The following is a 57,671-nucleotide window of genomic DNA, read 5'->3' as shown; positions in this document are numbered from 1 at the left end:
GCGAAGCAGGCGTGCGTTGTTGTCGGTCGCGGCACCGCCGAGCAGGAAATAATTGCCCTTCGGCGCGAGCTTGACCACGCCCTGCGCCTGCAGCTCGCCCACCTTCACGTTGTCGAAGGTCACGTAGCCGTCGATGTCGGCGTTCAGGATCAGGCGGTCATAGGACACCACCTTGATGCCTTTCTTTTTGGCGCTGGCAATGGCGTTGCCGAGCACCTTCGAGTTGAACGGCACGATCACGAGCACGTCGACGTTCTGGGCGATCAGGTTTTCGATCTGGGCGATCTGCTTGGCTTCGTTGGCGTTGGCAGACTGCACGTTCACGGTCGCGCCCAGCTTCTTGGCCGACTCGACGAAGTAATCGCGGTCGTGCGTCCAGCGCTCCACGCGCAGGTCGTCGATCGAGAAGCCGATCACCGGCGCTTCCTTGCTGGCGTGGGCCGAGGTGGCGGCGAAAGTCAGGACCGCCGCAGCGGCGAGGGTGTTCAGTACGCGGGAAATCATGAAAGGTCTCCTATTGTGCGCAAGTGCATTCTTAGAACGTGACGCCGGTCTTCAGGCCGACGACGAAGGCATTCTTGTTTTGCGAAGTGCCGCCCGGATGAAGGATGTACTGCAGATTAGGACGGAAGTACACAGACTTCACCGGCGACCAGCTGTAATACAGCTCGCTCACGTATTCGTAGCCGTCACCCACCACGGTATTGGCGCCGGTGCGGGCATTCGTCTGACGGACAAAGTCGGCATAGCGGCCGTTATTGTGCGTGGCACCCACGGCAAAGCCGACGGTGTCGGCCAAGCGATCGAACGGCCCCTTGTACTGCACGCCCACCGAGATCTGGTGGTCGGTCTGCGCGGTGTTGCGATCAGCTTGCGAGAAGTTAAGGAACACCGTGGCGCCGCGTCCGTCCGGCGCACCCGTGATCTGCTGCTGCAGGTTCAGGTAGACGCCGTACTGGCCGCTGCGTTGCTTGGCGTCCAGGCCGGTGATGCCGCGGGCGTTGCCGTTCACGTCTTCATACAGGTCTTTGCCGTTCGACGTGTTGTACCAGACGCCTGCGCGGTACGTGCCCGGGCGGCCCTCGATGGTCGGCATCCAGCCGAATTCCAGCGGAATCAGCGCGCCGGTGGTGCCGCCGGGGTTGTTCAGCTTCCAGCCGTTGCGCCGGGCCCAGCCGTCATCCACGTAATTCGGGTTGACCTGGTACACGCCGATCTGCGCATAGGTTTCGGCCGAGGTGTGCACCTTGGCGCGCGCGCCCCATTGGCTGGTCGGCCAGTTCACCCAGTAGCCGCCCACCAGGTTGCCCGGTTGCGAGCCGCAGAACGTCAGGTTCTGGAAATCGCACGAGAACGAGAAGAAGTCTTCACCCACCGTCACGCGGCCTGCCTTGATTTCGAGGCGGTCGTTGAGCAGCTTCTGGTTCAGCCAGAACTGCGTCAGGTGCCAGGTCTGGCCGCGGCCATAGACTTCCTGGATCAGCATGTTGTTGCCGATGTTCGCGTCGCTGCCGAGGTTGCGGCCGTTGCGGTCAGTGACGGTGGCCTGGAACGTGGCGCCCTGCCAGCCGACAAGTTTCTGCAGGTCCAGCGCCGTACCGATGACCCATTGATCGGTGTAGCGCGTGAGATGTTCGGTGCCGCCGCTGAAGTTGTGCGCCACTTCGCTGCCGTAACCGAGGTTGAAGTTCACGCCCTGTTCGGCCAGACGGGTGCGCAGGCCACCCCAGTCGCCGGTCAGATAGGGGCTGGTCGTGATGTCATACGCGTGGGCACTGGCTGCGCCCAGCGCGAGTACGGCGGCTGCAATGGCCGACGCGCCGACGCGTTGACCAATGCGCTTGTTGCGGGAATGACGACGTGCGGCCGGACGTGCGGCTTCAAGCTCCATGGACTGTCTCCTGATATTGGACCGTCTGCCATGCATGACAGCGGTGTCAGCGTTCTCTTCTGAATAGTGTGGCGAGCCGACGGACGCAAGAATGGCCACAATTGACAGCGCTGTCAATCTCGGGGTTTGCCCTAATTCGGGGGTTCTCACAACGCTTTGAAATCGTTGCCGGGCGGATATTGCGGTGCGGAAAGTTTTACACCGGGCCCAAGTGTCGCCATAGGCGCGGCGCTGCGTGCATGGCATCGACCTTGCTCATGCTGCGCGCCGTTCCCTCAAACCTCCGGAGGTGCCGAAATGCAACGCGAAGACGTGACCGACCTGATCGTCCTGCAGAAGATCAAGAAGCAGTTGAGCTGGGCCCAATTGGCCGAAGTGATCGGCCACAGCAAGGAGTGGAGCACCGCAGCGCTGCTCGGGCAGATGACGCTGACCGAAGCGCAGGCCAAGGCGGTTGGCGCGGCGCTGGATCTGCCCGAAGAGGCCGTCATGCTGCTGCAGGTGACGCCGTACAAGGGGTCGCTGCCCACGTCGGTGCCGACGGATCCGTTGATCTACCGCTTCTATGAACTCATCAGCGTGTACGGCACGACGTTCAAGGCGCTGATCCACGAAGAGTTTGGCGACGGCATCATGAGCGCGATCGACTTCAACATGGATCTCACGCGCGAGCCCGACCCCAAGGGCGATCGCGTGCGCATCGTCATGAGCGGCAAATTCCTGCCCTACAAGACTTACTGAACCGTCACGCGCGGTCTTCGCTGTGGTCGCTGTGGCCGCTGTCGTCGTGATCGTCGATCAGTGGCCGATGGCGGCGCGGCATCTCTGAGTCGAGCACGAGGCGGCCGTGCACGCGGCCCTTCATGCGCGTGACGTGATGCGTGCAGTCGTCCATGTGCGTACTCATGAGCGCGCGCACGGTGTCGGCGTCGCGCGCGCGGGCCGCATCCAGAATCTGCCGGTGGAACTTCACGTTGGAGGCGCCGAACTTCGCGTGGTCCTTCGGCGAGGTTTCGTTGCCGAACACCACGAGCTGCCGAATCATCTCGTTGATCAACTCGCAGCAGAACCGCAGCATCGGGTTGGGATTGGCCGCGGCCAGGATGTCGTGAAAGCTCAGATCTTCCTGACGCTGGTCGAGTGGCGCAGCGGCTTTGGTCGACGCTGGGTCGCAGAGGTCGATGGTGTGCTCGAGCGCGCGGAAATCGTCTTCGGTCAGATGCGGCACCGCGCCCGCGGCCAGTTCAGGCTCAAGCAGGCAGCGCACGGTGTAGACGTCTGCAATGCCGATGTCCTTGAAGAACAGATAGTTCTGCATGAGCTGGAACGTGCGGTCCAACGGCACCTCGACGATGGTGCCGCCGCCGGCGGGCCCCGTGCTCACGCTCACCAGCCCCTGCACCTCCAATGACTTGAGCGCTTCGCGGATGGTGCCCTTGCTGACTCCGAAGGTCTCCTGCAGCTTGATCTCCTGCGGCAGCTTGTCGCCGGGCTTGAGGTTGCGCTGCGTGATCAGCCGCTTGAGTTCTTCGGCAACGAGGTCGGCGCGCTTTTGCTTGCGGATGCCGATCGACGCCGTCTTGCCTGATCCGAGTGTGGCCATGGATGTCCGTTCCTTGTTGCGCGCATTCTAACTGCGGGGCCGCGCCGTGCCGACTGGCAAGCGTGGTGCATGTGTGCCCCGCAATCGTGCGTGCGCACCGGTTTTCCACATCGTCGTGCGCGGCGGCCGTGTCGCACACCTTGGAGTAAACACCGACGCCTTTGCCGTTGACGCATCGCCGATGCGGCTTCTATGATGATTTCGCCTATTTATCATAACAAATATAAAAAACTGGTCTGGTTCTTGCTCGACGTGATGGTCGGCGAAAACCTCGCCGGTCAAGGCCAGGAGGAAGCTGCCGCCGGTGGTGGCTCCGAGCGCTGTTCTGTATTCACACGAACTTGAGGAGTGCGCTTTGAATCGTCGAGATTTGCTCAAACTGGCGGCGCTGTCCGCCGTGCCCGCGTCGCTGCTGCAGGCCCGTTCTGCGTGGGCTGCCGATGCCATTGAACTGGGCTGTCCGGTGCCGATGTCCGGCCTGTTTGCCGCCAACGGCAAATTCGCTGACCTGGGCATGAAGCTGGCCGTGGAGCAATACGGCAAGGTGCTGGGCCGCCCGCTGGCGTATAGCGTGCTCGACACCGAAGGCAAGCCGGCCACGGCCGTGCGCAAGGTCCAGGAACTCGCGCAGCAGAAGAACGCGCGCTACTTCGCGGGCGGCATCCTGTCGTCCGAGTCGCTCGCGATGGGCAAGGAGGCGGAGAAGTTCGGCGGGGTGTTCATCACGACCGCGGGCGCCGATGAAATTACCGGCAAGGACTGCAACCGCGCGACCTTCCGCTGGTCGGTGCCCACATTCGGCGCCATCGAGCGCACCGTGCGCCCGCTGATCGAATCGATGCCCAAGGCCAAGCGCTGGTACACGATCACGCCGCAATACGTGTTTGGCGACGGATTGCTCTCGGCGGCCAAGAACATCTTCAAGGAAAAGGGCATCGAGCATGTGGGCAACAGCTACCACGCGCTCACCGAGAAGGAATTCAGCGGCTACCTGACCAACGCGATGGCCGCCAAGCCCGACGTGCTGCTGATCCTGAACTTCGGTTCGCAATCGTCCGACACGCTGCGCCAAGCGGTGAGCTTCGGCATGAAGAAGAACACGACGATCCTGGTGGCGTGGGCGTCTGGCCTGGAGCAGTTCGAATCGCTCGGCGCTGACCTGTGCGACGGCGTGTACTTCGGCGCGCAGTACTGGCACGACGTGGATACGCCTGCCAACCGCGATCTGGTCAAGCGCACGCAGGCCACGTTCAAGACCAACCCGAACTACAGCCTGGCAGGCTCGTACACCTGCACGAAGATCCTGCTCGACGCAATGGCCAAGGCCGGCAGCGCCGATCCAAAGGCCGTGATCGCCGCGCTGCAGGGCATGAAGTACGACGGCCTGACCGGCCCCGAAGAAATTCGCGCGGCCGACCACCAGGTGCTCAAGAACTACTACCTGCTCAAGGGCAAGCCCAAGAACCGCATGAAGGACAAGGACGACTTTGCCGAAGTGGTCGCCGTCGGCAAGGCCTTCCTGCCGGTCGAACAGACGCAGTGCAAGCTGGCCTGAGGGTCTGATCTGCGGCACGCCCGGCTGGCTTCAGCTGTTGAAGCACGGGCGCTTGTCTTCCTGAGTGCCATTTCGGTCAACGCAATGAATGTCTACCTGCTCCAGGTCGTCAACGGCGTGGGGATCGGCATGCTCTACTTCCTGCTGGCGGTGGGGCTGTCGATCATCTTCGGGCTGTTGCGCTTCGTCAATTTCGCCCACGGCGCGTTTTATGCGCTGGGCGCGTATCTCTGCTTCCAGGCCCTGCAGATGGGCATGGATTTCTGGCTGGCGCTCGTGCTTGCGCCCATCGTCATCGGCGCGCTCGCCTGGGTGACGGAGAAAGTGCTGCTGCGCCACGTCTACGCGCAGGCGCACGAATTCCACATCCTCGTCACCGTGGGTCTGGCCTTGGTCGTGCAGGAACTCATCATCGTGGCGTGGGGGCCGCTGGGCGTGGACGTACCGGCGCCCGATGCCTTGCAGGGCGTGGTGATGTGGGGCGATTTCGTCTACCCGAAATACCGCCTCTTCGTCATCGGTTTTACCGCCGTGCTGGCGCTCGCGCTGTGGTGGCTGCTCGAGGGCACGCGCCTGGGCAGCGCTGTGCGCGCGGGCAGTGAATCGACCGAGATGGTCTCGCTGCTCGGCATCAACGTGTTTCGCCTGTTCAGCTTGATGTTTGCACTGGGCGCGGCGACGGCGGCGGTGGCCGGTGTGCTGGCTGCGCCCATTCGCGGCGCGGAACCTTTCATGGGCGTGGAGGCCCTCGGCGTCGCCTTCGTGGTTGTGGTGGTGGGCGGCATGGGCAGCTTTGCGGGGGCGCTGGTCGGCGGCCTGCTGGTCGGCATCGTGCAGAGCCTGATGAGCACGCTGTGGCCCGAGGGCGCGCGGCTGATGATCTACGTGGCGATGGCGGCCGTGCTGCTGCTGCGCCCGCACGGCCTGCTGGGGAGGGGATGATGCAAGCCGCATTCCATGGAATTTCGCCTCATCGCTTCTGGTGGCTGGCGCTGGGCGTGACGTTGCTGCTGCCGTTGGTGCTGACGTCCGGCACATTGGCCACCGAAGTGCTCGTCTACGCGATGGCCGTGATGGCCTGCAACGTGCTCCTCGGCTACACGGGGCTGCTGTCGTTCGGGCAAGGGATCTTCTTCGGGCTCGGCAGCTATGCCGCGGGCATCGGCCTCACGCAACTGGCGCTGCCGATGCCGGTGGCGATTGTCCTGGCCGTGGTGGTGGGCGCGGTCGTGGCGGCGGTGGTCGGCTGGTTTGCCATCCGCCAGCGCGGCACGTACTTCGTCATGCTGACGCTGGCCTTCTCGCAGATGTTCTATTTCCTGGCCTACACCACGCCGTCGCTCACAGGCGGAGACAACGGCCTGCTCGACATTCCGCGTCCGGCGTTTGCGGCGTCGCCGTGGGCGTTCTACGCGTTTGTCGCGGCGCTGTTCCTTGTCGTGTTCTTCCTCGTGCAGCGTGTGACGGAATCGGTGTTTGGCCGCACGCTGCTGGCGATTCGCGACAACGAAGAGCGCGCGCTCGCCGTCGGCTACAACGTGCGCGCCTTCAAGCTGCTCGCGTTCGTCATCTCCGGTGCGGTCACGGGACTGGCGGGCGCCTTGCACGCCATGCTCACGGGCATCGCGCCGCTGGCCAATATCGACTACCACGTCAGCGAGATGATTCTGGTGATGACTGTTATCGGCGGCACGGGCAACGTGTTTGCCTCGGTGTTGGGCGCAGCGTTCTATGTGTTGCTGTCGGACTGGCTCTCCAGCCTGTGGCCGCGCTGGCTGATGCTGCTGGGCTTCCTCTTGATTGCGGTGAGCCTGTTCATGCAGCGCGGGCTGTTTGGGCTCGGGCAGAAGCTGTGGCAGCGCGTGCGCGCACCGCGTCACGCACCGGCGGTGCAGGAGGAGCGCGCATGACCACCACGCCCATCCTCCAGGCCGCCGGCATCGTCAAGCAGTACGGCAAGTTCACCGCACTGGGCGGCGTCGATCTGCGTGTGATGCCCGGCACGGTCCACTCCGTCATCGGGCCCAACGGCGCGGGCAAGACCACGCTGTTCCACATGCTCACGGGCACGCGCATGACCACCAGCGGCACCATCGTCTTCGATGGCCACGACGTGACGCGTGAAGCCGACTACCAGCGCGTGCAGCGCGGCATCGCACGTTCGTTCCAGGTGACGAGCCTGTTCCCGAGCCTGTCCGTGCGCGAGAACCTGCGCCTGGCCGCACTCGGCACCACGCCGCGTCGCGCCATGCACGGCTGGCGCCTGCCGCAGGGCGATCTGGCTTGCACCGATACGGTCGACCGCGTGCTCGATCGGCTGGAGTTGCCGCGCCTGGCCGACACGCCGGCCGCCGCCCTTTCGCATGGCCAGCAGCGGCGGTTGGAAGTCGGCATGGCGCTGGCCGCCAACCCGCGCGCGATCTTTCTCGACGAGCCGACCTCCGGTATGGGCGTGGACGACCTGCCCGCCATGAAGGCGCTCATTCGCGGCCTGGCGCAGGACCACACCGTCGTGCTGATCGAACACAACATGGACATCGTGATGGACATCTCCGACACGATCACCGTCATGCAGCAGGGCAAGGTGCTCATGGAGGGCACGCCCGACGCCGTGCGGGCCGACCCGCGCGTGCGCGCCGCGTATCTCGGCAACATGATCACGGGAGGCAAGAAATGACCTCAACGGCGATTCTCGACGTTGCAGACCTCCACGGCTATTACGGCAAGAGCCACGTGCTGCAGGGCGTGGCGCTATCGGTGGGCGAGGGCGAACTGGTGACGCTGCTCGGCCGCAATGGCGCCGGAAAATCGACCACCCTGAAGACGATTGCCGGCGTCGTCACGCCGCGCGGCGGGCAAGTGCGTTTTCGCGGCCGCGACATTGCCGGGCAGCCGCCGCACCGCATTGCCGCGCAGGGCCTGTGTCTCGTGCCGGAGCATCGCGGCATCTTCAAGCTGCTGACGGTGGAAGAGAACCTGAAGCTCGGCGCGCGGCGGGATTCTCCGTGGCAGCTGGCCGACATCTACCGCATCTTCCCGCGCCTGCATGAGCGACGGCGCAACGGTGGCGCCAATCTCTCCGGCGGCGAGCAGCAGATGCTCGCCATCGGCCGCGCGCTCATGAACCACCCGCGCCTGCTGATGCTCGACGAGCCGGTCGAAGGTCTGGCCCCCGTCATCGTGGAAGAGATCGTCGCGCAGCTGAAGGTCATCAAGCAGGCGGGCGTATCCATCCTGCTCGTCGAACAGAACCTCGAAGTCTGCACGCAGCTCGCCGATCGCCACGTGATCATCGAACAGGGCCGCGTGGTCTACACCGGCCCCAACGAAGCCTTCCGCGCCGACGACGCCATCAAGGACCGCTACCTCGGCGTCGGCCTGGCCGCTTAAACGTACACATCATGACGACCACCCAACTCGACACCACCCTGCGCATCAACGGCGCACGCCTGTGGGACACGCTCATGCAGCAGGCGCGCATCGGCGCCACGCCCAAGGGCGGCGTGCGCCGCCTCGCGTTGACCGATCTCGACCGGCAAGGCCGCGATTTCTTCGTTGCACAGGCCGAAGCCGCAGGCTGCGCCGTGCGTGTGGACGCCATCGGCAACCTGTTCGCGCGCCGGCCTGGACGCAACAACGCGCTGCCGCCCGTCATGACCGGCAGCCACATCGACACGCAGCCGACCGGCGGCAAGTTCGACGGCAACTACGGCGTGTTCGCCGGCATCGAGGTGGTGCGCGCGCTCAACGATGCGGGCATCCAAACGAAAGCGCCTATCGAAGTGGCCGTGTGGACCAACGAAGAAGGTTCGCGCTTCGTGCCGGTAATGATGGGCTCCGGCGCGTTCATCGGCGAGTTTGCGGTGGATGCCGTGCTGGCCGCACAGGACCGCGACGGCGTGGCCGTGGGCGAGGCGCTGCGCAGTATCGGCTATGCGGGGAGTGAGCCTGTTGGCGGCCGAGCCGTCGGTGCCTACTTCGAAGCACATATCGAACAAGGGCCGGTGCTGGAGGCGCACGGCACGACCATCGGCGTGGTGACGGGCGCGCTCGGCCAGCGCTGGTACGACGTGGTCTTGACCGGCATGGAAGCGCACGCCGGCCCCACGCCGATGGAGCTGCGCCGCGATGCGTTGTTGCCCGCCGCAGAACTCGTCTGCATTGCCAACCGCATCGCGCTCGAGCGCCCGCCGCATGCGCGCGCCACGGTGGGCTGCCTGAGCGTGCATCCGGATTCGCGCAACGTGATTCCGGGGCAGGTATCGATGACGATCGACTTCCGCGCGGCCGACGACGCGGTGTTGTCCGACATGGATGCGGCACTGCATGAGGCGGTGGCGGAGTTGCGCACACGCAGCGGCATCGACATCGCATTGCGCCAGGTCGTGTACTTCCCGCCGCAGCCGTTTGACGCCACGCTGGTGAACGCGGTGCGCAGCGGCGCGCGGCAGTTGGGGTTGTCGGAGATGGACGTGATCAGCGGCGCAGGCCATGACGCGGTCTATCTGGCGCGCGTGGCCCCGACCGCGATGATCTTCGTGCCATGCAAGGACGGCATCAGCCACAACGAGATCGAAGACGCCCGCCCCGAACATCTTGAAGCCGGGGCCAACGTGCTGCTGCACGCGATGCTGCAGGCCGCTGGCCGCGTTTGACACCATCACCCGACCGCTCATGCGCATCCTGATCGCCCGCTTCAATCACGAGACGAATACGTTCTCGCCGGTGCCGACACCGCTGGCATCGTTCCATCCGCACTACGGCGCCGACGCGTACCGCGCCGCCAAGGGCACGCGCACGGCGGCCGGCGCGTTCATTGATCTGGCGGAGGCGGCGGGCGCCGAAATCGTCGTGCCCGTCGTGGCCGGAGCGAACCCCAGCGGACGCGTCGCTGCCGAGGCGTACATAACGTTGTGCGACGCCATCGTCGCGGCGGCGCCTGGGTGCGATGCGCTGTTGCTCGACCTGCACGGCGCGATGGTCGCGGAGAACAGCGACGACGGCGAGGGCGATCTGCTCGAACGTCTGCGCGCGGTGGTGCCCGATGTGCCGATTGCCGTCGCGCTGGATCTGCACGGCAATCTCACGCAAAAGTTCATTGACTTGGCCGACATCGCAGTCAGTTTCAAGACGTATCCGCACGTCGACATGTACGAAACCGGCGAGCACGCCGGCGGCTTGCTGTTCGACAAGCTGGCCGGCCGCGCGAATCCCGTGCTCGCATGGCGGCGCCTGCCCATGGTTACGCATACCCTGCGCAGCCGCACCGACGAAGGCGCGATGCACCGCGCCGTGGCGCTCGCCAAACAGGCCGAGAATGACGGCATGCTGGCCGTGTCGATCCTTGCCGGATTCGGGCTGGCGGACATTGCCGCGCCGTGCCTTTCTATCGTGGTGGTCGGCAACGGCGACAAACATGCCGCCGACGCTGCGGCGCAACGCATTGCCGATGCCATCTGGGCTGATCGCGAAGGGTTCGTCTACCGCTCTGAACCGCTGACCGAATCGATTGCGCGCGCGGCCAAGTTGGCCGATGCCCCGGGCAGCGGCCCCGTGCTGCTGCTCGACCACGGCGACAACTGCATGTCCGGCGGCACGTGCGACGACATGCACGTCCTGCACGAAGCGTTGCGGCAAGGCTTGAGCGGCATCGCAGTCGGGCCGGTGTGCGATCCGGAAGCCGTCGCGGCGATGATCGAGGCGGGCGAGGGTGCCACGGTCACGCTCCCGGTCGGCGACAAGGTGCCGCTTGTGCAGCTCGGCATCTACCCCGTGCCGCGCGCGCTGACGGGCAAGGTTGTCGCCATCAGCGACGGCGAATACAGCATCACGGGGCCGACCTATACGGGCCAGCGCATCCGCATGGGCCGCACGGCGCTGCTCGACATCGGCGCGGCGCAGATCGTTGTCACGGAGACGCCGCAGGAGCACTGGGACCTCGGCATCTTCACGCACATCGGCGTGGACCCGCATGCCGCGCGCTTCGTGCTGTTGAAGTCGCGCATGTATTGCCGGCCCGTGTTCGTCCCGATTGCCAAGGCTGTGGTGGAGTGCGATGGCGGCGGCGTGACCAGTTCCGACTACACCCGCTTTCCGTTCGCCACGCTCACGCGGCCGGTGTTCCCGTTGGATGCCGCGACGGTTTCGTAGAGATAACCGACCGGCTTACCTTCGGTCCGTTGCGGGCGCGACTCTGTCTTGGTGATGATGCGACCCGCCAGGCCGTCGATCTCGTCGCGTTGCGCGCGCGTCCAGCTTCGCAGCTGTTCGATGTTGCTCAGCAGGCCGAGCCGGAGAATCTGCGTGTCTTCGCCCATGCCGACGAGCGTGACCGAATGCTGGCCGGCTGTCACCACGTCGCCGGCGGCGAGTTCAAGCCGCTTGCCTGCGCCGGTTTTGAACTCGGCCGTGCCGCGAATGACGCGGTAAATGACCACCTCGCCTTTCGCGAAGGACGCCGGGTCGACCACGCCTGCCTGGCTCTTGGGCAGGCTCGACTGGCCGCGCGGGTCGGTGGCGAGGATGTGGCCTGTCACAAGCTGGCCGCTTGGTGCTTCGATGCCGGTGTCGCGCACGTAAACCGGTCCGGGCGATTGGATGGAGTCGCCGGCCAGCGGCTTGTAAAGCGCATGCAATTCCAGTGGGTCTTGCACCCAGAAGTCTGCTCCGGCCGGCCGGTCATGCGCCGGATGGCTCCAGGCGATGCGCGGCGTCTCGGCCTCGTTAATCTGTGCCGACGGCACGATCGTCGGATTGGGAAACGTGGTCGGATCGGTAATGAATGCTTCGAGAAACTTGCCCGAACATCCCATGGAAAGTGCGTCGGGAACCACTGTTTGCGGCGTGCGCAAGTTGTCTTCAGTGGACAGGCCAGACCACGTGTAGAAGAGTTGCCGATGCACGATCGCGCTCTGCAGGATCACCGAACCGGGGCCGACGTAATGCAGCCGGCCATCGTAGTCGAACGTGAACACGCCTGACGTGACGAGCACAAACTGAAAGGCGCCCGGCGGCAGATGCAGATGGAAATCGGTCGGGCCGGTGTCTTCCAGATAGATGGGGCGGTTGGTGGCGACCTCATGCAGCAGGAAGGCTTCGTTGTTGGCGGCAAAGCCTTCGTCGGCGCGGCTGTACAGCGCTTGCGGGCGATAGGTCGCTTCGTACTTGGCGTCCTGGCGGCGATCCACCGCAACGAAGTCGCCCATATTGAGGCGGATCGGGTTGCCAGCCGGATGCAACAGGCTCGAAGCGCGTTGGAACGCCGTGGTGTGAGTGTTCATCGCAACCCTCCGTGAATCGATCGACATCGATGGAGAATGACCTCCCGGGCTTCGATACTCGACCTGCTGAATTACGCCTTGCTGACACCGAAACTGCCGCTGGCTCTGTCAGAAGCGACGTGCCGCCACCCGGTCAGTGCGTGAGCGCCATCTTGCGCGGGCGTCGGCGGGTGACGGCCTGGCTCGACGTTCGCGCATCGAGCAACGCCCGCAGCGTGACGCGGTGCGCGTTGTCTTCGTCACTGCCGGCGATGCTGGCGTCGAAGGGCTCGTTGTCGTGGATGGTGGCGCGCACGATCGGATAGATCTGCTTTTCCCATTTGCTGCCGTTGAATACGCCGTAATGCCCCGCGCCGGCCTGCACATGATGTGTCTTCAGGTAGGGCGGCAGCCCCGAACACAGATCCTGCGCGGCGACGGTCTGCCCGACCGCACAGATGTCGTCCTTCTCACCCTCGACCGTCAGCAGCGCGGTGCGATGAATCGCTGCCGGTTCGACGAGCCGACCGCCGACCATCAACTCGCCGCGCGGCAGTGCGTATTGCTGGAACACCTTCTCGACCGTTTCCAGATAGAACTCTGCGGTGAGGTCGCACGTAGCGAGGTATTCGTCGTAGAAGGCGCGGATCGTATCTGCCTTGGCAGGATCGCCCTTGGCGCGCTGGTAGTACATCTCTTCAAAAGACTGCACGTGGCGCTCTGAATTCATCGACATGAATGCGCTCAACTGCACAAAGCCGGGATACACGCGGCGCTGCTCGCCCGCAAAGCCGGGCGGCACGACGCCGATCAGGTTTTTCTCGAACCATTCGATTGGCTTGCTGTTGGCCAACGCGTTGACGGCGGTCGGGCCCACGCGGCAATCGATGGGGCCGGCCATGAGCGTGAGGCTGGCCGGCTGCGCGGGGTCGTTGTCGGCGGCCATGAGCGAGACCGCCGAGAGCGCGGCCACGGTCGGCTGGCAGATGGCCAGCATATGCGCGTCCGGGCCGATGTGGCGGATGAAATCGATCAGGTGGCCGACGTATTCATCAAAGCCGAAGCGGCCGGCTGACACCGGAATGTCGCGCGCGTTGTGCCAGTCCGTCACGTACACATCGTGATCGGCCAGCATCGTGCGCAGCGTGCCGCGCAGCAGCGTGGCGAAGTGCCCGGACAAGGGCGCGGCGACCAGCACGCGCGGCTGCGGCGTGGGCGTGGTCTTGCGGAAGTGCACGAGCGTGCCGAACGGCGTTTGCATCGCGGCGTCTTCCACTACCGGCACCACGCGGCCGTCGACCTCAACGCTGTCGATGCCGAAAGATGGGCGTCGATGCGTGATCGCGCTGCATTCCAAGAGTTCGAGCCAGGCATCGATCGCGCGGCCCGTCGGGTGCTCGGTCGATGGTGGCCACTGCGCCATCGCCAGCCGCGAGAACGAGGCCCATGCACGCGCGGGCCGCAGGCATTCGGACAGCCACTGGTAGAGGGGATACGCGAGCAGGTTCATGGCGATTGCGTCGCAGGTCGCATCAAGGCGGGTCAAGCGAAGCAGGCAATACGTGTGCCAACTCAGATACCCGCGGGCGTGAACCGGCATGCGCGTTGATGCCGACTGGCACAGGCTTTGCGCGGCATCCACGCCGGGTGCGGTGTGGGGTGTGCTCTTGCAGCGCCCGGGTGCAGACAGCGCACCGGCGAGGTGCCTGGCGCCGGTCATGCACCTGATTGGACAACGGGACAATCGGACAACGGGGAGCGATATGAAATCCGCCAACCTGACCACGCTCACCATCAACAGCCGCAATTACTCGTCGTGGTCGATGCGCGGCTGGTTGCTCGCCAAGCTCAGCGGCCTGCCTTTCGAGACGGTGAGCGTGCCGATCGACGCCTCATCGCGCGCGGAATTGCTGTTGCTGTCGCCGTCGATTCTCGTGCCCTGCCTCACGCACGAAGGCCGCAAGGTGTGGGACGTGCTGGCGATTGCGGAATACCTCAACGAACTCTGTCCCGAGGCCAAGCTGCTGCCCTCCGACCGGCATGCCCGCGCGCATTGCCGTGCGATCTGCGGCGAGATGCATTCGGGCTTCAGTGCACTGCGTTCGGCGCTCCCGATGAACTTGCGTGCATATTTCCCCAATTTCCGCATCTGGTCCCGCGCGCAGCACGACATCGAGCGGATCACGCTCATCTGGCGCGAATGCCTCGCACAGTACGGCGGCCCCTGGCTGTTTGGCGAGATCAGCATGGCAGACGCGATGTATGCGCCAGTTGTCATGCGATTCCTGACCTACGACGTCAAGCTCGATCCGGAGATCGCCGAGTACTGCTTGCGCGTGCTCGAGCACCCGCACGTGGCCGAATGGATTGCCGGGGCAAAGGCTGAAAAGGCTGATATCGACGAGTTGGATATGGAGTTCTAGTGGGTTCGTCCTCCCGCGGGACGATGACGTGCCGATCCACTGCCTCCAGCACCCTGGCCGGCCGAACTAGCGCGCCGATTCCCAGAACCGCTGTGCACGGAACGGGCGAGCATCTACGGTCGGTGTCTCGCCCGTGATCATTTCCGCAATCAATCGCCCGGTGATCGGCCCCAGCGTCAGGCCGTGGTGTGCATGGCCGAACGCGAACCACATGTTTGCGTGGTGCGGTGCCGGCCCGATGATCGGCAGCATGTCGGGCGTGCAGGGGCGGGAGCCCATCCAGGGTTCCGCATCCACACGTTCGGCCAGCGGAAAGAGCTTGCGGGCGACCGGCTCGACGGCGTTGAGTTGTACGGGCGTCTTCGGTGCATCGCGGTGCGCAAGTTCCGCGCCGGTCGTCAGCCGGATGCCGCGCGCCATCGGTGCCAGCACATAACCGCCGTCCGCATCGAGCACGGGATGGTTCAACTGCGCACCCTGCGCGGGTGCGTAGTGCATGTGGTATCCGCGCTTGACGGCCAGCGGCAGGCTGTAGCCCAGGCGCGAGGTGATGACGTCCGCCCAGGGGCCCATGGCGATGACGACGTTGTCTGCGCGCAGCTCTCCATCCTTGGTCTGCAGCAGCCACGGTGCGTTGGGCGTGAGCGTGTTGGCGTTGGCTTCAAACAGACGGCCGCCGAGTTGCTGGAAGTACTTCGCATAGGCGGTGACCAGCGCGTGGGGATCGCTCACGGAGTCGGCTTCCGTGTAGCGCAGGCCGCCCAGCAGGGATGTGTCCAGATGCGGCTCGGCCGTGCGCAGGTGCGCAGGGTCGAGCGCTTCAAATGCGACGCCGTACTCGCGTTGCCAGCGTTCGACGTTGCGGGTTTCCTTGTCCTGCGTGGCAGCGTTGCGGAAAACCTTGATCCAGCCGCTGGGCCGGATCAGATGCAGGGCACCGGCGGCTTCGGCCAGTGCACGATGCTCGCTCACGCTGTGGGCGATGAGCGGCGCATACGCACGCGCAATCGCCGCGTGCCGGGTGGGGTGAGAGTTGCGCCAGTACTGCCACAAGAACGGCAGCAGCCGGGGCAGATCGCCGGGGTGGTAATGCACGTCCGCCGACGTGTTGCCCGCATAACGCAACAGCGTCGACAGATCGCGCGGGAACGCATATGGATACACACCCTCGCGCTGGATCAGCCCGGCATTGCCGAATGACGTCTCAAAGCCCGGCGCCCGGCGGTCCACCAGCGCGACGGCACGCCCGCGTTTCTGCAGATGCACCGCCACCGATACGCCGACAATGCCGGCGCCGAGCACAAGGGTGTCGAAGCGCATGGCGGCTGACTCCTTAACCCTTGGCCAGCGCCGTGACGGCGATCTCCACGTCAATGCCCGGGCGCATCAGGCCCGACTGCACGCAAGCACGCGTAGGTGCGTGGCCGGCTGGTACCCAGGCTTCCCACGCCGCATTCAGCTCGGCGAAGTGCTTGGCGTCGGTCAGCCAGATGTTGGCGGAGATCAGTCGCGTCTTGTCGACACCCGCTTCAGCCAAGAGGGCGTCAATGCGCTCGAGAATGTTGTTGGTCTGCTCGGTGACCGACTGGAAGTCGACGTCGGGTACTTGCCCTGCCAGATGCACGATGCCGTTGGCGATCACGATCTGGCTCATGCGGGCGTTGGTGTGGAGGCGTTGGATGTCGGTCATGTCGATTTGGATGTGGATTCAAAAAAGCGAAAGGAGCGTCGATGGTAGCGCTCCCGCGTTTTACTTGCGCAGCGCCCGCCCTGCCAGCACCTCCGGCACCGCCTTGCCATCTGCCACGGCCACCGCGCCGTTGACGAGCACCCAGCGCACGCCCACAGGCGGCAACGCCGGTTGTTCATAGCTCGCACGGTCGGCGTACGTGGCGGGGTCGAAGACGACCAGGTCGGCAAACTTACCCGTCTGCACGGTGCCGCGATCTTTGATGCCGAAGATTTCGGCCGTGCGCGCGCTGGCCTGGCGGATGGCAAACGGCAGCGTCATCACATGCTTGCGCGTGACGTATTCGCCAATGCGGCGCGCGAACGTGCCGGCCTCGCGCGGGTGTCCGGCAATACCGTCGGAGCCGCCCACGACAAAGTCCTGCTGCATGAACGCTTCCAGGTCGGCATCGCTCATGTTGAACGACACGATGTTCGTGCCGCCGTGCTGGATCACGCTGATGGCCGCATCGACGGGGCTCACGCCGAGCTTCTTGCCCAGCGCCTCGAGCGACTGCCCGTTGTATTCGGGGTTGGCGGAGATCAGCACCTGCGCCGCCGGCCCGTTGCGCTGTTGCATGGCCTTTTCCATGTCGGTGGCAATGCGCGCCCGCGTGGCGGGGTCTTCCAGCCGCTTGAGCAGCGCGTCGTTGCCGCCGTCGCGTGCCCAGCCCGGCACCAGCGCCGGAATGATGTGCGTGCTCGACGCCGTGTACGGATACTGGCTTGCCGATACGTTCATGCCGTTGCCCTGCGCCTGCCGTATCAGGCTGATGATCTCGGCGCTCTTGCCCCACGAATCCACACCCAGCGCCTTGATGTGCGAGATGTGGATCGGGATGCCCGACTGCTGGCCGATGTCCAGCGCCTCCTTCACGGCGTTGACGAGGCCGGTGCGAAAGTTGCCCTCGTCGCGCAGGTGCGTGTCGTAGATGCCGCCACGCGCGGCCACGGTCTTGGCCAGCGCCACCACCTCGTCGGTCTTGGCGAACACACCGGGTGTGTACACGAGGCCCGTCGACATGCCGAAGGCGCCGTCGCGCATGCCGTCTTCCATCAGGCCCTGCATGGCTTTGAGTTCTTCAGCGGTGGGTACACGGGCCACGTCGCCCATCACGCGGTGGCGCACGGCGTTGTGGCCCACCAGCATGGCCACGTTGGTGCCGATGCGGTTGGCTTCCAGCGCCTTGAGCGTCGGCCCGATGCGGTCGAGATCCGGCCCGTCGCCTTCGAGCACGATGCCGTCGTTGCCGATCACCACCGTCGTCACCCCCTGCAGCAGGTAGGGCAGGTTCTGATGCCGATCTTTGGCGATGAGGTTGTGATAGGCGTGCGTATGCGGATCGATAAAGCCCGGCGCCACCACCAGCCCGCGCGCGTCGAGCACCGTTTTCGCCTGCACGCCCCCGGCGGAGGGCTGCACCAGCACGATGCGGTCATGGCGGATACCCACGTCGGCCACGAATGGCGCGCCGCCGCGGCCGTCGACCACGGTGCCGTTGCGGATCAGGATGTCGAGTGGTTCAGGCTCCGGCGCGGCACGGGCTGGGCCGGCAAGCGCAAGGCTCAGGGTGAGGGCGGACAGCAGGCACTGCGGCAGACGGTGTGGGCGCATATCGGCTTCCTGTGAGTTTGCAGCGAGTGTAAGGAGCCTGGATCCTTGCGTTGCATGCAAATGGTTGGGGCCGGTATGTGGGGGGGACATGTGTTTGCGACGCCGCGGATGGCGACCACCTGCTGGCCGTAGACAGCGGCACCACGCACCTTCGTATCGCCGCCGGAGCGGATCATGAGCGGGTCGCCGGCATTGATTTGGATGTTGCTGTCTTGTCCTTTACCTGAACCACCGTGACAGCTTGCCGGCCAGCCCTTGCGGTGGAGGTACCCATCCGGGCTTTAGAAAGTCATACACATCGTCGTAATGGTCGAGGGGGCGGATCGGCATCAAATCCATTGGCACCATGGGATGGTTGATCTCGACGGGAAGGCCGCGATACCAGCACAGTTTGGTTTCAAGCGTGGCAAGGTAGGAAAAATAGTCTTCCGTCAAGGCATTCTGACTGGGCACATCGGCGTGCTGCAGAATCAAATTTTCTAGGCTAGGTTTATCGGCTCCCATCAGCAGTGAAAAGAAATCTTTCCTTTGCGCTGCCGCTATGCGCTCCGACTTGCGACCATTTTTTTCTAGGCGATCAACTTTGGCTTCGAGGGACGAATAATCGCCCTGTATCGCCAATTGCCACATGTGCACTTGGAATTGAGGGTTGACCGGGTTGTCCCTGGCGGAAACAAAGTGGTCGGGTTCCAGTTTTGCCATCTCCGTAACCATCTCATGGGAATCAGAAAGAAGGGCATATAGTAATTCGGCTCCGACCTCAAATTTCTGATAACTATCGATGGCTATGTCAGCCAACGTTAGCTGACAGCCCGTGTATAAATTTTGCTTTAAATTTGTTTGGTTGTTGTTTGCAAAGTACTCAAAAAAGGCCACTGTCAGGTGATCATTGGACAGGCTGTTATAGCAGCCGCTCAAGCTAATAGGTTTGATTCGATAACGTATCTTCTGCGCAACCTGAGGGATATGTTTCAGGGAAAATTGGAATCCCCTCCGCTTCTTTTCGATGAGATCGTTATTCATAACTTCATCATTTCAATTTAATAATTATGGTTGCGCTGTTCGAGTTGTCTCGCAGGTCTCCCTGCAAAGTAGTGTCCGGCAGGCTTTCGATTTGAGAGAGAAGCGCTCGGTCTGCAGCGCTTACAGGCAAAGTTGTCAGCGGGCGACATTGCCGCCGACATGCGCATCGCTATGAGCTGAAAAGTTGCCATTTTTGCAAGGTCGATCATCACATCGTGCTCGACCAAGATTGTGACTCAGTCGGTCTTGTGGCGGTTGCTGCAATCGATGGTTATTGCTGATTTGGAAAGACTTGGCGGAGATAAAGCACTAAATTGGACATGTCGTCATATGCGGCGGGGCCAAATTCTGGTTCGTGTTGGGCCATATAGTTGCCCGGAGGAACATTGGCGGCTAGCGCAATCCGCTCGATCTCCAGAAGTCGTTTTGGGCAGATCAACCAGTTTGCTCCTGGCAAGTTCTCTCGCTTACGTCCCGTGATGGCCTATTCTATGCGGCTTTTGTATTCGGTAATTGCGAGCCGAAGTTTTGAGATTACATCCGGGTTGTCTTTCTTAAATCGGAAAATACTGTACGGAGGCTTAGTCGATCTATCTTCGGAATAAGGCGGAGCGTTCTTAAACGTGAAGGTTGGTTTTCTTGCCTCGAACTTTGCCCAAACAACCTCATCCAACGTATCAATGAAGTCAAGTAATGAACCCCCTTCAGTGGATCTCATTGGCTAATGTTCCGTCTCGATCCTTAGTTGCAAAGTTATTGTGAAGAAAGATTACTAAGTAGTATACGAGCGTAGAGGATTTTTCTGGCGATTTGTTGATACGCTATCCGCTTTTCCAGATGAACCACTTGCTTAAGTGACCCATTCGCGTTCAGTGGCCTATTTCTGCCAGTCGAGCCAGGCATCCACATATGCCGTCGATATCGGTCCGAGATTGCTGTGAATGGTGCTCCATAGATTTGGGTCAGTCGACGCTTGTGATGTGTTGCAAAGTGCTTCCAATAGCCCGGTAGCGACTGCGGTACCACCTTCGTACCGGCGGGGGGGGGGGGGGACGTGGACCTGGGGACCGTGTTCAGTCCCACGCGCGTCGTATGTGGTGGTTTGAGCCCCACTTTCTGCCTTCGCATTTGACGCACTATTTTTGCCAATCGAGCCAAGCGTCCAGGGAGGCTCTTGATCTCGGCCCAAGCAGAGCATGAATGGTGGACCATAACAGCTCGTCTTCAGACGCTTGGGAGGCGATACACAGGGCTTCCAGAAGTCCGGTAGCAACGGCTGCAGATAACTGCTCATCGTGGGAAACTAGCCCTTCTTCGACAGCTGAAAAAAAGAGCGATATCTCTGCTTTTGAGAACTGATGAAAGGATCGAGCGAACCCTTTTCCAATACTAGAGAACAAAACAGTTATTGGAACATCCTCACCCCACAGATCGTATGTGTCACTGACAATGGCGGGGATTGCCGTGATTGGCGAAATCTCATCTAGAAATTCCTTGGCGCTATTCATCATTTTCCTTGTAAAGCATTTTTGCATGTCACGAAGAACGAGTTGAGCAGTTGATCTATCAGCGAACGAGGCATCGGGATTACTATCAAGCCATCGTTGCAGTGCTCTCGAGTAATTCTCCGCCTTTATCCTATGAAGCCGTTCGCCGACGGGTTGACCTGTTGCGTTCTCATATCTAACTGCATCAGCGGTGCTGCCCGATCCAATTTTTGCTCCGTCACGATAGAGATCATCGATTAAACCTCCGAGTTTGGAGTCGGAAACAAGCGGCTTCGACATCTTGGATGCCAAGTCCTCATTGAGTTTCTGCCCTGTAGCGGCGTTCGCTGTGCCTCCAGATGTGGCAGCGCTATTGCTCGAAGCTCCGGATTTCGACCCCTCATCGCCACTCCGGCCCGACGCTATCGCATTATCCGGCAACGGAGCCTGCGCCCCCGGCACAACCACAGGCACAGGGCAAAGCAGGCCAGGCGCGCATGGCACAGCACCCATCACAACTGTCGCGCCTGCCGAGCCGCTCGGTGTGTTTCCGCCCCCTCGGCCACCAGTGATCTGATCGATATCGCTTGGTGTCACATGCGGCCCAACATTCCCTGCGTTTTGCATGCCGCGATTGACGCTGGATATGGCGTTATCGAGGCTTTGGTTGGCACTTACAAGCTTCTGTGTGACCCAATCTTTGTAGCGATCCTGCAAATCGCGCCCGAGGTCTCCTAACATGCTGTTGGAGTACGTGAATTGCCCGGTACCGCTGAGCTCTCGCTGTTCGGGCAGGTAGTTTTTTCCGCGCTGCTCGGATGCAAGTTTGGCTGCCTTGTCGGGGTTGTCGTCCGACAAACCCAGTGCACAGTGCGTCATCGCACAGGCGGCATCCTCCAGACGTTGTTGCTCAGTCGAGCTGCGTCCCTCCTTGAGCTCGTCTAGCTGCTTCCGCTCATCCGGATGCAACTGCCGGTTGAACATATCAGCAGCCAAGGCGCCGCCGGCACCTGACACAGCCCCCTGGGACCCGCCCACCGCACCCCCAACCACAGCCCCGGCCGTACCCGCCACCAGGTTTGTGATGACGTTAGCCACAGTCGCCTGCACACTCGGTGGTAAGCCCTTGGTCGCCTCTTGGACAGACTTCTCGATCAGCTTTGCGGCGAGGTCACCCGCCACAGTACCTGCGACGGCACCGGCCACATCTCCGCCCGTCATCGCCGCGCCGATGGCGGCAATGGCCGCATGCAGAGCAATACGCCCCGGTTCCCCCTCTTTCCAGAGGCCCGAGTCGGGGTTCTGCTTGGCCAGTGCACCGGCCACATCGCCGGCCACCTGCATCCCCAGCTTGCCGAACTCGCGGCCCAGCTCCACGCGCTCCTGTACCTGCTTCAGATCGAAGATCTTCTGCACTGAGCCGTTGGCGTTGGCGGTGTCGCGTGAGAGGGTGGCGACATCCTGCTTCTGGTTGGCCTGATCGCGCACGACGATGGTGCCGTCTGACACGGCAGCCCGCGTGGTGCCGGACGCTTCGCCGTTGGTGCCGGCCAGCCCCAGGCCCGAAGGTGCATTGGCCAGTGCATTGCCGGCCAGGTTCTTACCGAGGCTGCCTGAACTGCTGTAGCCGATGTTCAGGCCCGAGTGCTCGGCTTTGTATTCGGCGCGGTTTTGCAGATCGGTAAAGCCCAGCGTGCCGGTGTCCAGCTTGTTCTTTGACGCATCGGCGGTGCTGGAGATCACACCAGCGTTGAGTTGCGTGTGCTCGCCAACGTGCACATCAAATCCGCCGGAGCCGGCCATCAGGCCAGATTGCTGACCGACGCTCTGGTAGTCGGAGTTGATCTTGTCGCGCGACAGCCCGATGCTGCCGGAGGCGCCGCCGCCTGGCCCAAACGTAATGCTCACACCGCCGCTCGCACTGCTTTGCTTGCTGTGGTACGTGTCAGTGTCTTGCGGGCTCGTGATGGTCAGGTTGCGGCCAACGTCGACGACGATCTTGTCGCCGTTGGCCTGAGCGCCATACAGCGTCGCGTCTCGGCCCGAGCGCACGGTGAGCGTGTCGGATGCCGTGACGTTCGTATTGACGTGCGTGACCGAGTCGCCATTGGCATTCCCGTTGGCGCGCTGGGCAGAGGCAAAGACAGAGATGCCGGTCTGCTCGCCGAGCGACAGCCCCACACCGGCGTTGAAGCCGCTGCTGCTGTTGGTGCTTTGCTGCTGCGTGGTGGTTTGCGCAGATGCCAGCAACACATCGTTATTGGCGGTGAGTGAAACGTTCTTGCCGGATAGCGTGCTGCCAAGCGCGGTCAGGTCGCCTGTGCCGGCCACTGGGCGACCGGAGGCGTCGGTCTGGCCCGTGGCGGTGATGTTGAGATTGCAGACGTGTTTAAGCCGTCCTGCACCGCCTTGTCGCTGCTTGCGATTACGCCGCCCTTGAGGTCGGTGTTGCCCTTTACGTCGATCTAGAACCCACCGTCGCCGGTTCGAATGCCGGATTGCCCGCCCACAGCCGCATAGTCGCTGTTCAGCTTGCCCTGGCCGAGGCTTCCGGAAACGCTGGATTTGCCCACGCAAAGCGGCGGCACGCACACGCTAACGCCAACCCCCCGCACTCTGTTGTCTGGAGTCGTAGTGATTGGTGGGATGGGTGAGTGCAATATCGGAGAGAAATGTCTCCCTGCAACTCGCTAATCCGCGCGTTGCACCGAAGACATCTATTCGTCTTCGTACACTACTGGGGTAAAGCGGATTCCAGTGACTCCAGCCTCCTCAAGGCATGTTTTCACCTTTTCTGAACATATAAGAGCAATAGTCCATCTCTTGACGCGGAACAGATCGTGACCTTTTGCCCGCTCGGGGTCAATGCGAAGCAAAGACATCCGATAGTCACCGACTCGATCGGGACGCCCGTCCTCTGCAGTCCACAAGCTAAACTCGGAATGCGCTTCATCCACGCAATCGATGATATCCAAGACGTTCAAAACTTCAAATTCACCTGCATAACCCTGCACCTTGATTGGGATGCCCTGGATGGTTCCTGGCCGCAGAATGCCCCTGAGGCGGTTCATTAATTCAGTTGACACTATGTATTCAGAGTGACCGCTGTGAGAGAAGCTTGCGGGAACGCCTTGTTGAGTGATCCGAACAGAAAGAGGAGTGGATTGTGTCCACGGAATGCCACTCCAGAATGTACCCGGAAGAACTTCGCCATCGGCGGTTGCCGGCTGGTCAAGTTGCCAGCGCGTTGGGTCGTTGTAGTCGAATCCAATATCGAAGAACTTCGCTGTCATTGTCTTGTAACCAATTTATTTAACTGCGTGCCAGGGGTCTTAATTTCATTCCCGATTCTATTTAGTTCGCCTCGCAGTGCCTGTTCGTATTGCGGCGTGTTTGGGGGTAAACCTCGCACAGCATCATCTAGGCGCCTATAGACCGTGTCATGGTACTTCTGCGGGTGCGGCCCTACATGGTCATTCAGTAGCACGTTAGCCCCGCACTTTGTCGTCTGGAGTCGTAGTGATTGGTGTCTTGCAGGCTCTCAACATTCAGATTGCCGCCAATGCTTGCGACCACCTGCTGGCCATATACAACGGCACCGCGCACGTTCGTATCGCCGCCGGAGCGGATCATAAGCGTGTCGCCGGCATTGACGTGGGTGTTAGTCTACGTGGAGTCTTTACAAGCAGAGACCGTCCAGTTTCCTTATTACGTCGCTAACTGTACCTGCTGGAAGCGTTACTTCGCTAATGCTTTTCCCATTGTCTAGGCTCCACAAAAATCTGTCACCTGTGACCGTCTTGATGAAGTACAAGTAACATTGGTTGTCGCTCATTGCTGTGCATGTCATGTCGAATAACCCTTCGAATGGAAATTCTTTGTTTCCTGATAGATATTCCTCTGCATTTTTGTATAGATAGGAGGAATCAAGATTGCCGGTATTAATCGGAAGTCTATCAATATCCGCATTCTTGTACGAGCCCATCGTTGTTCTTAGCTCAAACGTATCTACAGCGTCGAATAGTCTTTTTCCGTTCAGGTAAAGGCAGAATAGTCCATTTTTCCAGATGTCGCCGGGAACGTTCCATTCGCTGACAACGTCGATTTGAATTGCGAAAAGAAACGGGTCGCCAAAAATCATCGTATGGTTGCTCCAAATTGTTTTTTAATGCTTGATGGAATTTGGTTCCCGGTCAACGGATTGTTTGGGTCGCCTGTGCTGCCATTCCAGTGGAAATCTCCATTCGTTCCCTCAAATCGGTGGATGCTGCCTTGACTATCCATTGCAAACCGAACTTCTTTGTTGAGTGCGAAGGCCAGAACACCTGAGGAGGGACCAAGAAGGTGGGAAACCAGTCACCAAACCGAAGCAGAGCACCCGCTGACGTGACCAGAAACAAGAACGCCCCGGTTTTGCGGGGCGTTCTTGTTTGTTGGCCGATTACCGCAGCCAGAAAGGGTCACCTTCTAGGGCGTCGTATTCTGCCAGGGGCTTATTTTGATCCCGGGCGAAGCCCTGCAAGTCTGAGATAACAATCCGTACAGGTTCATAAGAATATCCAGGCTCCGATTTTAGTGCATCGTAGTTAAGTTTTGCCGATTCAACGCAGTATGAAAAGCTCCTGAAATACTTGCTAAATACATCGGCCAGTGTGGCTTGATTTGGATTGAGCCAACTCTTCTCTGTATTGGCAAGGATTGTCGAATCCCTTTCAATCGACGATGCAGCGGATTTGTCTGAAAATATCGATTTCACTCTCTCCATTAAAATTGATGCTTGGTCGAGTTCCTCTAATCGAAGATAGCGACGATAAAGACGATCCGTCAGAAGGCTCCAGTCTGTCTCTGGATGATCCTGCTCCACATATGTCCGTAGGCAGTTAAAAAACAGCACGACATCTGGTGCGGGCCCAAGTTCTCGAATTGAACTTCCTCCGCTAAATCCTATATTTCGCATCAGTCATTTCCCTTGAATCGAATCGAATTGAAGGGGATTGCGCCATTCGACTTGCTAACAATTCCTTGTCTGATGGCAAGTTCCTGTTGCGGTGTAATGGTTTGCCCGCGCACATCAATCACCACCTGCTGCTGCATCCCCTCCGGCAAGTTGGCCTGTCGCTGCATGGCCTGCATTGCGACATTGTTAACCAGGCTCACTGAATTCGTAGCGATATTGTAGTTCTTGACTTCAAAGCTCGCCGTGCCGTCTGCCGCTACAAAATCAGGCCGCACGCTGCCCGGAGTGCCGTAGGGTACTTGCTTGCCGTTCTTGTAACTGACTTGCGGAGAATGTCCCGGGCCAAGGTCTGAACCGACGTCCTTTTCCGATTGACGTGGTGAGGGCCGATTGGCCGCTCCTGTCCCGATCCCCGCAGCCGCGCCCACCATCACTTCACTGACTAGTGTAGACGCCTGCTGCCCCTGCAACACGTCTGTGCCGCCCATCCTGACCGCATTGCCCAGCGCCGCTGTGCTCATCGACGTAATGGAGCGATCCGCGTTGAGCAACGCACCTAGTTCCGCGCGCTCTTCCCCGCTGAGCGTGCCGTTGGCTTTCTGCTTCGCTTGCAGCTCTGCTACGCGCTCGCCTGTCTCGCGCTGTTGGGTGCGCAACTCATCCACGACGGCTAAGCATGCCTGCACCGTGCTGCACTTCTCAGCGCGGTCATGGTTGGATTGCCACAGCTTGGCAAACTGGTCTCTGACCTCCTTGCGACAGGTGTCAGTCGTGCAATTCGCCAGCTTCTGATCGCGGTCGATTTTCTGCTTGGGCGTTAGCCAGTTGTTGTCGAGGGCAGCGGTTGCGGCGGTAGTCGCGGTGGCTGCATTGCTGCTTGAGATAACAGCAGCAACACCTGCGACCAAAGAGGTCACCACGTTGCGTTTTGCTTCCTTGTCGGCATTCGTCTCCTTCGCATCGTCGGTGAACAGATTGGTCAGCAAGCTTGAGGCCGCTGCACCCAGAGCCCCTGCGCCGCAACTCTGGCTGCTCGCTGCCGCTCCCGCACAAGCCACGATCGCGTGCAGACTAGCGTGTTCGGGGCTACCTTCCTTGACGACACCGTCCGCAACGAGCTTGCCGATGTATCCCGCTCCCTGTTGCTGAACGTAGTTGACGACGGCGCGCTGCACGAACTGAGCAGAGCCACCACTCACGTTGCCGCCTGCTGCTGCGGTCAACGCGTTGGCAATCTGGCGGTAGGTGCCACCTGCACCCCACTTACTTTCCGTATCGACCGCCTCGGCTCGTGCTTGCTGAGCTTGTTCCCAAAGTTGCTGACGCTGCGCATCGGTCAGGTTGGCAGTCGGATCTGCGGCTTGTTTCTCCAGCTTGTCGGCGGCTTGCCGCTTGGTATCCGCCTCTTGCATGCGGTTCCCGACGAACTGCCCCACCTGGTTGACGAATTGGCCAGCAATCTCAAATCCGGCCTGCACCTTGTCCTTGTCAAAGATGGGCGAGAGTGCCCCGCCTGTGTTCGAGGTGTCCCGATTGATGCTTGCCACGGTTTCTGCTGCGGTCTTTCCAGTCAACTGCTGTTGCTTGGCGCCGTCGGTAATCGTGATGGTGCCGCCGCTGATCGCGCTGCTCGTTGTAGAGCTGGCATCGCCAGACGCGCTCAGTACGATCGGTGGTGCAGCAGTGAGACCCCCGCGGCTGCTTGGCAGCTCCGTGCCGGGCACCGGATTGACGTTGTCGGCCTTGCCTTGTTGATCTTTGCCAATTCCGCTCTTGCCGGGGTCACCACCGCCTCCAAAGGAGTAGCCGCCACTGATCCCAACTTGAGAGCCGCTGTAGTGCGCTTCGTTATGGATATCGCTGTGGGTGAGGGTGGCGGTGGTCAGCGTATTGACGCCGTCTTGCACCGCCTTGTCACTGCTGGCGATCACGCCGCCCTTGAGGTCGGTGTTGCCCTTTACGTCGATCTGGAACCCACCGTCGCCGGCTCGAATGCCGGATTGCTCGCCCACAGCCGCATAGTCGCTATTCAGCTTGCCCTGGCTGAGGCTTCCGGAAACGCTGGATTTGCCCACGCAAAGCGGCGGCACGCACACGCTAACGCCAACCCCCGCACTCTGTTGTCTGGAGTCGTAGTGATTGGTGTCTTGCAGGCTCTCGACATTCAGATTGCCGCCAATGCTGGCAACGACTTGCTGGCCGTAGACCACGGCACCGCGCACATTCGTGTCGTTGCCCGAGCGGATCATGAGCGTGTCGCCGGCGTTAACATGGGTGTTGGTCCACGTGGTTGAATCGCCATCGGCGTTCCCTCTGCTGCCCGAGGCGTTTGCGGTAAAGGCGATGCCGCTTTGCGAGCCGACGCTGATGGATACGCCCACACCGGCGCTGGCTCCACTGTTGTTGGAATGCTGGCTGCTCGTGCTCTTCGCCGCTTGCAGATTCACGTCGCCATCTGCGGCAAGCAATGTGTTCTTGCCCGACGAGATCGTGCTGCCAATGACGTTGATGTTGCTGTCTTTGCCTGCCCCCGACGCAGCGATGGTGACATTCCCACCTGCAGAAACTGTACTCCCTACTGCCGTGCTCGACTGCATTTGCGACTGACTGTCACTCTTGCTGGCGCCAAGGGAGATGTTGATACCGACACTGGTAGCTGCCTTGACCGGATCGCCGCCGACTGCATCGTAGGCGTTCTTAGCGGCCAACCCGGTCGTGGCGGCCGCCAGAGCCAGTAGGCGCGGATCGCCGTCAACGTGTTTTGCTGCCTCGGCCATTTGCTGGCCGGTCTGGATGGCCGAGATGACCGGGTTGGTGATGCCCACCGTGACGCCTGCCTGTCGGAAGCGTTGACGCTCTGCGTCTGCTGTTGTGTCGTAAGCGGAATCGATGGTGACAGTCTTGCCGGCGATGGCCAGATCGTTGCCCGCATGGATGACGCTGCCGGTGACATGTGCATCGTTACCAGCTGAAATGGTCAGATTGCCGTCGAGCGAGCCGACCATGCTGCCGTTGTGCGTCACCTGGCTCGACTGCTGGTCGGCGGATTGAGACCGCGAGCCAATCGACACGGACATACCCCCACCACTGAGAAAGCCCGATTTCTTTCGCTCTGTGCTGCTGCTCGACTGGCTGGTGTTCTGCGACGTCGTGATGCTGACATCGCGAGCGGCAGCCAGCGTCACATCATTCGTCCCCACCACATTGCTACCGCGCACCGTCAGATCATTGCCGGCCTGCACACGCACGGCATCGCCCGACACGGTGCTGCTCACCCCAATATTGGCGTTGGAGGTGGATTCACTGCGCACCGACTTCGACGACAACAACCCCTTGCTCGCATCAAAATCGAACCGGGCGGAATTGTGTTGTTCACGCGCTTCGCCGATCGTCACGTCGCGGTCGGCGACGATGGTGATGCCGCCTGCAGAAGGTGTCTTGGCGTTGGTCTTGTTGAGGTCAACCGGCATGATCGTCATCCGGCCGGGCACAGTGGGCGTGTCCGGGGCCAGTGACTTCTCGGCGGCCTCTGGCTGTGCCGTGCCCGCTGTGATGCTGGAGCCGATGATCGATACGTTGCCGCCGCCGTCCGTGCGTGCACTGCCGCCCGCCGATGGCTTGACCGCCGCCAGCGTCACGTTGCCACCGGCGCTCACGTTGCTACCCACCGTTGTTTCGTCCAGGCGGCTGGCCGTGTGCACGTGGTTGCTGTCGCGCGTGTTCACGTAGTCCATCGTCGAGGTGTCGGTGGCATTGCGGATATTCAGGTTGCCCTGGGCCACCGCTGTGATGTCACCCCCGGCCTTGACTTGTGCGCCAACCAGCGTGGTGTCTCGCCCGCTGGCCATCGACACGTTGCCGCCCATGTTGATGGACGAGGTCAGGTGCGTCGTGTCTTGCGTGCTTTGGTGCGTCTGTGCGTCGTAGTAATAGCCGGTTGTGGTCGACGCCTTGACCGTATCGACGGTCAGGTCGCGGCCCGCCGAAAGGCTGGCGTCACCCTTGGCGGAGAGTGTGGCGCCCGACATCACCACATCGCGCCCGGCCGACATGGCCAGCTCGCCCCGCGACGTGATGGCGCCTGTCTGTCCGATGAGGCTGTTGGTGGACGTGCTCGCACCGGCTTGCGCGCGCGCGCCATCCACGTCAACCAGCGTGACGTTGCGGATGTCGCGGCCCGCGGCTACGCCCACCGCGTTCCCGGAGATGATGCCCGATGCGTTGATCACATCGGTGGCGGCGGAGATGACCGTGGTGCCCGCGCTGTCGATGGTGCCGCCACGGTTGACGATGTTGTCTGCCGCCAGATTGACGCGCGTGCCGCCAGCAATGCGGCCGCTGTTGGAGAGATCGCCTGCGGCGTGCAGGTCGATGGCGTCTGCAGTGATGAGTGCGCCGGAGGGCTTGAGGTCGTCCGCGCGCGTGCGTGCCAAGTAGACCACCGGCGCCAGCACCTTGGTGGTCGTGCCGTCGGGCAGCTTCACGGTTTGCTCGACCATCCAGACGATGTCCTGCGTGAGCGCCGCCATCTGGGTGTCGGTCAGTGCCATGCCGGGCACGAGCGAGAACGCCTTCGCCACGTTGGCTCCCGATTCCATCAGGGCACGGTATTCGTCTTCGGCGCTGACATAGCCTTGCAGGTAGCGGCGGCCCGTAAGCTGCGTGATTTGGTCATTTACCAGCTTCTGTTCGTAGAAGCCGTCACCCAGGCGTTTCTGCGTAGTGGCCGGGTCAATGCCCAGACGGCCGAGCATGTAGTCGCTCGAGATGAACCGATCGCGGTTGGTGAAACGCGGGTCGCTCTCTACGAGATAGCCGAGGCCAGGGGCGGGGTTGATGTGGAACAGCCCGTTGGTCGGCAACGAGAAATTGGGCAGCGGGTTGCCCGGTGTGCCAACGGTGAAGTGAACCCCTCCCGCGTTGACATTACCGGCGGCGCCTCCGTTCATGCCAAGCGCGCCACCCCCTGTGCCGTTCATGCCCACGGCGCTACCGCTGCCGCCGCTCATGCCAACGGTGTTGCCTGCGGCCCCGCTCATGCCGATGCTGCCAGTACCGCCACCGGTCATGCTGGCCCCGCCCGCCGCGCTGCCGCTGGGTGCTGTTGTGCCCGCGTTGGCACCCAGCGTGTTGCCGCCCCCTGCAACAGATGAATTGGCCGCGGACACATTCGTGTTCGTCAGGCTACCGATGCTGCCGGTCAGCCGCGTACCTGCGGAGATGGTGCCGCGCAGTTCGCCCGTCACCTCGCTAGTAACGCGGGTTGGTTGCGCGAGTTGGCTGGTCTCGTTGTAGTCGTCGTCATGGCGATACAACGACCATTCCGACACCGTGGTCGTGCGGCCGAACGTGCGGCCGACGTTGCTGATGACGCTCGTGCCGATCGTGCTGCCATCGGCCACGCCGCCCGTTTGCACGGCCGCACCGAACTGCATTACGTTGCCCGCAGCCACCGTGCTGTAGTTGTTGGACAGCCGCATGCCATCGGCAAACAACATGTTGTTGCCTGCCAGCATACGTCCCTCCGGCGTGGCAGAGAGCAGCCGGTCTTGCGTGATGGTCGTCGTGGTATGGCGCTCGTATTCCACGTGCAGGTGGTCGCTCCACGGGCGGTACGGAGTGCGCTCGTCGAACGGGTTGATGTTGACGTTGGGGTTGTAGCCGCCGTCGTAATAGCTGATGGTGTAGTTGGTGCCGCTCTGGCTGAGGGTCTCGTAGTAGAGAACTGAGCCGTCTTTGAAGATGAGCTTCTTGGCCGCCGTGTCGACCGACTGCACGGGTGCATACGTGGTGGTGGTGCTCGGCGGGTCGCTTTCAAAATTGCCGCCCGTGCGCTGCCCGTAGACTGTGACGTCGGTCGACTGGGTGGAAGAGAAGCTCGTGGTGGTGGTGCGGTACGCGGCGCCGCAACCGCGGGCCATCGCATAGGCGTAGCCGTTGACGCAGAACCAGTACTGCTCGCGCTTCTTCTTGACCTCCTCCGTGCTGCTCACCGGCTCGCTGGTGAACTGCACATCGGCACGGCGGTTCTGCACATCGGCTGCGGCCACTTCCAGGTTCTGGTCTGCCTCGATGGTCGAGCCTTCGTTGACGACGCTCTGGGTCTTGTTGAATAGCCGGCCGTTGCCGTCGCGCCCGCCATCGGCCGCGATGTTCATGTTGCCCAGGCTGTAGAGCGTCGCGCCGTTGGTGTTGGTGAGCGACTGCCGCGCATACACGTTGAGCGTGTCAACCGCCGCTGCAATGGCGGCCGCGCCATCGTTGCTGATCTGGCGGGCTGACAGCGTGACGGTATTGCCGATGATCGTGCCGGTATTGGTCAGCGTATCGCTGCTTGTATTGACGGTGTTGCCTTCGAGGCGGCCGCTGTTGGCGATGATGCCGGCCGCGTTGAGTGTTGTGGTGTCGGCATTGAAGTGGCCGCCGTTGACGATGTGCGTCGCGCCTGCTGTGAGGTTGCGCACAGCCAGCAGTTCACCCAGGTTGGTGAACGTGCCAGTGGTGTTGAAGGCGAGATCGCGGTTGGCCTGGATCACGTTGCCGGCAACGTTGGCGTAGTCCCCACGCAGCGAGATCGTCGCATCCTGCCCCGCGACGATACGGCCCGCGCCGCCTACGGTTTGCGCGTTCAGTAGCAGATTGTTGTCCGACAGGATTTGCCCGCCGGTGTTTGTGAGGACGCCGGCCGTCGCGGCCTGCACGTTGCCGCCCGAGCGCGCGGTGTTGCCAATCTGCCCCCGCGTGTTGTCCAGCGACGCCACGTTAAGCACGATGTTGCCCGATGCCTGGATCGCACCCCCTGTGTTGTCCAGCGCCGTGCCGGCTTGGTTAAGCGTCAGCTCCGTGCTGCCGACCAGCTTGCCGCCGGCGTTGTTCACACTCTGGTCGATGTTCAGGTTGAGTGCTCGGCCTGCAAGCACCTGGCCGCCAGCGGTGTTGGCCAACCGGTGCGTAGTGAGCGCCACAGCACCGTTGCCGCCTACCGTGCCCATGCCGGCAACGCCGCCCGCATTGCTGTTCAGGATCTGCGCACCGCCATCGACGTTGGTGTCGCCTGTGCCGGCGTTGGAGATGCGGCCCGCCGTGTTGTCGATGGAGGCGGCCCTCACGTCCAGCACGGCGGTGGCGCCGTTGGCCTCGATCCGGCCACCGGAGTTGTCGAGTGCCCCCGTGGCATGGGCTTGCACGGCGTGGTTTGCCGAGAGCGTGCCGCCCCGGTTGACAATCGCGCTGGCGGACTGCACGGCCAACACGTCGTTGGAGGACACGGTGCCACCACTGTTGTCCACACTGTTCGCGGTGACCGTCACCTGTCCATTGCCAGCGATGAGCCCGCGCGCCGTGTTTGACAGCGCTTGTGCGGCTGACACTGTGAGCGCTTCGGTACCCAGGTTCTGCACCGTGCCGCCCGTGTTTGATACCGTATTCGCCGATACCGTGGCGCCGTGCGAGGCGTCGATCAGACCGCCATCGTTGGTGAGCGTGCCGCCGGCGGTGGCGTGCAACGTGTCTGCCGACAGGGTGCCGGCGGTGTTGTCGATGTCTGCATCCGCACGTACCGTGGTCTGGCCGATGGCGCTCACGGTGCCGCCACGGTTGGCGAGCGATGTGGCATGCAGATCCAGCGAGCCGTTGGTTTGTAGCTTGCCGTTGACGTTGGAAAGAGTGCCGGTTTGCAGCGTGAATTGGCCAGAGCCTGCGTGGACGAGCACGCCTCCGTCGTTCGTCAAAGCGGCGGCGGTAATGTTGGCGTTGGCGCCCGCGCTCTGCACCCGCCCGGCGGCGTTGTCAAGCGTGCCGGCAACGTTGATGTCGGCTTGTCCCGCTGCAGAGATCATGCCATCGCGGTTGACCACGGACGCTGCATTCAAGCCGAGCGTGCTGCCGCTGCGCAGCGTGCCGCCAGTGTTGTCCAGTGCCTGGTTGGCCTGCACGGTGGCTGCTGCGCGGGAAGCAATAATGCCCCCCCGGTTGGAAAACGACTCGGCATGTAGGTTCAGCGCGCCGTTTGTTTGCAGGGCACCGCCCGTGTTCGAGGTGGCACCGGCCTGCACGCTGAGCGTGCCGGTGCCGACATGGGCGAGGGCACCGCCATCGTTGGTGAACGTTGCAGCATGCAGGCTTGCATCGGCGCCAGCACTTTCCATGCGTCCACGGCTGTTGTTGAGCGCACCCGTCAACTTGATGACGCTCTGGCCCCCCGAAGATACCAAGCCTTGCTGGTTATTGAGCGACACTGCGCGCAAGTCAAGCGCTCCGCCGGTTTGCAGGGTGCCGCCCGTGCTATCCACCGCTTGGTCCACATGAACCGTCGCAGCACCTGCGGCTGAAATCAGCCCAGCCTGATTGCCAAGCGACGCGGATTGCAGAGTCAGCGCCCCATTCGTTTGCAGCTTGCCGCCGGCGTTGGAGAGTGCCCCGGTTTGTACATTCAGCGTGCCGTTACCCACGTGGGCGAGCGTGCCGCCGTCATTGGTGAGCGATCCGGCGGTGAGCGTGGCATCTGCGCCGCCGCTTTCTATGCGGCCGGCGGTGTTGTCCAACACGCCCGTCACGTTGATCGTGCTCTGGCCTACGGACGAGACCAGCCCCTGCTGGTTGTTCAGCGATCCGGCCTCTAGATCGACCTTGTCGCGGGTTTGCAGCGTGCCGCCGTTGCTGTTGTTCAGTGCTTGACTCACGCGCACAGTGGCCGGGCCCGATGCCCAAACCGTGCCCGCCTGGTTGCCGAAGGACGTAGCCTGCAGACCCAGTGCGCCGTTGGTCTGCACCTTGCCGCCTGCGTTGGAAAGCGCCCCCGTGTCTACCCTGAATGCGCCTGTGCCGACATGGGCGAGGGTGCCGCCGTCGTTGGTCAATGACCCTGCGGTGATGGAGGCATCAGTGCCAGCGCTTTCGATGCGGCCAGCCGTGTTGTCCAGTGCATGCGTGGCGGCAACGGTTGCTTGGCCGCCCGCCGAGACCAAGCCCCCCCGGTTGGTGATGGCACCGGCTTGCACATCGAGAGTGCCATCGGTCTGCAGGGTGCCGTTGCTGTTGTCGAGCGCGGCATCGGCAAGAACCTTGGCCCGCGTGGCTGCGGAAAGCGTGCCGCCCTGGTTGCGCATCGATGCGGTATACAGATCCAGCGCGCCATTGGTCTGCAACGAGCCACCGACGTTGGACAGGGCGCCGGCCTGCACGCTCAGCACACCCTTGCCTACGTGGGCCAGCGCACCGCCGTCGTTGGTGAACGCGCCGGCGGTGATGAGCGCGTCGGTGCCGGCACTTTCCATGCGGCCAGCCGAGTTGTCCAGCGCCCCAGCAACGTTGATCGTGCTCTGCCCGGCGGAAGACACCAAGCCATGTTGGTTGACGAGCGAGCCTGCGCGTAGGTCCAGCGTGGTGTTGGTGCGCACCGTGCCGCCGTTGTTGTCCAGGGCCTGATCTACTTGAACTGCAGCCTGCCCGATCGAAGAAATGATGCCGTTGCGATTGCCGCCCGAACCCGTGTGCAAGTCCAGCGCGCCATTCGTTTGCAGCTTGCCACCGGTGTTCGACAGCGCGCCTGTGCGCACTGTCAACGCGCCGGTGCCCGCGTGAGCTACGGCACCGCCGTCGTTGGTGAGCGATCCGGCGCTGATGCTGGCATTGGTGCCGGCGTTTTCTATGCGGCCGGACGTATTGTCCAAGGCCCCTGTCACGGCAATCGTGCTCTGCCCGGCGGCCGAGACGAGGCCGTTGCGGTTGGTCAGGGTGCCGGCTTGCAGGTTGAGGGTGCTGTCGGTATGCAGCGTGCCGCCGGTGCTGTCCAGCGCTGCGTCCGCGCGTACGGTGGCGGTGCTCACAGCGGCAATCGTGCCGCCTTGGTTGCCCAGTGTGGTGGCATGCACGTCCAACGCGCCGTTGGTCTGCAGCTTGCCGTTGGCGTTCGAAAGAGCGCCGGTTTGCACGCTGAACATGCCCGGGCCCGCGTGGCCGAGCGTGCCTCCATCGTTGATGAACGATGCCGCTGTGATGGTAGTGTCTGTTGCGGCCGTTTGCAGCTTGCCGCCGGTGTTGTCGATGGCACCGGATACGGTCACGTTCGTGCCGCTGCTGCCGCTTTGCGAGAGCGTGCCGGCACGGTTGGAGAGCCCGCTAGCGGTGACCGCCAGCAGATTAGTTGCCACAGTGCCGCCGTCGTTGCGCACCGTCCCGCCCGCGTTGAACGTCGCGCTGCCCCCGGCTTGCAGGTTGCCGGCGGTGTGGTCGATGTCGCCTTGTGTGGCGGTGGCATTGACGTTGCCATTGGCGCTTGTCTGCGCGCCAGCCAGGCTTGTGCTGGCGCCGGATACGTTGATATCGCCTGTGGAGAGGTTGCGGCCGTTCAGGTTCGCGCTGCCCGTGGCGCTTGCTGCGAGCGTCTTGCCCGCGCTGGCCGCCGCGCCGTTGGCATCCACACCCGCAGCCAGCGTGCCGGACGACTGCACCTGCTGGCCCGAGACGGAGACATCGCCCAGTGCTGCCACCGTACCGGCGTTGGTGGTGGCGCCTCCGGATGTGAGTTCCACGTTCTGCTGGCCGTAGAGCGTGCCGGTGTTGGTCACGCCCTGCGCGCCGCTCACACGCAGTGCGCCGGTGGCATTTGTCGTGCCGGCCAGTGTGATGCGGCCAGCGCTATCGATATGCAGGTCGCCCGCTTGTGCCGCGATGGTGCCGGCGCTGTTGACACCCACGCCGGCTTCGGTGCCGATCAGCTTGATCTTGCCAGCGTACAGGCCGCCAAGGTTGCCCACGTCGATGGCGACGGTGGGGCGATTGGCATCGCTCGCAATCACTTGTACGCCCAGGTCGGCATAGTTGACGGTGTTGGTGCCCGCCACGACGTTCGCGTTGTTAGCCCACAGCTTTCCGTTGACCTGCACGGAGCGCGCGATCAGGTCCACTTGGTCCAGATGGCTGGCGTTCAGGCCATTGCCTTGCACCTGGATTGCCCCGCCAGTGACACGGAATGCATCAAGGCTGCCGCCCACGCCCATGATGGGTGTGCCGGTGGTGAGCGTGAAGCGGTCGCTGTTGATTACGCCGCAGCCATCGCACACAAGGCCGTTCGGGTTGGCGATCACCACCTGTGCGCGTTGGCCGGCCACCTCCAGATAGCCCCGCAGGCTGGAGGCCTGGTTGCCCGTAACCTCGTTCAGGACAACGCGCGCCTGGCCCCCCGCCAGATTCGGGTTGCCGGCAATGTAGCCGGCCAGTTGCGTCTGCGTGAGCGTTTGCGCGTTGTTCAGGATGGCGCCACCGGGGCCGGTATTGAACTGTTGGAATTGATTGCGCGACACCCCCGCCGCAGACGGCGCCGTGATCTGCACGATGGGCGTGCCATTCGCGGCCTGATCGATGGTGGGGCGATGCGCGCCGGCATTCGGGTCCGCCACGATTTGCGCATAGGGCGTCAGGTGGAACGCACCCAGGACGGCGGCCACGCTCACTGCGCCCGGGCGTAACCGGAATGTTGCGAACATGCCTGACACACCGCGCTCACCACTGCGGCCCTTGCCTGTCTGCGTGGACGACGCGGTTTCTGCCACGGCCATCAGCGCGCCGCGCACACGGTTGAAAACGATGCGATAGAGATGCTTGTTCATGGCGATACCGCGTCAGTATTGATAGGTGAGCGAGAAGCCGGCAGCCGGCGCGCGCGTGGTGAACCCCTCGGGCTTATGAAGCGCCCAGCCGAGGAACACGTCATAGAACAGGCCGCGCAACGGGTTGCCGCGCAGGCCGATGGCCGAGCCCACCAGCGTCCTGCCGACGAGTGCACTGGCGCTGGGCCCGGAGACCGTACCCGCATCGAGCCCCACATACACGCTGTGGCCGGAGTTACCGATAGGCGCTTCGAGCTCGTTACGCCAGTACGCGCCGCGCTCGGCCGCGAGGGTAAGTTCGCCATCGAAGCCACGTACCGTCCACCGGTTGCCGATGGAGAGGAAATCCGCAGCGAAGAGCGCGCCCTTGGAGAACTGCCCATGCACCGTGGCCGTATAGCGCAAGGGCAGGCCGTCTTTCGCCATCGTGGCAGGAAGCGGCAGTGTGAACGGCACGGTGAACACCGCATCAAGCGTGGTGATGCGGTAGAGGAACTTGTCGCGCTCGGCAGGGGCCGTCGGATCGAAGCGGTTGAGCTCGGATTGCCCTCCCGCCCATGGCACGCCGAAGCGCCAGGCGGCATTCAGGTCCAACTGCGCGGCGCCGAAGTAATGCTTGTGCAGCCAGCCGATCTCGCCGAACGTTGTAGCGCGTTGCTGAACGCCTATTGCGGTGTCGTCGATATACGCATGGTTCCATCTGCGGACCAGACGGAGTTGCAGCGAGTTCTTCTGTACACGATCGCGCTGGAAGAGATACTGCGCGCGTACTTCCAGATTCTTGGAGTTGCCGGCAGAGACGAATGACTGGTTGACTCCGGCGATTTGCTGGAAGTAGTCGTACGCGCCCGCTGCCAGGGTGAACGTCCAATAGCCCCATGGCGCCGAGTAATACGCATTAGCGCCTCGCGTGCCGCGATCATGCTCGTTGACGTTGAGATCGTGCACGACGCCCAAGTTCAGCAGATCGTTCAGGCCAAGCGGGTTGTCCAGTGCGGCGCTGAGGTTACCCTGCAACTTGCCGGAGCTTTTCGAGCCACTGTCGTCTACCGACGCGATGACTTTCCACGGGCGGCTTCGGGAGACCTTGATGACGACCTCTGACTCACCAGGAAGCTGGCCGGGAACAATCTCCATATCCACATCTTGCGTTGTGACTCGCTTCATCTGCTCCAGACCCTGCTCCAGGTCTCGCAGATTGAGCAGATCACCCGCACCCGTAGGGAAGGCGCTGCGCCAAGTGCCCCAGATCGATTCGTCGGCGAGGCGGATGCGGCGAATCACTCCAGGAAAAAGGGCGATTTTTAGCGTGCCGCTGGACAGATCCTGCTCGGGCACTGCAACACGCGTAGTCGTGTACCCGCGCTCAAGCAGCATCCCCGAGGCACGATGCACGATGAGGTTTAATCCCTTCGGGCCGATGCAGCGGCCGGCGTACTCGTCCAGTGCGTCTTGCAGAAACCGAAAAGGATCTTGAGGGAGTTGGCTTGCGCCGATCGCACGTATAGCCGGTGGTAGCGTTGCGGGAACCGACACCAAAACGCGTTGGATTTTGAAGCAAGGCTGCTCCGTCGGCAGCGAGGTGGTGTTCTGCTCGGCACCCGCACCGCGTTCCAGTGAAACGTTTGGCACGGCCTGTTGACGAGCGCGCTCATTGGCGTCTTCAATGGCACGCTCACGTTGTAGCTGGGTGTCTAACGGCGTGGTCCGCAATGGCTCTGCCGGCGTCTGGCCGAGCGCAAAGGCCGAGCATCCGGCGAGCATCCCGATTGCGCACCGGATCGCATGTATTCCACACCCATGGGCCGGTGTACGAACGAACGGCACGCCGTCGGCGGCTTTCTCCCTGATTCCCCAAACTTTCATTTTGTTTTTTCTCGGCACAGCACCGTGGTCCGAACGATATAAATGTTCGTCCAGGAGGGCATTGCACCGGAGTCTAATGGATGACTGAGACGTGGCCCCAGCGGTCTACACAATGTGACGAAGGGGGGCGGCGCGGATTATAGGCACAGCATGATTGTCGTCACGTTCGAAATACCGCGATACAACAGTCACCAATGTGAAAATCAGAATTAAAAGAAGTTAATTTGACAGCAAAGCCTTGTCCCTGTTGGATTTCTGGGCGCGTTAATCGAGTCAGGGCTTGGTCCCCTCTGTGGAGGGGGGCGTGGGTTTTTCTGCAATGACACAATCGAAAAAAAGAATTGCCCGGAGAGCATGCCAAAGCCCTCGGCTTCGTTAAAAAGGAAATTCATGCAAGGAAGTTGGATTGCGATATCGGCGGCGCGTGCGCGGGCGCATCGGCTGTATGGCGTTCGCGGCTGGCTGGTGACGCTGCTGTGGCTGATCACGCTACCAATAGTTGGGCTTGTGATCGTCATGGTCGGCCCTTGGCGATTTGGCGGCCTGGCGATTCCTGCGACGAACTGGCTCTCCGCTCTGTTTTGGGCTGCATGGCCGTTGCTCTTGATTTTGTCGGCATTCGTACGTTTGCGCTTGTTTCCGATGATCTTGGTTGCATACAGCCTCATCTTTCAATTGCCGTTTGCGTTCATCGTGGGGTTTGGGTCCGGGCGCTGGATGTCGGATCTTGCAAGTTGGTCCTCTGCGAAACTTCCGCTCTCGTTGCTGTCACTTGCAGAAGTGGTGGCTCCCATTGCAACGGTGCTATATGTCCTGCGCTCCCGCCGCGTGCGGGTGACATATCGGCACGAGGTGCGGGCGAGCGATCCGGCCGCTGCACCGGCCGTGTTCGACCGGCTGAACCCGAACGAAACGCCCTCCGACGCCACTGACCACGCGCGCGAACGCGCCGCGCTGCGCCGCGTGACGCAGGAGCTGAGTTCCGGCGTGCTCGACACGCAAACCTGGATGCACGTGATGCGTCATCACGCCGACGCCACCGACGGCACACGCACCACCGCCTATGTGCGGGCGCGCATGGCGGTGCTGTGTCCGCCGGCGCATGTGCATCCGCCGCTCGTGCGCACACTCGCATCGGGTGTGGGTGCGCTGGTGGTCAGTCTGGTTGCAGCGGGCGCGCTGATGGCCGCGGTGATTGCGCTTGCGCTGAGCCTGCCCGGCGATGCGACCGCGCTGCTTGAAGCGTGCGTTGCTGTGGCGCTCACCTTGAGCTGGCTGGCGGGGCTGTTTGTGGGCGCGCGGTTCCTGCGCGCCATTGCCTGAGGCTTACCGCTGGGCTGTCGGTATTGGCGCGGCGATAGCGTGGCTCCAGTCGCCGCCCACCGCCTTGACGAGGAACACGCTCGTCGTCATCTGCTGGCCAAGAATCTGCACCGCCGCGCGCTGGCTGTTCAACAGCGACTGCTGCGCGGTGATCACGTCCAAGGACGTTGCCAAGCCGCCCTCATAGCGCGCGCCGGCAATGTCATAGACTTTGCGGGCGCTTTCCACGGCATGGCGCGCCTGGCTTGCGGCACGCTCGAGCGATTGCAGCCCCGCAAGACCGTCCTCCACTTCCTGCAGCGCGCCCAGCACCGTCTGGCGGTAGTTCGCGATCGCGCCCTGGTAAGCCGCGTTGGCAATGTCCACGCGCGCCCGCGTGCGGCCGGCGTCAAACACCGTCTGCGCGATCTGCGTGCCGAACGACCACAGCAGCGTCGGCGCAGAAAACAGCAGCGCCAGATCGCGGCTTTCCCAACCGGCGCCGCCGTTGAGCATCACGCTCGGGAAGAACGCGGCGCGCGCCACACCCACTTGCGCGTTGGCGGCAGCAGCGCCCCGTTCAGCGGCCGCTACATCGGGCCGGCGCTCGATCACGTCGGAAGGCAGCGCCACCGGAATCTGCGGCGCGGTGCCCTGAAGCGGAATCGGGTCGATATGGAACGCGGGCGCCGGTGTGCCGACCAGCGTGGCGAGCGCGTGTTCGTACTGCGCGCGTTGCTTGGTCAGCAGTTCGGCCTGCGTGGCGGTGCTGTCCACCAGCGCCTGTTGCTGCGCCAGATCGAGCCCCGATGCCACGCCGTCCTGATGCCGCGAGGTGACGAAATCCAGCGCCTTGCGCTGCAGCGCCAGACCTTCCTGCACCACGGCGATTTCCGCGTCGGTCTCGCGCAGGTTGTACCAGGTGGTGGCCACCTGCGCGGCGAGCAGCAGGCGGAAATTCTCCACATTGGCGCCGGCCTGCGCTTCGCTCGCTGCGGCGTTGGCGACGGTGTTGCGTACGCGGCCGAATAGGTCGGCTTCGTAACTGACGTCGGCGCGCAGAACGAAATCGCTCTGCACGGTGGACATGGTCGGGCTGGTGTACGACGAGAGCGGCCGTTCCGAAGAGGTGCGCGTGCGCGTGTCGTTGTTGGTGGCGGTGATGGTCGGCAGCAGGCTGGCACGCGCCACGCGCGTCTGTGCCTGTGCCTGTTCCAGGTTCGACAGCGCGACCTTGAGCGATTGGTTTTCCTGAAGCGCCTGCGTGATCAGCCTGTCGAGCTGCGGATCGTTGAAGCGCTGCCACCACGGGCCCTTGGGTGCGGCGTCGGCCGGTTGCGCAGCGCGCCACGGAGCCTCGGTCTGCCACTGCGCCGGCACGTCCATGGCGGGGCGCTCGTAGGTCGGCACGAGCGAGCAGCCGGCCAGCGAGACGATCAGCGAGGCCGCCAGCGCGGTAATACGCAGTCGCGGGTGGTCCATCATGATGCGCGCGGTGCCGATGCCGCCGGTGCCGATGCCGCCGGTGCCGAAGCCGGCGCGGGCGCGACGATGGTCACCGCTTCGCCTTGCTCGATGGAATCGGCCGGGTTGAGGATCAACGCGTCTGCCGCCTTCAGACCGGAGACGACTTCCACCGTGCGCCCGTAGTCGCGTCCGATGGTGACGGGGCGCAGGTCCACGCGGCCGTTTTCTGCGATGGCGATGCGGGGGCCTTCCTTGCGGAAGAGCAGCGTGTTCGTCGGCACGAGGAAAGTGCCGCGCGCGTTGGCGCCGGCATCGTCGCCGGACGATTTGCCCTTGATGGCGACTTGCACGTACGCCCCGGGCAGCAGGCGCCCGTCCTTGTTGGGCAACTGCACCTCCACCTGCATGGTGCGCGTGGTGGCGTCGATCGCGCCCGAGGCGCGCGCGATGGTGCCGTGGAAGGTCTGGCCGGGCAGCTCGGACAGCGTGACAGCCACGTCCTGCCCGACCTTCACCTGCTGCGAATACGCCTGTGGCACATACAGATAGATGCGCAGCGGATCGGTCTGCGCCAGCGTGAACAACTCGCGGTTGGCGCCCGCGTTGCCGGCATTGACCAGCGTGCCCACATCGACATTGCGCTTGGTCACCACACCGGCAAACGGGGCCACCACGCGGCGGAAGCCTTGCAGCTCCTGCAGGCGGCGTACGTTGGCTTCGGCGGCGGCCAGATCGGCCTGAGCCTGGTTGGCGGCGCTGGTGCGCTCGTCCAGTTCCTGCTGCGAGACGGCGTCTTTCTGGCGCAGGTTCTGCCAGCGTGCGAGCGACGTTTGTGCCAGCGCCTTGCGCGCGGCGGCCTGGTTGCGTGTGGCTTGCGCCTGGTTGAGTTCCTGGTCGACTTCGGGCGTGTCGAGCAGCGCCAGCACTTCGCCCTTGTCCACGTGGGCACCGATGTCCTTGAACCAGCGCAGCACGTAGCCGCTGGTGCGGGCATAGATGGGCGATTCAACGTAGCCCTGCAGCGTGCCCGGCAGCGTCAGTTCGCGGTTGGCGTTGGCCGGTTTGGGCGCCGTGGTGTTGACGTAGCGGCTGGTCTGCGCATTCACCTGACGCTCCAGCGCATGCGCGTTGTAGTAGCGGCTGACCAGCGTGCGGGCAGCGCCCAGCGCCAGCAGAACCACCACGACGATCACGACCCAGCGTGCGCGACGCATGGCCGGGGCGCGGTCCACCTGTTCGATCGGATCGACGGTGACGACGTGGTGCGGCGGTCCCCCCGCTGGGTGCCCAGAATGCGGGCCAGGATGCGCCCCAGAATGGGCTCCGGATGTTTGCTCAGACATGTCCTTCGCTTCCCCGCAAATCTTGACTACGCCGGGCGGCGCGCCGCTGCAATCTGTTGTGCACGCTGGCAAACACCACCGGAACAAAGAAAAGGGTCGAGACGGTCGCGAACAGCAGACCGCCGATCACCGCACGCCCAAGCGGCGCGTTCTGTTCTGCACCCTCGCCGAGGCCCAGCGCCATCGGCACCATGCCGATGATCATCGCCAGCGCCGTCATCAACACCGGGCGCAGGCGCGTAGCGCCGGCTTCCAGCGCGGCCTGCACCGGCGCAATGCCCTCGGCGAGGCGCTCCCGCGCGAACGAGATCAACAGAATCGAGTTGGCCGTCGCCACGCCCATCGTCATGATCGCCCCGGTGAGCGACGGCACGGACAGCGTCGTGCCGGTCACGAACAGCATCCACGCAATACCAGCCAGCGCTGCCGGCAGGGCCGTGACGATGATGAGCGGGTCGATCCACGACTGGAAGTTCACGACGATCAGCAGGTACACCAGCACGATCGCCATGACCAGCCCGACGCCCAGGCCGAGGAACGACGATTCCATCGTGTTGACCTGACCGCGCACCGTGACCTGCGCGCCGCGTGGGAGCTTGGGGCGGATGTCGTCCACGGCCTTCTGTACTTCCTTGGCGACGGCGCCCAGGTCGCGGCCCTGCACGGCGGCATACACGTCCACCACGGGCGTGATGTCGTAGTGCGACACCACTTGCGGCTGCACCGAAGGGCTGACCTGCACGAGGTTGCCCAGCAACTGCGGGCCGCCTGCCTGTGCGGCGCCCCCGCGCGAGCCGGCCACCGGCGTGCGCAGCAGCGCATCGAGTGAATCGACGCGGTACTGCGGGCTGGTGACGGCCACCTGGTACACCACACCGTTGATGGGGTTGAGCCAGAACGTGGGCGAGGTCTGGAAGCTGGAGCTGAGCGACACGAGCAGGTTCTGCGCCACGTCGCGCCCTTCCAGGCCGACCTGCTGGATGCGCGTGCGGTCCATGTTCAGCGCCAGCGTGGGCTGATCGAAACGCTGGTGCACGTGCGTATCGACCGCGCCCGGAATTTGCCGGATGCGGTTGGCCAGAATGCCCGCAAGCTGCTGGTTGGTGGCCACATCTGCGCCGGAGAACTGCACGTCGATGGCCGACGGCAGGCCGAAGTTCAGGATCTGGCTGACGATGTCTGCAGGCTGGAAGGCGAATTCCACGCCCGGAAACCGTTTGGGCAGTTCTTCGCGCAGGCGGCGGATGTATTCCGCGCTCGGTTTGCGCTCGCCCTCGTGCAGGGCGATCAGGATTTCCCCATCCAGCGTGCCGATCGTGCCCGCGTTGCTGTACGAGAGGTTGATCCCCGAGTTCGGCACGCCCAGGTTGTCGAGGATGGTCGACAGCTCCTGCTTGGGAATGATCTCGCGGATGGCCGTTTCCACTTCGTCGGCCAGCCGTGCGGTTTCTTCAATGCGCAGGCCCGACGGCGCGCGCATGTGCAGTCGGATCTGGCCGGCATCGACATCGGGAAAGAAGTCGCGCCCAAGCACGAGGTACAGGGCGCACGACGCCACGCAGAAGCCCAGGAATGACAGCGCGAACACCCGGCGGTATTCCAGCAGCCCGCCGAGGATGGCGGCGTAGTTGCCGCGCATGTGTTCGAACTGCGTGTTGAACGCCCGGTAGATGCGGCCGAACGTGCTCGGTTTTGCGTCGGCCTTCCGCGCGTCTTGCGTGTGCCCGGTCATCAGCATCATCACGAGCGTCGGCACCAGCGTGCGCGACAGCACGTACGACGCCAGCATGGCGAAGATCACCGCTTCGGCCATCGGCACGAACAGGTAGCGCGCCACGCCCGTGAGGAAGAACATCGGCACGAAGACGATGCAGATACAGAGGGTCGACACGAAGGCCGGCACGGCGATCTCCGCTGCGCCATCCAGGATCGCGGTGATAGGTTCCTTGCCCTCGTGCAGGTGGCGCTCGATGTTTTCGATGGTGACGGTGGCGTCGTCCACGAGAATCCCGACCGCCAGCGCCAGGCCGCCCAGCGTCATCAGGTTGATGGTCTCGCCAATCAGGTGCAGCACGATGATCGACGAGAGGATCGACAGCGGAATCGACACCGCAATGATGGCCGTGCTGCGCCAGTTGCCCAGGAACAGCAGGATCATCGCGGCCGTCAGGCATGCGGCGATCAGCGCCTCGCGGATCACGCCTTCAATGGCGGCCTTCACGAACAGCGACTGGTCGAACAGCGGCGTGATCTTGAGGTCTTGCGGCAACGCGGCAGCGGCGGTCGGCAGGAGCTTGTAGATGTTGCTGACGATATCGAGCGTCGACGCGCCGCCGTTCTTCAGGATGGAGAGCAGCACGCCGCGCTGCCCGTCCTGGCGCACCACGTTCGTCTGCGGCGAGAAGCCGTCGCGCACATTGGCCACGTCGCCCAGATAGAGCGTGGCGCCGTTGCTGGTCTTGACCGGAATCGCGTTGAGCGCGGCAATGCTGCCCGGCGTGCCGTTGAGCGTGACGCCGTATTCGGTGGCGTCGATCTTTTGCGTGCCGGCCGGCAGGATCAGGTTCTGCGCGCCCACCGCGTTGACGATATCCACCGGCGTCAGGCCCTGGGCCAGCAGCTTCTGCGTGTCGAGATCGACCGTGATCTGCCGGCTCTTGCCGCCATACGGGAACGGCACCGCGATGCCGGGCACCGTGATCAGGCGCGGGCGCAGGAAGTTCAGTGCCGCGTCATTGAGTTCCTGCTCCGACAGCGTGTTGCTCGACAGGCCCAGTTGCAGGATCGGAATGCTCGACGCCGAATACTTGATCACCAGCGGCGGCGTGGTGCCCGGCGGCAACTGCCGCACCTGCGCCTGCGTGCTCGCCACGATCTGCGCGAGGGCGGTCTGGATGTTGGCGTTGGGCTGGAAGAAGACCTTGATGATCGACACGCCGCCCAACGATTGCGACTCGATGTGCTCAATGTCGTTGACGGTGGTCGTCAGGCTGCGCTCCGTGACCGACACGATGCGGTCGGCCATCTCTTTGGCGGGCAGGCCGTTGTAGTTCCAGATGATGCTGGCGACCGGAATGTCGATTTCCGGAAAGATGTCCGTCGGTGTACGCATGAGCGTAAACGGCGTCGCCAGGAGGATCAGCAGGGCGAGGACGATGAACGTCAGCGGCCTTCGCAGCGCGAGTTGGACAATCCACATGGAGGCGTTTCAGAACCGCGGTGCGTTGATGGAGGGCGACGGTTGTTCGATCTGGCCCGGCAGGCAGGGACCAATCATTCTAGCGCCGGAGGCCGTCGATCAATATGTCCCTTTGATCTGACTTTATTACATTGCATAACGGCAACTGCCGTGGCAACTGAAGGGCCCGCTCAACGCAGATTGCGCCCACATTGCAGCAGCAGATCGTGCAGCAAAGCCGCGTGCGCGACGTCGATTCCCTGCAACATTTCCTGCTCCAGACGGCTGACAGCCTCGTCGCACAGCGCCAACAGGGCGAGCGCTTCGTCGGTCAACCCGAGCATGACGATGCGGCCGTGCGTTGGGTCGGGCGTGCGGGTCACCCAGCCGCGCGCTTCCATCGCCTTTACCACTTCATTGGCCGACTGCGGCGACATGAACGAGCGCTCCGCCAGTTGTGCGTTCGACAGGCTGCCGCGCGCGTGCAGCACCGACAGCGCGGTGAATTGCGGCACCGTCAGCCCATGCGGCGCCAGCGCTTCGCCCAAGCGGCGCTTGACGATGCGATCGGTGCGGCCGATCAGGTAGGGCAGTCGTGCAGACGTTGCCGGGGCACCGTCTTGCGCGGGCTGAGGTGTGTTGCGTTTGGTTCGTGTGGCCGCCATGGATGTGAGTGGGTGTGCACCTATGCGATGCGCACATTCTGCTACGTGTCGTTCGGATCAGGGTTTACGGCAATGATAATCTCCTTGTTATATCAGGCTACCTGATATTAAATGGGTCTCAAGCTGAGACACGCCACACACGAGATGGCGGACGTTTCAAGCAAGCCGACAGATCAAGGAGATGGAAATGGCTGATTACCAAGGGCGCTGGCAAACCGTGGATGTAAAGGTGGACCAGGGCATTGCATGGGTGACGTTCAACCGCCCGGAGAAGCGCAACGCCATGAGCCCGACGCTCAACTCGGAAATGATCCAGGTGCTCGAAGCGTTGGAGCTGGATGCCGATGCCAAGGTGCTGGTGCTGACCGGCGCGGGTGATGCGTGGACGGCAGGCATGGATTTGAAGGAGTACTTCCGCGAAGTCGACGCCGGCCCGGAAATCCTACAAGAGAAGATCCGTCGTGACGCCTGCCAGTGGCAATGGAAGCTCTTGCGCATGTATGCCAAGCCAACCATCGCGATGGTCAACGGCTGGTGCTTCGGCGGCGGGTTCTCGCCACTGGTGGCGTGCGATCTGGCAATTGCCGCTGACGAAGCCACGTTCGGCCTGTCGGAAATCAACTGGGGCATCCCGCCGGGCAACCTCGTCAGCAAGGCGATGGCAGATACCGTCGGCCACCGGCAGGCGCTCTACTACATCATGACCGGCGAGACCTTCACCGGCCAGCAGGCCGCCGCCATGGGCCTGGTCAACGAGAGCGTGCCGCGCGCCCACCTGCGCGCACGCACCGTGGCACTGGCCGAGAAGCTGCTGGAAAAGAACCCCGTGGTGCTGCGCGCCGCCAAGCACGGTTTCAAGCGCAGCCGCGAGCTGACGTGGGAGCAGAACGAGGACTACCTGTACGCCAAGCTCGACCAGGCCACGCTGCGTGACCCGGAGGGCGGCCGCGAGCAGGGCTTGAAGCAGTTCCTCGACGACAAGTCGATCAAGCCGGGCCTGCAAGCCTACAAGCGCGCCTGATCTGGCCCGCTCACGCCAACGCCCCCCCGGAGACGAACCCATGCCTGACGTGACCCAGCTTGTGACCCTGCTGATCGGTGGTCAAAGCCGGCCGGCTGCCAACGGTGCCACCTTCGAGCGCCGCAACCCGGTGAACGACGCGGTTGCCTCGCGCGCGGCGGCGGCCACGCTGGAAGATGCAGACGCCGCCGTGCAGGCCGCCGCCGATGCGTTCCCCGCGTGGGCAGCGCTACCGCCGGGTGAACGCCGCAAGCGCCTGCTCAAGGCGGCCGACTTGATGGACCAGCACACCGAGGCGTTCATCCGCGCCGGCGCGGCGGAAACCGGCGCCAGCGCCACCTGGATCGGCTTCAACGTCATGCTGGCGGCCAACATGTTGCGCGAAGCCGCCTCCATGACCACGCAGATCGACGGCAGCGTCATTCCCTCCGACGTGCCGGGCAACTTTGCGATGGCTGTGCGCCAGCCGTGCGGTGTGGTGCTGGGCATTGCACCGTGGAACGCGCCGGTGATCCTGGGCACGCGTGCGCTAGCGATGCCACTGGCATGCGGCAACACGGTCGTGCTCAAGGCGTCAGAGATGTGTCCGGGCGTGCACCGGCTGATCGGCACCGTGCTGCAGGAGGCCGGCCTGGGCGATGGTGTGGTCAACGTGGTGACCAACGCGCCGGCCGACGCCGCCCAGGTGGTGGAACGCCTGATCGCGCATCCGGCCGTGCGCCGCGTGAACTTCACGGGCTCGACGCACGTGGGGCGCATCATTGCCCAGCACGCGGCGCGGCACCTGAAGCCCGCGCTCCTGGAGCTGGGCGGCAAGGCGCCGGTGCTCGTGCTGGACGATGCGGATCTGGATGCAGCAGTGGATGCGATTGCGTTTGGCGGGTTCTTCAATCAGGGCCAGATCTGCATGTCGACCGAACGCGTCATTGTCGATCGCAAGATTGCCGATGCCCTCGTCGACAAGCTGGCCGCCAAGGCCCGCACGCTTCGCGCGGGCGATCCCGCGGACGGGACTGCGCAACTGGGCGCGATGGTGAGCGTGGATGCAGCCAAGCGCGTGCAGGCGCTGGTAGCAGACGCCCGCACGCACGGCGCCGCGCTGCCCGTCGGCTTGCACATGGATGGCGCCATCGTGCAGCCCGCCATCGTGGACGGCGTAACGCCCGCCATGCGGTTGTACAACGAGGAATCGTTCGGCCCCGTGGTGACGGTGGCGCGCGTTGATGGCGATGAAGAGGCGATCCGCCTGGCCAACGACAGCGAATACGGCTTGTCGGCCGCCGTGTTCAGCCGCGATGTGTCGCGCGCCATGCGGGTCGCCCAGCGTATCGAATCGGGCATCTGCCACATCAACGGCCCCACCGTGCACGACGAGGCGCAGATGCCGTTTGGCGGCGTGAAGAGCAGCGGCTACGGCCGGTTTGGCGGCAAGGCATCGATTGCGGAATTTACCGAACTGCGCTGGATCACCTTGCAGAATACGCCGCGCCACTATCCCATTTAACCGATCTGAAGTTCGGCAGCCGCCCACCACAACCATAAAACGGGCGGCGCATTCAGGAGACAAGACGTGAATCACGTCGAATTGCAGGCGCAAGGCCCGCAGCTTCAATCCGGGCATCGCACGCCGCCCCCGGCAGGTGTGCCCGATCAACCCTACAGGCAGGTCGCCGTGAGCGACGCGCCTGCGCGTTGCGAGATGGACGCGCGCGACGGCGGTGTCTGGCATGTGCGCAATACCGAGGCGTTGGCCGAGCATCCGCCGCGCATGACCGACTGCCTCGTGGCGGGCGCGCAGCGCCACCCCGATCGCGTGCTGGCCGCTCGCCGTGGCCCGGACGGCGCGTGGATCAAGCTGACGTACCGCGAGATGCTGGAGCGCGCACGCGCAATCGGTCAGGCGCTGCTGGATCGCGGTGTCTCCACCGGGCGCCCGCTGGCGATCCTGTCCGGCAACGATCTTGAACACCTGCAACTGGCGCTGGGCGCCATGTGGGCGGGTGTGCCATACGCGCCTGTGTCGCCGCCGTATGCGTTGGTGTCGACGGATTTCGGCAAGCTTCGCCACGTGTTCGACGTACTGACGCCCGGGCTTGTCTATGCCGCAGATGGCGCGGCCTTCGCCAACGCCATCGACGCGGTGGTGCCCGACGGCGTGGAGGTCATCACGCGCGACGGCGTACTGCCGGGGCGTATCGCTACAGCCTTCGACACGCTGCTGCAGACGCCCGTGACGACGGCGGACGCCGCACAGGCCGCCACCGGCCCCGATACGTTGGTCAAGGTGCTGTTCACCTCCGGCTCGACACGCGCTCCCAAGGCCGTGCCGACCACGCACCGCATGCTGTGCAGCAACCAGCAGATGCTGCGCCAGACCATTCCCGAATTCGCCAAGGAGCCGCCGGTGCTGGTGGACTGGCTGCCCTGGAACCACACCTTCGGCGGCAGCCACAACGTGGGCATCGTGCTCTACAACGGCGGCACGCTGTACATTGATGACGGCCGGCCCGTGCCGGGCAAATTCGACGAGACCCTGCGCAACCTGCACGAGATCGCGCCCACCGCGTATTTCAACGTGCCCAAGGGGTGGGAAGAACTCGCGCTGGCGCTGGAACGGGACCCGGCCCTGCGGGAGACCTTCTTCTCGCGTGTGAAGCTCTACTTCTTTGGCGGTGCCGGGCTGTCGCAAGAGGCCTGGGACCGGCTGGAGCGCGTGACCGGCCAGCACTGCGGCGAGCGCATCCGCATCATGGCCGGCCTGGGCATGACGGAGACGTCGCCGTGCTGCTTGTTTACCACCGCGCCGATCATGCGCTCGGGCTATGTCGGCACGCCGGCGCCGGGGTGCGAACTCAAGCTCGTGCCCGTGGGCGACAAGCTGGAGGCGCGCTTTCGCGGGCCGCACGTCATGCGCGGCTACTGGCGCCTGGGCGAAGAGCCCGCCGCCCCGGTCTTCGACGAAGACGGCTATTACTGCAGCGGTGACGCGCTGCGTTTCTACGATCCGGAGCACCCGGAACAAGGCCTCGTCTTCGATGGCCGCATCGCAGAGGACTTCAAGCTCAGCTCCGGCACGTTCGTCAGCGTGGGCCCGTTGCGCGCACGTGTGATTGCCGCAGGCGCGCCGTATGTGCAGGACGTGGTGATTGCCGGCATGAATCGTGATGACATCGGCTTGCTGGTGTTTCCGCAAATGGAGCGATGCCGCAGCCTGTCGGGCCTGCCGACCAGCGCGAGTGTGGCCCAAGTGTTGGCGGCCCCCGCCGTGCGCGCCGCATTTGCTGCCCTGCTGCACGAACTGAACGCCACGGCCACCGGCAGCGCCACGCGCGTGGCACGGCTGCTCTTGCTCGACGCACCGCCGTCGCTGGACCGCGGCGAGATCACCGACAAGGGCACGCTGAACCAGCGCGCCGTTCTGGCCCACCGTGCCGAGCACGTCGACACGCTGTATCGCGATGGCGATCCCGCGGTGATTCGCGCGGGCTGATTCCAACGCAGCAATCCGACCAACCGGCAAAGACCGGTTCATCCACTCAGGAGGAGACTCATGAAGACCGTCATGTCACGGGGCATGGCGCTGGCCGCGCTCGCCCTCGCGCTGAACTGCGCCGGCTGCAACGACGACAGCACAGGCGACGCATCAACGTCGCAACCATCGCAGCTGCCACAGCTTTCGCCCGCCACCGGTTTGAACCTTGCCACTGCGTGCGAGAGCTTTGCCGGCAAGCTGAGTTTTGCCAATACCAGCATTACCGCCATCTCGACCGTGGCCGCCGGCACCTTGAGCGTGGGCGGCAACGCCGTGCCCGAGCACTGCCTGGTCACCGGCACCATGAACACGCGCGTGAGCCCCGTGGATGGCAAGACCTACGCCATCGGTTTCGAGATGCGCCTGCCCAAGGCCTGGAATGGGCGCTTCTATTACCAGGCCAACGGCGGGCTGGATGGCTCCGTGGCCACCGCGTTGGGCGCGTTGGGTGGCGGGCCGGTGAGCAGCGCGCTGGGCGCGGGGTTTGCCGTCATCAGTTCGGATGCGGGGCACAACGGCAGCCAGGTGCCGCTGTTCGGTCGCGACCCGCAGGCGCGCCTCGACTACGGCTACAACGCCGTTGCCGCGCTCACGCCGATGGCCAAGTCGATGATTGCGCAGGTGTACGGCAAGACGCCGGACCGCAGCTACTTTGGCGGGTGTTCCAACGGCGGGCGCCATGCGATGGTGGCCGCCGCACGCTCGGCCAATGCGTATGACGGCATCGTGGCCGGCGACCCGGGCTTTCATCTGCCCAAGGCGGCCATCAACGAGGTGTACAGCGCGCAGCAATTGGCGACGGTGGCCACGGCCAACACCAGCGCCGGCTTTCCGGACATCACCACGTCTCTGAGCGCCACGGAGCGCGCCATGGTCGCCAGCCGCGTGCTCGCCAAGTGCGATGCGTTGGATGGCACGACCGACGGCATGATCAACAACCTCAAGGCGTGCCAGACCGCCTTCAGCCTCGCCAACGATGTGCCGACCTGCACCGGCGCACGCGACGGCACCTGCCTGACCGCCGCGCAGAAAACCGTGATGGCCAACCTGTTTGCCGGCGCCCGCAACAGCGCAGGGCAGGCGTTGTACTCGGGGTTTTCGTTTGACGCCGGCATCAGCGGCAGCAACTGGGCGGCCTGGAAGCAGGGCAACTCGATCCAGCTCGACCCCGCAGCGCTGGCGTTCGTGTTCACGACCACGCCGCAGCCGGCGTCGGCCATCACGTCACTCACCGCGTATGGCCTGGCGTTCAACATGGACACCGACGCACCGAAGATCTTCGCCACAGACGCCACGTATACCGAATCCGCCTGGTCGTTCATGACGCCGCCGGATGAGACCAACCTCGGCGCGCTCAAGGGACGCGGCGCCAAGCTGATGGTCTACCACGGCACGAGCGACCCGGTGTTCTCGTCCGACGACACGACCGACTGGTACCAGCGCCTGGCTGCAGCCAACGGCGGCGATGCCAGCAACTTCGCGCGCTTCTATCCAGTGCCCGGCATGAACCATTGCTCGGGCGGCCCGACCGCCGATCAGTTCGACATGCTCACGCCGCTGGTGGCGTGGGTAGAACACGGCGTGGCGCCCGACAGTGTGGTCGCCACCGCGCGCGGGCCCTCCAACGCTGCGCCCAACGCCGAAGTGCCCAGCGACTGGAATGCAGCCGGCCACGACCGCACGCGCCCGCTGTGTGCCTACCCGAAGAACGCACGCTATACCGGCACCGGCAACGTCAACGACGCGTCGAGCTTCACTTGCCAATGACGGCCGCCCAACATCCGGAAGGAGACGACATGCAAACCACCACCACGACATTGACGCGGGAGCGCGTTGGCCCCGGCGTCGCCATGACGCTCGGGCTGTGCTTCATCGTTGCGCTGCTTGAGGGGCTCGATCTGCAATCCATCGGCGTGGCTGCGCCGCGCATGGCGCGCGAGTTCGGGCTGTCGGTCGGGCAGATGGGCCTTGCATTCAGCGCCGGCACGTTCGGCCTGTTGCCGGGCGCCATGCTGGGCGGCCGGCTGGCCGATCGCATCGGGCGCAAGCGCGTGCTGATCCTGGCGACGGCGCTGTTCGGCATCTTTTCGATCGCCACCGCGCACGTGTGGGATTTCAACAGCCTGTTGGCGATCCGCGTGGCCACCGGCATCGGCCTGGGGGCCGCCATGCCCAACCTGATCGCGCTGTGTGCCGAAGCGGTACCCGCACGCCTGCGCAACACTGCCGTGAGCGTCATGTATTGCGGCATCCCGTTTGGCGGCGCCATCGCCGCGGTGGTCGGCATGTTGAGCGCCGGCGATACCGGCTGGCGCCACATCTTCTACGTGGGCGGCTTCGGCCCGCTGGTGGTGGTGCCGCTGCTGCTGACGCTGCAGGAGTCGCGCCGGTTTGACCGCAGTTTCGACGGTCAGCAACGCGGCGCCATACAGCCGCCGCCGGTGTCATGGGCACTGTTTGGCGAGCGCCGCACGGCGGCCACGCTGTTCTTGTGGGTCAGCTATTTCTTCACGCTGATCGTGCTGTATTTCCTGCTCAACTGGCTGCCCTCCCTGATGGCCGCACAGGGGCTGAGCCGGCCGCAGGTTGGCATGGTGCAGATCCTGTTCAACATCGGCGGCGGTGCGGGCGCGCTGGGCATTGGCATGCTGATGGATGCAGCGCGCCCGCGCTGGGTTGTGTCGGGCATGTATGTCGGCATCATCGCGGCGTTGTCGTTGCTGGCTGCGGCGGGCGGCATGGCATCGATGTCGGCCGGCGCCTTCATGGCGGGGCTGTTCGTGATCGGCGCGCAGTCGGTGCTGTATGCGCTGGCGGCGGCGTACTACCCGACCGTCGTGCGCGGCACCGGCGTGGGCGCTGCGGTGGCGGTGGGCCGGTTGGGTTCGATCGCCGGGCCGCTGCTGGCCGGTCAACTGCTGGCGATGGGGCAGCACGCCACCACCATCATTGGTGCCAGCATCCCGGTCACCATCATCGCGGCGCTGGCTGCGCTGCTGCTGCTCAAGGGGCCGCGCGTGCAGGACTGACATAGCGGTTGTTCTCTCTCGCGCCGTCGCCCCGATGGCGCCTCCCACGCATACCAAACTGCCGGCCCGCCAGACATGGGGCGCGGGACCGGCTCGACACTAGGAGGGGCCCAACATGCAAACCACCACCTCGCGCACGCACTGTCTCGTGCTGGCCGCTGCCACGTGCGCCCTCGCCAGCGGCGCGGCCAAGGCGCAGAGCGTCACGCTCTACGGCCTGATCGATACCGGAATCGAATACGTGAGCCATGCCAATACCAATGGCAATGGCCTCGCGCGCATCCCGTCGGTCACGGGCACGCTGCCCTCGCGCTGGGGCCTGCGTGGCGCTGAAGACCTGGGCAACGGCATGAAGGCCGTGTTCACGCTGGAAAGCGGCTTCAACACCGACACCGGCACCTCAGGCCAGGGCGGCCGCCTGTTCGGCCGGCAGGCGTGGGTCGGCCTGGCCAGCGATTACGGCACCGTGACGCTGGGCCGGCAGTACAGCATGGTGTTTCTGTCGCTGGCCGAGGCAGACATCCTCGGCCCCAGCCAGTACGCCATCGGCTCACTCGACGCGTACATTCCCAACGCACGGGCCGACAACACCATCGCTTACAAAGGCACCTTCAGTGGCCTGACGGTGGGAGCGACGTATTCGTTCGGGCGTGACGCGGCGGGCGGTGTGCCGGCCTCCGGAACCTGTGCGGGCGAAGTGGCCGGCAATGCTTCGTCGTGCCGCGCGGTGTCGGGCATGCTGAAGTACGACGCGGCCACCTTTGGCGTAGCCGGCGCCTACGAAGAGCAACGTGGCGGCACGGGCGCCACCGCGTCGTTCTTCAACGGCAGTGCGCCCATCGCGCTCACGGATGCGGGCGATAAAGACCGCCGCATCGTCGCCAACGGCTATGTGAAGCTCGGCAACGCCAAGCTGGGCGTCGGCTGGATCGGTCGCCACGTGCAAGCCGTCGCGGGCGACGTCCGTTCCAACCTGTACTTCGTCAACGGGAGCTATCCGCTCACGGGTGCGCTTACGTTGGATGCCGGCCTGATCCGTCTGGTCAACGCCGACCAGAGCCGCAGCGCGACGATGGCCGTGCTGCGCGGCGTCTATGCGCTCTCGAAGCGCACGGCGCTATATGCGCAGACGGGCTATCTGTGGAACAGCGCCAACGCGCAGTATTCCGTCAGCGGTGGCGGCGGTGGGACCACGCCGGCCAGGGGCGTGAACCAGCTCGGCGCGATGGTGGGGATGCGGACGGCGTTTTGATGATGCAGAGGGCAAGCGCACTGTCACCCATTGACGATCTCCCCCCCATTCGGATGCAGCGTCTGCCCCGTCATGTAACTTGCATCGGCAGATGCAAGAAAGATGTAGCAAGGCGCCACTTCATCGGGTTGGCCCGCGCGGCCCAGTGGCTCCTTGCTGCCGAATTTTGCGACGTGCTCCGCATCGAACGTGGACGGGATCAACGGTGTCCAGATCGGCCCCGGTGCTACCGCGTTCACCAGGATGTTCTTGTCCGCCAGCTGCTGCGCCAGTGAACGCGTGAACGCCACGATTGCGCCCTTGGTGGCGGCGTAGTCCACCAGATGGCCGCTGCCGCGAAACGCGGTGACCGACGTGGTCGTGATGATGCGTGCGCCTTCATGCAGGTGCGGCAGCGCGGCACGGATCAAATAGAACATCGCAAAAACGTTCGTGCGGAATGTACGTTCCAGCTGTGCTGCATCGATGTCGGCCAGGCTTTGCTGCGGGTGCTGTTCCGCCGCATTGCTCACCACGATGTCGATCTTGCCGAAGGTCGCCACGGCCTGCGTGATGACCGCGCGGGCGTGCGCCTCGTCGCCCAGGTCGCCGGCAATCGCTTCGCAGCGGCGGCCCGTCGCGCGCACGAGGCGGCAGGTCTGGTTGGCATCGTCGTGTTCGTCCAGATAGGCAATCAGCACGTCGGCGCCTTCCTTGGCGAACCCGATGGCCACCGCGCGGCCGATGCCGCTGTCGCCCCCGGTGACGATGGCCACTTTGTCGCTGAGCTTGCCGCTGCCCACGTAATTGGCCATCTCGGATTGCGGGCGTGGCGTCATGTTGGCTTCGGTGCCGGGCTGGCGGTCCTGGTGTTGGGGCGGTTGCTGTTGGGGCTGGTCAGGCATGGCGGGCTCGCTATGACGGTGTGGATACACCGGCTTGCAGCATGCGGCATGCCATTGGGCGCGCGCGTGACTTGAGTGGCGACTCTCGAGCGCATGCCGGGCGGCACGCGGCTTGCTCTGGTGGTCGAAAAGACTTCATATCCACCACGGGAGGCGCAATGGATACGCTGCTGTTCCTCTTTGGCGAAGGCAAGGATCTCAACCCGCTGCAAACCGCGATGCGTGCGGTGGTTGTGTTCGCCATCGGGCTGGCGCTGGTGCGCCTGTCGGGCCGACGCTCGTTCGGGCAGCGTGCACCGTTCGACTTTGTCGTCGCCGTATTGCTCGGGGCAACGTTGAGCCGCGCGATTGTCGGCGCGTCGCCGTTTTTGGCCACGCTGTCGGCGTCGCTCGCGCTGGTGGCCGTACACCGCATGCTGGGGTGGGCCTGCGTGCGGCTGCCCAAGCTCGATAGGCTCATTGCCGGCCGCGAACGCGAGGTGTATCGCGAAGGTCGGTTCAACCAGGGCGAGATGGATGCGGCACTCATCACCGTGGGTGATGTGCAAGAGAGCGTGCGCCAGACTTTGGGCAGCCGCACGCTGGACGATGTGGAGGCCGCCATTCTGGAGCGCAACGGACAGGTCAGCCTGATCCGCAAGCGCCGCTGAGTTCTCAAACCTGCACACCACACCGGAGCGAACCATGCGAGACAAGCAACAGAAGGAAACCCGAGAAGCCGAACAGCGTCAGGCCGATTGGGAACAGGCCGAGTCGCACCGCAAGCCTGGCGACCGGCCGGCCAATGCGGAAGCGGGCCGCACCGGCAGCACGGCACCCAAGCCGCAAAGCCGGCACGACACGCTGCGCCGCATGCGCCAGGGCGAGGTGCCGCCAGGCATCACACGCGACAAGCTGCACGACCCCGGCGAGCAGACGCCCGACGCCCCCCCGGTCGACAACCGCACCTGAGTTGCGCGTGCCAGCCGCAGACAACGTCCCG

General features: G+C 63.6%; 41 protein-coding genes and 2 pseudogenes (2 of these 43 only partly in view). 20 read left to right on the top strand and 23 right to left on the bottom strand.

Translation table 11 applies throughout. The annotated features are described in order from the left end of the window. Positions 1–504, bottom strand: partial view of a D-xylose ABC transporter substrate-binding protein gene (xylF, locus tag N5B55_RS23335; protein ID WP_004632537.1) — the beginning only. It extends 507 nt beyond the left edge of the window; 504 of the gene's 1,011 nt are visible here — the first part of the coding sequence; it begins with the start codon at positions 502–504; the stop codon falls past the left edge of the window. 31 nt (positions 505–535) lie between these two features. Beyond that, a complete protein-coding gene (locus N5B55_RS23330; protein ID WP_065859250.1) occupies positions 536–1,891 on the bottom strand; it encodes a carbohydrate porin in 1,356 nt (451 codons plus the stop codon). A 297-nt stretch (positions 1,892–2,188) separates the two neighbouring features. Here N5B55_RS23330 and cynS point away from each other — a divergent pair, with 297 nt between their 5' ends. After that, positions 2,189–2,632, top strand: coding sequence for a cyanase (gene cynS / locus N5B55_RS23325; protein ID WP_116574985.1), 444 nt, complete (start codon positions 2,189–2,191; stop codon positions 2,630–2,632). A gap of 4 nt (positions 2,633–2,636) precedes the next feature. On the opposite strand, the gene N5B55_RS23320 is transcribed toward cynS, so the two are convergent. Beyond that, a complete protein-coding gene (locus tag N5B55_RS23320) occupies positions 2,637–3,494 on the bottom strand; it encodes a FadR/GntR family transcriptional regulator (protein ID WP_065859249.1) in 858 nt (285 codons plus the stop codon). A gap of 192 nt (positions 3,495–3,686) precedes the next feature. Between N5B55_RS23320 and N5B55_RS23315 the strand changes: the two genes are divergently transcribed. The 8 genes from N5B55_RS23315 to N5B55_RS23280 all read left to right on the top strand — a co-directional run bounded on the left by N5B55_RS23315 (position 3,687) and on the right by N5B55_RS23280 (position 11,199). Next, complete coding sequence (locus tag N5B55_RS23315) at positions 3,687–3,839, top strand: hypothetical protein (RefSeq protein WP_304540374.1); 153 nt, start codon at positions 3,687–3,689, stop codon at positions 3,837–3,839. A gap of 10 nt (positions 3,840–3,849) precedes the next feature. Continuing rightward, on the top strand, positions 3,850–5,049 hold the full coding sequence (locus N5B55_RS23310) for an ABC transporter substrate-binding protein (RefSeq protein ID WP_304540372.1): 1,200 nt from the start codon (positions 3,850–3,852) through the stop codon (positions 5,047–5,049). An 84-nt stretch (positions 5,050–5,133) separates the two neighbouring features. Further along, positions 5,134–5,991: a branched-chain amino acid ABC transporter permease gene (locus N5B55_RS23305; RefSeq protein WP_009240143.1), complete on the top strand. Its 858-nt coding sequence runs from the start codon at positions 5,134–5,136 to the stop codon at positions 5,989–5,991. Next, on the top strand, positions 5,991–6,959 hold the full coding sequence (locus tag N5B55_RS23300) for a branched-chain amino acid ABC transporter permease (RefSeq protein WP_304541816.1): 969 nt from the start codon (positions 5,991–5,993) through the stop codon (positions 6,957–6,959). The genes N5B55_RS23305 and N5B55_RS23300 overlap by 1 nt, the downstream gene beginning before the upstream one ends. Next, positions 6,956–7,726 (top strand): ABC transporter ATP-binding protein, encoded by a 771-nt coding sequence (locus N5B55_RS23295; protein WP_065859242.1) that lies wholly within the window; start codon positions 6,956–6,958, stop codon positions 7,724–7,726. Before N5B55_RS23300 ends, N5B55_RS23295 begins: the two co-directional genes overlap by 4 nt. Further along, positions 7,723–8,439, top strand: a complete 717-nt coding sequence (locus N5B55_RS23290; protein WP_304540364.1) for an ABC transporter ATP-binding protein — start codon at positions 7,723–7,725, stop codon at positions 8,437–8,439. The genes N5B55_RS23295 and N5B55_RS23290 overlap by 4 nt, the downstream gene beginning before the upstream one ends. An 11-nt stretch (positions 8,440–8,450) precedes the next feature. Further along, positions 8,451–9,704 (top strand): Zn-dependent hydrolase, encoded by a 1,254-nt coding sequence (locus tag N5B55_RS23285; protein ID WP_304540362.1) that lies wholly within the window; start codon positions 8,451–8,453, stop codon positions 9,702–9,704. A gap of 19 nt (positions 9,705–9,723) precedes the next feature. Further along, a complete protein-coding gene (locus tag N5B55_RS23280; RefSeq protein ID WP_304540360.1) occupies positions 9,724–11,199 on the top strand; it encodes a M81 family metallopeptidase in 1,476 nt (491 codons plus the stop codon). Here the strand turns inward: N5B55_RS23280 and N5B55_RS23275 are convergent. Together N5B55_RS23275 and N5B55_RS23270 are read right to left on the bottom strand one after the other, a co-directional pair. Then, positions 11,130–12,329 carry a hypothetical protein gene (locus N5B55_RS23275; RefSeq protein ID WP_304540357.1) on the bottom strand — a complete coding sequence of 400 codons (1,200 nt, stop codon included), beginning with the start codon at positions 12,327–12,329 and terminating at the stop codon, positions 11,130–11,132. The genes N5B55_RS23280 and N5B55_RS23275 overlap by 70 nt on opposite strands. A gap of 133 nt (positions 12,330–12,462) precedes the next feature. Further along, positions 12,463–13,818 (bottom strand): polyhydroxyalkanoate depolymerase, encoded by a 1,356-nt coding sequence (locus N5B55_RS23270; protein WP_304541814.1) that lies wholly within the window; start codon positions 13,816–13,818, stop codon positions 12,463–12,465. Positions 13,819–14,071: 253 nt separating this feature from the next. Here N5B55_RS23270 and N5B55_RS23265 point away from each other — a divergent pair, with 253 nt between their 5' ends. After that, positions 14,072–14,731: a glutathione S-transferase family protein gene (locus N5B55_RS23265; RefSeq protein ID WP_304540355.1), complete on the top strand. Its 660-nt coding sequence runs from the start codon at positions 14,072–14,074 to the stop codon at positions 14,729–14,731. A gap of 66 nt (positions 14,732–14,797) precedes the next feature. Here the strand turns inward: N5B55_RS23265 and N5B55_RS23260 are convergent, their stop codons facing one another. From N5B55_RS23260 to N5B55_RS23210, 13 genes and pseudogenes are all read right to left on the bottom strand, one after another. Continuing rightward, on the bottom strand, positions 14,798–16,051 hold the full coding sequence (locus N5B55_RS23260) for an NAD(P)/FAD-dependent oxidoreductase (RefSeq protein ID WP_304540352.1): 1,254 nt from the start codon (positions 16,049–16,051) through the stop codon (positions 14,798–14,800). 13 nt (positions 16,052–16,064) lie between these two features. After that, positions 16,065–16,421, bottom strand: coding sequence for a RidA family protein (locus N5B55_RS23255; RefSeq protein ID WP_304540350.1), 357 nt, complete (start codon positions 16,419–16,421; stop codon positions 16,065–16,067). A gap of 60 nt (positions 16,422–16,481) precedes the next feature. After that, positions 16,482–18,074, bottom strand: a complete 1,593-nt coding sequence (locus N5B55_RS23250; protein ID WP_304540348.1) for an N-acyl-D-amino-acid deacylase family protein — start codon at positions 18,072–18,074, stop codon at positions 16,482–16,484. 219 nt (positions 18,075–18,293) lie between these two features. Next, positions 18,294–19,097: a hypothetical protein gene (locus N5B55_RS23245; protein ID WP_304540346.1), complete on the bottom strand. Its 804-nt coding sequence runs from the start codon at positions 19,095–19,097 to the stop codon at positions 18,294–18,296. 1,136 nt (positions 19,098–20,233) lie between these two features. Further along, positions 20,234–22,915, bottom strand: a complete 2,682-nt coding sequence (locus N5B55_RS23240) for a hemagglutinin repeat-containing protein (protein ID WP_304540345.1) — start codon at positions 22,913–22,915, stop codon at positions 20,234–20,236. Between the two features lie 38 nt (positions 22,916–22,953). After that, positions 22,954–23,224 (bottom strand): annotated as a pseudogene (locus N5B55_RS25340) (hypothetical protein); the annotation flags it as partial. A 77-nt stretch (positions 23,225–23,301) separates the two neighbouring features. Next, positions 23,302–23,877, bottom strand: coding sequence for an imm11 family protein (locus tag N5B55_RS23235; RefSeq protein ID WP_304540343.1), 576 nt, complete (start codon positions 23,875–23,877; stop codon positions 23,302–23,304). After that, positions 23,874–24,071, bottom strand: coding sequence for an AHH domain-containing protein (locus tag N5B55_RS25335; protein WP_369812444.1), 198 nt, complete (start codon positions 24,069–24,071; stop codon positions 23,874–23,876). Before N5B55_RS25335 ends, N5B55_RS23235 begins: the two co-directional genes overlap by 4 nt. Then, positions 24,071–24,250 (bottom strand): annotated as a pseudogene (locus tag N5B55_RS23230) (hemagglutinin repeat-containing protein); the annotation flags it as partial. The pseudogene N5B55_RS23230 and the gene N5B55_RS25335, both read right to left, overlap by 1 nt. Positions 24,251–24,263: 13 nt before the next feature. Further along, a complete protein-coding gene (locus tag N5B55_RS23225) occupies positions 24,264–24,725 on the bottom strand; it encodes an immunity 42 family protein (RefSeq protein WP_304540339.1) in 462 nt (153 codons plus the stop codon). A gap of 300 nt (positions 24,726–25,025) precedes the next feature. Continuing rightward, complete coding sequence (locus N5B55_RS23220) at positions 25,026–25,541, bottom strand: hypothetical protein (protein ID WP_304540337.1); 516 nt, start codon at positions 25,539–25,541, stop codon at positions 25,026–25,028. Beyond that, positions 25,541–37,150 carry a hemagglutinin repeat-containing protein gene (locus tag N5B55_RS23215; protein WP_304540335.1) on the bottom strand — a complete coding sequence of 3,870 codons (11,610 nt, stop codon included), beginning with the start codon at positions 37,148–37,150 and terminating at the stop codon, positions 25,541–25,543. Before N5B55_RS23215 ends, N5B55_RS23220 begins: the two co-directional genes overlap by 1 nt. Positions 37,151–37,162: 12 nt before the next feature. Beyond that, complete coding sequence (locus N5B55_RS23210; RefSeq protein ID WP_304540333.1) at positions 37,163–39,016, bottom strand: ShlB/FhaC/HecB family hemolysin secretion/activation protein; 1,854 nt, start codon at positions 39,014–39,016, stop codon at positions 37,163–37,165. Between the two features lie 390 nt (positions 39,017–39,406). Between N5B55_RS23210 and N5B55_RS23205 the strand changes: the two genes are divergently transcribed. Next, positions 39,407–40,339 (top strand): hypothetical protein, encoded by a 933-nt coding sequence (locus N5B55_RS23205; protein WP_304540331.1) that lies wholly within the window; start codon positions 39,407–39,409, stop codon positions 40,337–40,339. Positions 40,340–40,342: 3 nt separating this feature from the next. On the opposite strand, the gene N5B55_RS23200 is transcribed toward N5B55_RS23205, so the two are convergent. The 4 genes from N5B55_RS23200 to N5B55_RS23185 form a co-directional block, all read right to left on the bottom strand. After that, positions 40,343–41,800 (bottom strand): efflux transporter outer membrane subunit, encoded by a 1,458-nt coding sequence (locus tag N5B55_RS23200; protein ID WP_304541807.1) that lies wholly within the window; start codon positions 41,798–41,800, stop codon positions 40,343–40,345. Next, on the bottom strand, positions 41,800–43,128 hold the full coding sequence (locus N5B55_RS23195) for an efflux RND transporter periplasmic adaptor subunit (RefSeq protein ID WP_304540328.1): 1,329 nt from the start codon (positions 43,126–43,128) through the stop codon (positions 41,800–41,802). Before N5B55_RS23195 ends, N5B55_RS23200 begins: the two co-directional genes overlap by 1 nt. Then, positions 43,121–46,327: an efflux RND transporter permease subunit gene (locus N5B55_RS23190; RefSeq protein WP_304540326.1), complete on the bottom strand. Its 3,207-nt coding sequence runs from the start codon at positions 46,325–46,327 to the stop codon at positions 43,121–43,123. The genes N5B55_RS23195 and N5B55_RS23190 overlap by 8 nt, the downstream gene beginning before the upstream one ends. Before the next feature lie 170 nt (positions 46,328–46,497). Next, a complete protein-coding gene (locus tag N5B55_RS23185) occupies positions 46,498–46,971 on the bottom strand; it encodes a MarR family winged helix-turn-helix transcriptional regulator (RefSeq protein WP_009240125.1) in 474 nt (157 codons plus the stop codon). A 187-nt stretch (positions 46,972–47,158) separates the two neighbouring features. Between N5B55_RS23185 and N5B55_RS23180 the strand changes: the two genes are divergently transcribed. From N5B55_RS23180 to N5B55_RS23155, 6 genes are all read left to right on the top strand, one after another. Then, entirely contained in the window at positions 47,159–47,992 is an 834-nt protein-coding gene (locus N5B55_RS23180; protein WP_065859218.1) for a p-hydroxycinnamoyl CoA hydratase/lyase, read from the top strand. A gap of 40 nt (positions 47,993–48,032) precedes the next feature. After that, a complete protein-coding gene (locus N5B55_RS23175; RefSeq protein WP_304540319.1) occupies positions 48,033–49,496 on the top strand; it encodes an aldehyde dehydrogenase in 1,464 nt (487 codons plus the stop codon). A gap of 66 nt (positions 49,497–49,562) precedes the next feature. Next, entirely contained in the window at positions 49,563–51,482 is a 1,920-nt protein-coding gene (locus N5B55_RS23170; RefSeq protein ID WP_369812443.1) for a feruloyl-CoA synthase, read from the top strand. 60 nt (positions 51,483–51,542) lie between these two features. After that, complete coding sequence (locus N5B55_RS23165; protein WP_304540316.1) at positions 51,543–53,291, top strand: tannase/feruloyl esterase family alpha/beta hydrolase; 1,749 nt, start codon at positions 51,543–51,545, stop codon at positions 53,289–53,291. Between the two features lie 29 nt (positions 53,292–53,320). Further along, positions 53,321–54,553, top strand: coding sequence for a 3-(3-hydroxy-phenyl)propionate transporter MhpT (gene mhpT, locus N5B55_RS23160; RefSeq protein ID WP_304540314.1), 1,233 nt, complete (start codon positions 53,321–53,323; stop codon positions 54,551–54,553). Positions 54,554–54,668: 115 nt separating this feature from the next. Then, entirely contained in the window at positions 54,669–55,805 is a 1,137-nt protein-coding gene (locus tag N5B55_RS23155) for a porin (RefSeq protein WP_304540312.1), read from the top strand. A gap of 23 nt (positions 55,806–55,828) precedes the next feature. Here N5B55_RS23155 and N5B55_RS23150 read toward each other — a convergent pair whose 3' ends face one another. After that, a complete protein-coding gene (locus tag N5B55_RS23150) occupies positions 55,829–56,689 on the bottom strand; it encodes an SDR family oxidoreductase (RefSeq protein ID WP_154205382.1) in 861 nt (286 codons plus the stop codon). 158 nt (positions 56,690–56,847) lie between these two features. On the opposite strand from N5B55_RS23150, the gene N5B55_RS23145 reads away from it, so the two are divergent. The 3 genes in view from N5B55_RS23145 to N5B55_RS23135 are tightly spaced (at most 34 nt apart) and all read left to right on the top strand, a layout consistent with a single transcriptional unit that may run on beyond the window. Beyond that, the gene (locus N5B55_RS23145) at positions 56,848–57,339 is read left to right on the top strand and encodes a DUF421 domain-containing protein (protein WP_065859206.1); all 492 of its coding nucleotides are present in this window, start codon (positions 56,848–56,850) and stop codon (positions 57,337–57,339) included. A gap of 34 nt (positions 57,340–57,373) precedes the next feature. After that, entirely contained in the window at positions 57,374–57,640 is a 267-nt protein-coding gene (locus tag N5B55_RS23140; protein ID WP_304540309.1) for a hypothetical protein, read from the top strand. A 7-nt stretch (positions 57,641–57,647) separates the two neighbouring features. After that, positions 57,648–57,671 carry the 5' portion of an Nramp family divalent metal transporter gene (locus N5B55_RS23135; protein ID WP_304540307.1) on the top strand. Its footprint extends 1,248 nt past the window's final position, so the window shows 24 of its 1,272 coding nt (coding positions 1–24); the start codon lies at positions 57,648–57,650; its stop codon lies beyond the right edge, outside the window.

Origin of the sequence: Ralstonia pickettii, assembly GCF_030582395.1 — a bacterium.
GTDB classification, from domain to species: domain Bacteria; phylum Pseudomonadota; class Gammaproteobacteria; order Burkholderiales; family Burkholderiaceae; genus Ralstonia; species Ralstonia pickettii_D.
Note: the sequence above shows the minus strand (reverse complement) of the source record. Positions and strands in the feature narration are given on the sequence as shown.

Bases quoted from the DNA above. Each gene is read 5' to 3' on its own strand.
- N5B55_RS23330 (WP_065859250.1), bottom strand. From the start codon at position 1,891: ATGGAGCTTGAAGCCGCACGTCCGGCCGCACGTCGTCATTCCCGCAAC.
- cynS (WP_116574985.1), top strand. From the start codon at position 2,189: ATGCAACGCGAAGACGTGACCGACCTGATCGTCCTGCAGAAGATCAAG.
- N5B55_RS23320 (WP_065859249.1), bottom strand. From the start codon at position 3,494: ATGGCCACACTCGGATCAGGCAAGACGGCGTCGATCGGCATCCGCAAG.
- N5B55_RS23315 (WP_304540374.1), top strand. From the start codon at position 3,687: ATGATGATTTCGCCTATTTATCATAACAAATATAAAAAACTGGTCTGG.
- N5B55_RS23305 (WP_009240143.1), top strand. From the start codon at position 5,134: ATGAATGTCTACCTGCTCCAGGTCGTCAACGGCGTGGGGATCGGCATG.
- N5B55_RS23300 (WP_304541816.1), top strand. From the start codon at position 5,991: ATGCAAGCCGCATTCCATGGAATTTCGCCTCATCGCTTCTGGTGGCTG.
- N5B55_RS23295 (WP_065859242.1), top strand. From the start codon at position 6,956: ATGACCACCACGCCCATCCTCCAGGCCGCCGGCATCGTCAAGCAGTAC.
- N5B55_RS23290 (WP_304540364.1), top strand. From the start codon at position 7,723: ATGACCTCAACGGCGATTCTCGACGTTGCAGACCTCCACGGCTATTAC.
- N5B55_RS23285 (WP_304540362.1), top strand. From the start codon at position 8,451: ATGACGACCACCCAACTCGACACCACCCTGCGCATCAACGGCGCACGC.
- N5B55_RS23280 (WP_304540360.1), top strand. From the start codon at position 9,724: ATGCGCATCCTGATCGCCCGCTTCAATCACGAGACGAATACGTTCTCG.
- N5B55_RS23275 (WP_304540357.1), bottom strand. From the start codon at position 12,329: ATGAACACTCACACCACGGCGTTCCAACGCGCTTCGAGCCTGTTGCAT.
- N5B55_RS23270 (WP_304541814.1), bottom strand. From the start codon at position 13,818: ATGAACCTGCTCGCGTATCCCCTCTACCAGTGGCTGTCCGAATGCCTG.
- N5B55_RS23265 (WP_304540355.1), top strand. From the start codon at position 14,072: ATGAAATCCGCCAACCTGACCACGCTCACCATCAACAGCCGCAATTAC.
- N5B55_RS23260 (WP_304540352.1), bottom strand. From the start codon at position 16,051: ATGCGCTTCGACACCCTTGTGCTCGGCGCCGGCATTGTCGGCGTATCG.
- N5B55_RS23255 (WP_304540350.1), bottom strand. From the start codon at position 16,421: ATGACCGACATCCAACGCCTCCACACCAACGCCCGCATGAGCCAGATC.
- N5B55_RS23250 (WP_304540348.1), bottom strand. From the start codon at position 18,074: ATGCGCCCACACCGTCTGCCGCAGTGCCTGCTGTCCGCCCTCACCCTG.
- N5B55_RS23245 (WP_304540346.1), bottom strand. From the start codon at position 19,097: ATGAATAACGATCTCATCGAAAAGAAGCGGAGGGGATTCCAATTTTCC.
- N5B55_RS23235 (WP_304540343.1), bottom strand. From the start codon at position 23,877: ATGACAGCGAAGTTCTTCGATATTGGATTCGACTACAACGACCCAACG.
- N5B55_RS23225 (WP_304540339.1), bottom strand. From the start codon at position 24,725: ATGATTTTTGGCGACCCGTTTCTTTTCGCAATTCAAATCGACGTTGTC.
- N5B55_RS23220 (WP_304540337.1), bottom strand. From the start codon at position 25,541: ATGCGAAATATAGGATTTAGCGGAGGAAGTTCAATTCGAGAACTTGGG.
- N5B55_RS23215 (WP_304540335.1), bottom strand. From the start codon at position 37,150: ATGAACAAGCATCTCTATCGCATCGTTTTCAACCGTGTGCGCGGCGCG.
- N5B55_RS23210 (WP_304540333.1), bottom strand. From the start codon at position 39,016: ATGAAAGTTTGGGGAATCAGGGAGAAAGCCGCCGACGGCGTGCCGTTC.
- N5B55_RS23205 (WP_304540331.1), top strand. From the start codon at position 39,407: ATGCAAGGAAGTTGGATTGCGATATCGGCGGCGCGTGCGCGGGCGCAT.
- N5B55_RS23200 (WP_304541807.1), bottom strand. From the start codon at position 41,800: ATGGACCACCCGCGACTGCGTATTACCGCGCTGGCGGCCTCGCTGATC.
- N5B55_RS23195 (WP_304540328.1), bottom strand. From the start codon at position 43,128: ATGTCTGAGCAAACATCCGGAGCCCATTCTGGGGCGCATCCTGGCCCG.
- N5B55_RS23190 (WP_304540326.1), bottom strand. From the start codon at position 46,327: ATGTGGATTGTCCAACTCGCGCTGCGAAGGCCGCTGACGTTCATCGTC.
- N5B55_RS23185 (WP_009240125.1), bottom strand. From the start codon at position 46,971: ATGGCGGCCACACGAACCAAACGCAACACACCTCAGCCCGCGCAAGAC.
- N5B55_RS23180 (WP_065859218.1), top strand. From the start codon at position 47,159: ATGGCTGATTACCAAGGGCGCTGGCAAACCGTGGATGTAAAGGTGGAC.
- N5B55_RS23175 (WP_304540319.1), top strand. From the start codon at position 48,033: ATGCCTGACGTGACCCAGCTTGTGACCCTGCTGATCGGTGGTCAAAGC.
- N5B55_RS23165 (WP_304540316.1), top strand. From the start codon at position 51,543: ATGAAGACCGTCATGTCACGGGGCATGGCGCTGGCCGCGCTCGCCCTC.
- mhpT (WP_304540314.1), top strand. From the start codon at position 53,321: ATGCAAACCACCACCACGACATTGACGCGGGAGCGCGTTGGCCCCGGC.
- N5B55_RS23155 (WP_304540312.1), top strand. From the start codon at position 54,669: ATGCAAACCACCACCTCGCGCACGCACTGTCTCGTGCTGGCCGCTGCC.
- N5B55_RS23150 (WP_154205382.1), bottom strand. From the start codon at position 56,689: ATGCCTGACCAGCCCCAACAGCAACCGCCCCAACACCAGGACCGCCAG.
- N5B55_RS23145 (WP_065859206.1), top strand. From the start codon at position 56,848: ATGGATACGCTGCTGTTCCTCTTTGGCGAAGGCAAGGATCTCAACCCG.
- N5B55_RS23140 (WP_304540309.1), top strand. From the start codon at position 57,374: ATGCGAGACAAGCAACAGAAGGAAACCCGAGAAGCCGAACAGCGTCAG.